We start from the raw sequence: 56,089 nt of genomic DNA, 5'->3' as shown, positions 1-56,089 counted from the left end.
CGCAGCTCGTCTCCACGCCCAGGATGAAGACCGGCTTGCCCGCTTCCCGCCTGCGCCGGTAGTGTTCCCGCACGCGCTCGATGTAGCGCGGCTCATTCTGTCTCTTCATGCAATGTCACCCACATGATAATCGCGTCTTCCTGATTATCCTGATAATAGTTTTTTCGCCGTCCCGCCTCGACAAACCCGAGCTTGGCGTACAGATTGCGGGCCGTCTGGTTGGAGGGGCGCACCTCCAGGGTCATCCGCTTCCCCCCGAACAGGACGGCCACCGCCATCATCTGCCGCATCAGCCGGTCGCCGATCTTCCTTCCACGGTAATCGGGATGGACGGCAATATTGGTGATATGGGCTTCGTCGCAGATCACCCACATCCCGCAATAGGCGACCACCCGGCCGTCGATCTCGGCCACCACATACCTGGCGTGCTTGTTGATCGTCAGTTCATTGACAAACGCATCCCGGGGCCATGGCGTGGAAAACGAGAGCTGCTCCAGCTGTGCCACCGCATCCACGTCATCCAGCGTCATGAATCGAAACTCCACGTTTTCCCGCTCTTCCATCGTTTTCCCTCTGTTATCCATTCTGCTTCGCCAGCCATTTGGCCTCCGCTTCGGCCACCTGCAAATATTCCGGAACCATGTCGTGCGGACTGCCCGCTTCCGCCAGCCGTCTGATCCCCAACCAGCCGATGTGGGCCGCCCGGGGATGGTTGAAGGCGGCCGGTGCAAAAACGGCGCGCCGCCCCATGCGCTGCGCAATGAGATCGCGATGCATCGCCACATCGTCCCCCAAAAACATCATCGGAGAATCCCCCCATTCTTCGCTGAGCGCATCCAGCCACTCGCGCAGCAGGACGATCCTCTCCGGCAGCGCAAGCGCGACCGAACCATCCTCCTGGGTCCGGTAGCCGCCCGTGTACACCTGCCCCCGCCGCGCGTCAAACATCGGCACGATGCCGCCGGAAAAGCCGGCCGCATTCATCGCCACCGCCTGCAGGCTGGAGACGCCCACGACCGGAATGCCCAGCGCCCACGCCATGCTTTTGGCCGTTGCTACCCCGATGCGCACGCCCGTATACGAACCCGGCCCCTGCGCGACGGCGATCCCGGCCAGCTCATCCGGCAGCAGGTTCAATTCATCCATCAGCCCGGAAATGCTGTCCATCAGCCTGACGGAGTGGTTTTTTTGCAGATTGGTCATCATCTCGCCCAGTACGCGCGCTTCTTCCACAACCGCCACGCTCAGCACCAGGTTGGACGTATCAATCGCCAGTACGCGCATCGTTCCCCAACCTTTCACACAGTTCTATGTACCGCCTGCCCGCCGGCTCCATCCGGCAGATCCGGCTGTCTTCCCCGTCCTTGGTCAAGGTGATCGTCAGCCGCTCCGGGGGCAGCACCGGCTCGATGAGCGACGCCCATTCCACGACGCAGACCCCCTCGCCAAACAGGTAGTCATCCAGGCCGAGGGAAGCCACATCGTCGCCCACCCGGTAAACATCCATATGATAAAGCGGAAGCTTGCCCGCATATTCCTTGATCAGGGTGAACGTGGGACTGTTTACGACCCCGCGGACGCCCAACCCCCGGGCCAATCCCTGGGTAAACGTGGTTTTGCCCGCTCCCAGATCCCCTTCCAGGGCGAGGACATCCCCCGGCTGGAGAAAGGCGGCCAGCCGCTCACCCAGCCGTCTGGTCTCTTCCTCACCGTGCAGGGTCCAAAGATATCTCGACATCACGACCATCTCCTACAGACTGCTTCCTAGCGTGAAAAATGGTTATAGCCACCCTTGGGCAGCGGCGTCCGCACCGTCCCGTCGGCCAGCCAGACCGCCTGCTCTCCTTCCTCGACGCGGCCGATCACCGCAAGCGTGCAGCCGTTCTCTTGAAAGACCTGCTGCAGCCGCCCGATATCCTTCTCCGGCACCGTCCCGACCAGTTCATAATCCTCGCCGCCATACAGCGCCCATGCCAGCGGGTCCTTGCCGGCGGAAGCCGCGTACCGTCTCACCTCTTCGGCGATCGGAATGCGGCGTGGGTCCACCGCCACCGCCACTCCGCTTGCTTCCGCAATCTCCCAAAGCTCGGATGCCAGGCCGTCGCTGACATCATTGAGAGCGCCCGGCCGGCTGCACGACGCAAGCAGCAGCCGGCCTTCCCGGATACGGGGGACCGGCCGCCGATGCATCATGACCAACGCAGGCCACTGCTCCATCTTCTCCCGATCGGCAAGCATCAGGGAGAGGCCCGCTGCGGCGCCTCCCAACGGCCCCGTGACGAAGACGAGATCCCCCGGTCTAGCCCCGGATCTGCGGAGCGCTTTGCCCTGTTCCACCTCGCCCAGCACGGTGATGGAGAGATGCAGGGCATCGGGCGTGGAGACGGTGTCGCCGCCAATGATGCGTACCCCGTGCTGTTCCGCCGCCTCATAGATCCCGTCGTAGATGCGGCTGCACTCCTCCACCGACCATCGGGGGGAAACCCCGATGGTCACCAGCGCAAAGCGCGGAATGCCGCCCATCGCGGCGATGTCGCTCAGATTGCTCACCAGTGCTTTGTAGCCAATGTCGGCCGGCTCCATGGTCTCCCGCAAAAAATGAACGGTCTCGATCATCGCATCGCAGCAGGCGACCACTTCTCTCCCCGCCGCAACCGCGAAGACGGCGGCATCATCTCCAATGCCGACCGATAAGCCGTCCCCTTCCTGGCCGGCCGATCGGCTGGTCCATTGGCGAATGCGGGAGAATTCATCGTGTGGCACCGTTGTCCGCTCCTTTTGCTTCCAAGCAGTTCGAAACGAGGCGTGCCCATGGGCCTGCCTCGCTTGCGACGCGCTTTCGCAGATTTTCATTCATTATACCGTTGGCAAATACGGGGCGCAACCGGCGGCCGTGCGCTTCCTACCCCTGTGTCAGCGGGCGCAGCCGCAGCCTGCCGCGGCATCGGCCGCAGACGTAACGGGACGGATTCACCTTCCGTTTCCGCAGATAGCGCATCCCGCAGCTGGTGCAGAGCAGCTCGTATTTGTACGGCCTGGGTTTGCCGGCGGTCCGGACGCTTTGGCAGTAGCGGCTGCCTCCCACACGGCGCAGCAGCTCCTTGAAGTCGCGATCCGCGTGCCGATACCCCTTCTTCTCCAGATGCAGATGATAATGGCAGAGCTCGTGCTTGATGATGCCCAGCAGTTCCTCTTCGCCATGCTCCTGCAAATGCCGGGGATTCAGTTCAATGTCATGCGACTGCAGCAGGTAGCGTCCCCCCGTCGTCCGGAGGCGGGCGTTAAAGCGGGCCTGATGCCGGAACGGCTTGCCAAACGACGCTTGCGACACCGCTTCCACCAGCGCTTGCAGTTCCTGATCGGTCACGAAACATTACTCCTTCTTCCGTTGACTGTTTTCTGCCGGCGCAAAGAAAACGAGTACGGTCAAATCTTCCTCGATGCTGTGAAAACGATGCTCGGCATGGGCTTCCACATAGACGATCGATCCCGGTTCAACCGGAATTTGTTTGTCTGCTACCTGCAGGACTGCCCTGCCCTGCACGACATAGTACAGCTCATCTTCCGAATGCGGCTGTTGGGGATCGGCGGAACCTTTCACCAAATGATAGACGCCGACGCTCATCGCCGGCACGCGCAAAAATTCATGGTACGGCTTCCCCGTCTGTTCACGTTTGGTGAGCAACTCCGCGAGCGTAAAAGCATCCATCCGCTCCACTTCCTCTCCATCATGGGTTCCTCTCTATTTTTCGCAGAGGGACCGGGAACTCCTTTTTTTCATCCGGTCAGCCATGGAACGTTTCCGTAAGCGTGACAGCCGCCATCCATCTTCTTTCGACTTTCACTTGAATTCCGCAAGAAACATGAGCTACACTTGACGTGTCATGCGCTCTTGGAGCGAAACATTTGCCACCCGCGGAGGATATCATGCGTTACTTGCTTTTGTCGGAAGCCGGCGGGCTGTATTTCGTCGCCATGCCCGCCTCTCATATGTATCAGCTGGTTGCCCTGCTCAAGCGGCTGCACAAGGAAATCGGCAAGCTAACCATCGCCGACCGTCCGGCGCTGCCAACCGTGATCGCCGAGTGCAGCGACTTGGAGGTTCTCGACGGCACGTGCCGCATCGAGGACGGCTTGGCCTATGTCACCCGGCTGGAGCAGCATTTTGCCCGGCTGCAGGAGACCGAGTATCCGCTGATCTCCCTGCTGACGGAGATCCGCGCCCTCCAGGCCCAGCTTGAGTTTCTGCAGGAAGAGGAATAAAATCAGCCCAAGCGCGACAGGTACCCACTCCCTCTCTCGGGCATACACTGCCTAAAGAGGGAGTCAGGAGGTGCCTTTATGCCACAATGGATGCGCCGGCAGCTGCAACGCGCCTTTTTTGGCAAGGATGTGAGACAGATTCGCTTGTTGAACAGCTGCTGGTTTCTATATCTGGAAAAACACGGCGGCCGTCCTCAGGAATAGGGAGGCCGCCTTTGTCATGCGCGCTTACGCCTGCGCATCCGGTTCGATCATGGTCAATCCGACGCGCTGCCGCTGTTCATCGATGTCCACCACCCAGACGTCGACGATATCGCCCACGGAGACGACGTCGAGCGGATGCTTGACAAACCCTTTGCGCAGACGGGAAATGTGGACGAGCCCGTCGTTTTTCAAGCCGATATCGACAAACGCGCCAAAATCGACGACGTTGCGCACGGTGCCCTGCAGCTTCATGCCTTTGCGCAGGTCGGATATTTTCAGCACATCCTTGTGCAGCAGCGGCTTCGGCAGCTCGTCGCGCGGGTCGCGGCCGGGGCGCAGCAGGCTCTCGATGATGTCCGCAAGCGTCGGTTCCCCCACGCCGAGGCGCTGGGCCATCTCCGGGACATTGACCGTTTGCAGGCGTTCCCGGCAGCGGTCCGTACCGATGTCAGCCGGTGCCAGGCCAAGCATCTCCAGCAACTGATGGGTGGCCGGGTACGATTCCGGATGGATCGGCGTTTTATCCAGCGGATTGGCGCCGTCCATGATCCGCAAGAATCCGATGCACTGCTCGTACGTCTTGGCACCGAGGCGGGGAACTTTCTTCAGTTGGCTGCGATCCGTGAATTTCCCCTCTTCCTCCCGCCGTTTGACGATGTTGAGAGCCACCTGTCTGTTCACGCCGGAGACATACTGCAAGAGCGAAGGGGAGGCGGTGTTGACATCAACGCCCACATGGTTGACCACCGACTCGACGACGAACCGCAGGCTTTCTTCCAGCCGCGTCTGCGACACATCGTGCTGGTACTGCCCGACGCCCACCGATTTCGGATCGATCTTGACCAGCTCCGCCAGCGGATCCTGCAGCCGGCGCGCGATGGAGACCGCGCTGCGCTCGGCCACGTCCAGATCGGGAAACTCTTCCTTGGCGAGCGCCGAAGCAGAGTAGACCGAAGCCCCCGCCTCATTGACGATGATGTAGAAAATCTCCTTCTTCACGTCTTTCAGCACATCGGCGACAAATTGCTCGGTCTCCCGCGACGCGGTGCCGTTGCCGATGGCGATCAGGGAAACATCGTATGCAGCGATCAGCTCCTTGACGTGAGCCGCCGCTTCCGCCACCTTGTTCTGCGGCGGCGTCGGGTAGATCACGCTGACATGCAGCAGCTTGCCCGTCTCATCGACCACCGCCAGCTTGCAGCCCGTCCGGTAAGCCGGGTCGACGCCCAGCACCACTTTTCCCTTGACCGGCGGCTGCAGCAGCAGATTGCGCAGATTCTCGGCAAAAATGTGAATCGCCCTTTCTTCCGCTGCCTCTGTGAGCATCGTGCGCACTTCCCGCTCCACCGACGGGGCAATCAGCCGTTTGTAGCTGTCCTCCAGCGCCGCTGCCAGGATCTCGCGGGCAACCGTCTCCTGCGTGATCACGTTGCGGGTGAGATAGGCGATGATCTCGGGAACCGGCGCTTCGATCGATACCTTCAGGATGCCCTCTTTCTCGCCCCTGTTCATGGCCAGCACCCGGTGCGGCGCCGCTTTTTTGACCGGTTCGCTGTACGCATAATACATCTGATAGACGTTTTTGCCGTCTTCTTCGGCCTCCTTCTGTTCGCTCGTGATGGTTCCTTTCTGGTAGGTCGTCTCGCGAATCCATTTGCGAAACTCCGGCTCGTCGGAGATTTGCTCGGCGATGATGTCCATCGCGCCCTGCAGCGCCTCTTCCGCTGTCGCCACTCCTTTTTCCGGATCGAGATAGCGTGCCGCCTCCGTCTGCGGATCACCCTTGGCCGGCAGGGACAGCAGCCAGAGCGCCAGCGGCTCCAGGCCTTTTTCCTTGGCCACCGTGGCGCGGGTGCGCCGCTTCTGCCGATAGGGACGATAGAGATCCTCCACTTCCTGCAGCCTGGCCGCCTGCTCGATCGCCTGCTTCAGCTCGTCCGTCAGTTTTCCCTGCTCTTCAATCAAACGCAGCACTTCTTCCTTGCGTACCGCGAGATTGCGCAGATAGCGCACCCGCTCCTCAATCTCGCGGATCTGCGTTTCATCCAGCTGGCCGGTCATCTCTTTCCGGTAGCGGGCGATGAACGGGACGGTATTGCCTTCGTCCAGCAGGTGGATCGTCTGTTCCACCTGCTGCGGGTTGATTCCCAGTTCCCGGGCGATCGTGCGGGTCATCATCTTTCCATCCATGGATCCAAAATCCCCCTGTGCTTGTTCGTTCGCTGTCTTATTGTACCATACCGGCCTGGCGGGATGAGGCTCCGTTTTTACGCCGTTCGGGGAAAGGGTGGCGCAAAAGCGCGCAAAAAAAAACGCTCCGTTGCCAAAGAACGGTAGCGCTTTGCCCGAGCTTCCTATTCCCCCGCCGTTTTTCTGCGCTTCAGCGTCTCCTGCTGTTCCATCGCTTCCCGCAGCTTGGCCAATGCCCTGCGCTGCAGCCTCGACACATGCATCTGCGAGATGCCCAACTGGTCGCCTGCCTGCTTTTGGCTGAGATTATCATAAAAAATAAGCTGGATGATTTCCTTTTCACGGTCGTTCAGCACATGCAGGATTTTGGCCAGGGTCATCTCCTGTTCCACATGGTCGTATCCTCTGTCTTCGCTGCCGATGAGATCGAGCAGGGTGATCGTGCTGCCGTCACTGTCAGCTTCGATCTCGTTGTCGACGGAGAGGGTGTGATAGTTGCGCCCCATCTCCATTGTCTCCAGCACTTCCTCTTCGCTGACCGACAAATGGCGGGCGATGTCGGCGATCTGCGGGGAGCGCTGCAGCCGGACCGTCAGCTCGTCCACCGCCTTTTTGATCTTCGGACTCAGCTCCTTGATGCGGCGCGGCACGTGTACGCTCCATGTCTTGTCCCGAATATGGCGCTTGATCTCTCCGACGATGGTGGGGATGGCGAAGCTTTCGAACGTCCGGCCGAATGATGTGTCATAACGGCGAAGGGCGCCGAGAAGCCCGATCATCCCCACCTGGATGAGATCTTCCAACGGTTCCTGGCCCCGTGCAAAACGGGCAGCGATGGATTCCACCAGCGGTCTGAAATGAAGTACCAATGCGTTTTGAAGCTCTTCGGTGGGCGCTTGCCGGTAGGCGGCGATCATCCTGGCTGCTTCTTCCCTAGTTCGCTTGCTTGGAGATTGATCCGCCATTGTCAGCCACCTCGTCCCGCCGCAGGTACTTTGTCATCGAGATAACGACCCCTTCGTCTCCGGTAATGTGCACTTCATCCATCACGCTGTGGATCAAATAGAGCCCCAGCCCCCCCTCGGTCATCTCCTCGATCGGCACGCTGCGATCGATCGGTTTCAGCTTCTTCTGGATGTCGGCAATGTCGAAGCTTCCTCCGTCATCCGCGACGACAATCACCAGCCGATCTTCATGGACGGCGCACCGCATAAAGATCCGGCCCGTTCCCTTCCCGCCATAGGCATGTTCGACCGCGTTCGTACAGGCTTCCGCCACCGCCAGCTTCACGTCCTCGATATCGTCATAGGGCAAGCCGGCGCGGTTGGCGATACCCGATACCGTCAGTCTGGCTACGCCAATATATTCCGCTCGGGCGGGCAGGGTAAGTTCAATTACGTCAACGCCTGAACCCATCAAGCTTCCTCTCCTTTTAGCGGTGTGATCGTGAGGATCTCATGCAGCCCGGTAATCCTGAACAAGCGATCGATTCGCGGCGGCACGTTCATGAGCAGCAGCCGGCTCCCGCTCCGCGCAGCCGCTTTCAGGGCTCCGATAAAAATCCCGATACCGGTGGAATCCATATAGACCACATCCCGGAGATCGACCGTTACGGTGCTGTCCGCTCCCTGCTGAACCAGCGGCATCAAGCGGTCTTTCAACTGCTGGGCGGTATAGGCATCCACCTCTCCACCAAGATACAGGGTGTGGTGGTTGCCCTCGTTTTCCAATCTGATCGACAAGTTCATACGTACATTTCCTCCATCCGCTTAAGCTCGGCGAATCACGATCATGGTATGGTCGTCCGGAAGCTCGAAGTGGGAAAGTTCCAGCAATCTTCGATACAAATTGTCGGCGATCTCCTGGGCGGAACGCCCGACCTCCGCCTGCAGGTAGCCAATCAATTCTTCCCGCTGCAGAAAGCGTTCCCCCATTTTCCGTTCGGTAACGCCGTCCGTCAGCAGGATCAACAGGTCGCCTTCCTCCAGACCGATCGAATATTCCGGATATTTCGCGCCCCGCTTCACCCCGAGCGCGATTCCCTGGCCGGCCAAGTCGTAAAACGTCTCTTCCTTTGCCCGGTACAAGAACCCCGGTTCATGGCCGGCAACCGCATAGCGGAAATGATGGCTCTCCAGGCAATAGCAGCCGCACAGCATGGTCACAAACATGCTGGGATCGATGTTCCGTTCGACGATCCCGTTCAGGAAGAACAGAATCTCGGAAGGATCCAACCGTGTGAGATACAGACAATCCATCGCATATTTAATCATGGACATACAGAGCGCTGCCGGTATCCCCTTACCGGTGATATCGGCAATTGCCACGCTGAACAGATCGGCATCATGCCGGACGAAATGGTAATAATCACCGCTCATCTTTTTCGCCGGGACACTGACCAGCCCGATGTCCACTCCCTCCAGGCTTGGCACCTTCTCAGACAACAGCGTCTGCTGCATCGTGACGGCCACTTCGATTTCGGACTCCAGCTGCTTTTGCCTGCTGCGCAGGCTGCGGTGCTCCCGGTAGGTGTTGCCGTACTCGATCATGACCTCCGTCAATAACTGGAACGACTCCCGAACGGGTTCAGGCATGTCCACCATCTCTTCCATCGTATGCAGGTGCATGTCGATGATCTCTTCCGGGGCGACATTTTGTTTGAGGAACCATTTGCCCAGCTGCTGGGCCAGATAGAGCTGGGTTTCCCCCCGGCCTTCCAGATAGGCCTGCAGGATCTCCTTATACTGCGCTTGCAAATGCTGTCGGTTCAGTTGACCCGCCCTCCCTTTCCGTACGTTAGCTGTTCCATTTGATGATGACCACACGGGTGCCATGATCCACAGAGCTTTCAATGCTGAATTCGTCCATCATCCGTCTCACGCCCGGAAGTCCGGCGCCCAGCCCTCCCGAGGTGGAAAAGCCGTCTTCCATCGCCCTGCGTATATCGCGGATCCCCGGCCCATGGTCCTCCGCTACGATGCGGACGCCCACCCGCCCGTCCTCCTTGACGGTTTCGATGGTGATCGTACCTGCCCCCGCATACTGAAAGATGTTGCGTGCCAGTTCGGAAATGGCGGTGGCGATCCGGGACTGTACGATATTGCCAAACCCCAACTGTTTCGACAGATTTCGCCCTTCCTGTCTGGCAAGAACTATGTCCTGCTCCGTTCTAATCTCGATCGTGATCGGCACGGTCATCACCTGAGACTCCCTTCTCGACGCAACCCTCATCCCTGCTTTATCCCCGAAGCCGTGTCCATGTCTAAATTTGTCAAAAAGCCATGCATACCTATTCGCTAAGAGACCGGTAAATCCTTCATGTGCCGAGCCCCGGACGGGCATTGGGGAACTTCCTGATTTCCCCTGGTATCAATCCGTCTGTTCCTGGCTGGTCACGCTGCACCAAAAAACCGTCAGGGCAGGTGAACCGTGACGGTTTGTGCAAACGCCGACAGCTTTATACTTTTCGACCTTTTCGACGGAATTTGTAGATGTCGCGAAACTCGGAATACGCCCGAAAGGGTTTGCTGATTACCCGATAGGGGAGCGAGAAGAGGAAATGGGGCAAGTTGCCCTGCAGTTCTTCCTTTACCCGTTTCGGCTTGCTGATGATACGCTCCAGGTAGTTGAGGTACAGCTCCTTCTCAATGTCCGATACCCGCGAATGCTTGTTGTTGCATTCCTCGCAACGCACCTCGTACAAAAGGTTGTCGACATACGTTACCTCATGGACGGTATCGTTGAGGCACTTGATGCAGTATAAGGTTGCCTCCATCTTATGCTCTTTCACGCACTTTCACCCCTTTGGCCTTGGCCAGCAGCGCTTCCGCCAAATACTCGTCGATAATCAATTTGTCAAAATAACGCCCTTTCAAGATACCCAGCACGGCTTCCAGCTTTTTCATGCCGGACACAACTCCGATGACGGTGGGGATATTTCGCAAGTCACTCAGCTCAATGCCGATCACCCTGCTGTTCAGCGGGATGTTGATCGCCTCACCTGATGCGTCAATAAAGCGGGAACCAATATCCCCTACAGCTTGCCCTTCGTAAAGCTGACGTATCTCTTCTTCATTCAGGTAGCCCATTTCCCGCATGGTTGATGAAAAGGGATTGCCCACACCGACAATCGCCAATTCAACCTGCTTGGCCTCCTCCAACAGGGAGCGAATATCGGGCGACTCCACCAACTGCCGTTTCAGTTCTACCGTTTCCACGATGGCAGGCGCATAGAGGAACTCGCAGGTACCGCCCAGCTTCTTGGACAGTTCGTAGGCAAGCTGGTTGGCGTGGATTTCGATACGTTGACGGCCGATTCCCCCGACAAGGGGATATACTTTGATGCGGTGATCCCGCTCAAAGGGAAATTCGTTTACCAGATGGTAGAGCGTCGTTCCCCAAGAGATTCCGATCTTTTGCTTGTTCCGCACCCATTTGGGGAGATGCTGGGCGGCCGCTTTGGCCACCTGCTGCTTGACCAGCTCCTCATTGTCGCTCCCCATCACAGGTACAACAATCACTTCCTCTATACCATATGCATGTTCCAGCTGCTGTTCCAGCTCCACCATGCTGACCGTTTCATCGCGGATGTAAATTTCCACGACCCCCGTGTCTTTGGCCCGCTGCAGCAGCTTCGAGATAACCGGTCGGGAAACGCCCAATTTTTTTGCAATTTCCGCTTGCGTTAAACCGTTCATGTAATAGAGTTTTGCTACCCTGACCAATTCGCGTTTCTCGGTCCAGTTATCCATTGGAATCCCTCATTGCTACCGTTACTATACTCCCTTATTTGTATTATACCAAAATATCCGACTGCACAGAAACGAAAAGAGGAAGACAACGAACTGCCTCCCTCCCCATTCCGGCTGTCAATCTCCTTCCATTTGCTCCCGCAGGGTCGTGATCACGTTTTTCCCGGTGAATTCAATGTCATCATACGTGATTACCTCCCCTTCCGCCACCGGGCGTTTGAGCCGGATGTGCGGCCCGATCAATCCGATGGGCAGGGCGTGCAGCGCCTTTTTGTATTCAGCCGTAACAATCCGTCCGTAAGCGGTATATCCGCCGATTCCGTCAAGCGCATCTCCCGGCAGCAATGGTTTCTTGGCGACCGCCACCGTCTCCGCCACCAATCCGCAATAGGGCGCGATCGTGGCTTCGCGCTGAAAGTATGCCCGTGCGATGGAGAGCGGCGTTTCCAGACTGGTCAGATGGTATGGACGATACAGCACATAATGGGGGCCATCCCCCATTTTCAGATACTTCATCGTGTCGTGTACCTCCGGCATGGCGGAAGAGATGATGGCAAACACCCCGGGAGCCACTCCGTCCACATAGTCGACAATCCGCTGCCGATGCAGGATCCCCCCGTCGGCGGCCAGCGAGAACAACCGAGGCAGCTCCTGAAGCTGGGCCCGCGGTCCGTGCATGCCGGGAACATCCGGAAGGAATCCGGTGGCGTTGGCGACAGCGGTCATCTCCACCATCGTCTTGGTGCCATCCTGAAACGATGCCATCATCTTGGGACTGGCTCCCTTCCGTTCCGCCTCCGCCCGTGCCGAATCGGGATTGGCCCGAACATCAAGCGGGTTATTTTTCCCTTTGCCCAGGGCGATCACATCAAAGCCCAGGGCATCGGCAAAATCGTACAGCTCCATAATCGCCCCCGGTTCATCACCGGCCGAGCCCGTGTACACCACCCCGGCCTCGTCGGCAAGCTGCTTCAACAGCGGCCCGACGGTGACATCGGCTTCCACGTTCAGCATTACCACATGCTTCCGATGCTGAATCGCGTCCCACGCCACCTGTGCCCCGATATCCGGAATCCCGGTCGCATCGACAATCACATCCACCTGTGACAGGTGGGGAATCATGCGGGCGTCGCTCGTTACGACCGAGAAACCGCCGGCGATGGCACGATCCGCTTTGTCTGGGTCCTGTGTTTCGATGATCCGGGCATCGGGAACGCCCGCCTTGCGATACGCCGCTTTCACCCGTTCCGGATACAGGTCGGCTGTAGCCACCACCCGCATGCCGCGCATGCCTTCGATCTGGGAGATCAAGCCCCTGCCCATTTGGCCAGCCCCGATCAAACCGACACGAATGCAGCCGCCTTCTTTTTCAAACGCTGCCAACCTTCTGTTATAGCCCAACATGATATTCTCTCCCTCTTTTCCTGTTTCTCTTCTCTTGCCGTTCAGATGCGGACGAAGGCAAGGACGGAACCGATCTCGAGCGGCGGAATTTGCGCAGCTTCCAGATGGATCGTCCCCGGCAGCTGAGGCGCTTCGCTGCCGTCCGCCTTCAGCGTGCAGTGACCGATGGAAAGCAGCGTCTCGTTGGCTTTCTCTCCGACGCATGTCACCCGCAGGCGATGCTCCCCGATCACCAGGTAATCTCCCGGTTTGACAGGCTCTTTCTGCTCCGATTTCGTATGGAGAACAGCCATATCGTGGAGTTCGGCCGGCACATCGTGGTCAAAGAGAATCAAGGTGTTCTCCTGGAGAAATTCGTCGACCAGTGCTCCGATCTGAACAATGGTGCTGTGGAACAACCGTTTCATGCAGGTCCTCCTGTTTCTTTTTAGTTGCTGTACAGGCCGATGCTCATGATGTAGGCGATCACGACGGCGAGCGGTCCGGTGATTTGCCGCGAAATCAATACGGCCGGAACGCCTACTTCAATCGTCTCCGGCTTGGCTTCACCCAAGGTAAGACCAACGGGAACGAAGTCACATCCCACCTGCGGATTGATTGCAAACAGGGCAGGCAGCGCCAACTGCGGCGGGATGTTGCCGCGGCCGATCTCCACCCCGACCAGCACCCCCACCACCTGGGCGATCACGGCACCCGGACCGAGCAAGGGAGACAGGAACGGCAACGCGCAGACGATGGAGATAATCAACAGCCCGATCATGTTGCCGGCCAGCGGTTTGATCACATTGGCCAACACATCGCCGATGCCGGTGTAGAGGATGATCCCGATGATCGTGCTGACAAACGCCATAAACGGCAAAATGTTGCGAAGCACCTGATCGACGGTATCGCGCCCGGCCTGGTAGAATATGCCGACAACTTTTCCCATGGCGCGGCCGATCTTTTCGATGAAATTCGGCTTGTGCGGTGCCTGCTGCCCCTGCAGCTGCGCCACTTTGGCCCGAGCCTCCGCCTTCAATTCCTGGGCCGACTTTTTCTGCTGCTCCACCGCCTCCGCAGCGGCCGCTTCACCAGGCAGACCCACGTTGGACACCTGCACGCCGGAGACGAAATTGCTCTCTTTGATAAAATTCATCAACGGGCCGGATGGCGAGGCCGGCGTAACGTCAACGGTCAGGACGCCAAGCTTGGGATAGACGCCGCAGCGGGCGGTTCCCCCGCAGTCGATGACGACGCAAGCCATCTCATCGGGTTCCACCTTGCTGCTGAAGCCGTCAATGGCGATCCCGCCTGTCAGTTCGGCGATCCGCTCCGCCACCGGATGAATGCCGCCTCCCGTAACCGAAGCGATATATGGTTTCTCCTCGGTCGGCAGGATGGTCAGCGGCCCGCCCCAGCCCCCGGAACCTTTTGTCACTTGCACTGCGCGATAGCTGCTCATCTTACGTGCCCCCATTCTGCTTTCGTTATGCCGCCGCCCGCACTTCGCGGCGTCTCATCATCTGTTTCGTGATGAATTCGGTTACAATTCCGCGTATCAGCACCACAATGATTCCGACGATGAAGTAGCGGATCGCCAACGGTCCAAGCGACAATCCCAGCTGCGTGATACCGGTGGCAATCCCCATGTAGACGAACAACTCGGCAGGATTGGCGTGCGGGAAAAGGCCGGTAATCGGGTGACAAAACGATACGGCAGAATCGTAAAAGGCCGGTTTCTGGTGTTCGGGAAGGAATTTGCCAAACGTGTACGCCATCGGATTGGTCAGAAAAAACATCGATAAGACAGGGAAAACGGTATAGCGCAGGATCATATTATGCGTACACTTGGCGGCAACCCGTTCGATGCGTTCTTCGCCGACGAACTTGACAAACGCATTGACCGCGGTGATCAAACAAATCAGCGTGGGGATAATGCCCGTTACCAATCCGATAAAGGTTTGCCCTCCTTTTTGGAACATGCCGATAAATCCTTCCGCAAGATGCACAAAAAAGTCCATCAATCGCTTCCCCCTTTGAATGGTGTGCCCGGCCGCGATGGCCTCCGGCAGGCGGTGCCGTCAAAAAAAGCCAGATGGAACATCCACCTGGCCCGCGACCCTTTGGTTGATTTGGTTACGATATGTCGGCTTGCAGCTGTTTGGCCTGTGCGGCCCGAATCTGTTCAATCGCCAGACGAATGGCGGTTTGCGTGGGGTGATTCGGCTGTTGCCTGACGCGCTCGTAAAGCGTGTCAATCGGTTCTCCAATCGGCTCCGGATGATGACGGAAGCGGGAAAAGACGGAGATGCCGGCCATCCGTTTGCACTGTGTAACAATGCCCTTCGCGTCGGTCACAAGGATGACCACAGCGCCAACGCCAATCCGCCGTCTGTTCACGCCTACACCCAGAAAGCCGTTCGGCTGCCGCTGCATCTCCCGCAGCTGCTGATGGTAGTGGCGTATCTGCAGCTGCGTCAGCATGATTTGCAGCACCCACAACCCGGCAAAGAGCAGCACCACGAACCCCCAGGAAACCACGTTATCACCTCTTTACATATGTTCTTATTTGTTACAATTGTAAACAGAAAACGCTTTCAAGTCAATCGCAATTTTTCTGAATTATGCGTGTATTCCTTTTCCCAGCCATTTGGCCGCTGCTTCCATGATACTCTCGGATACGGTAGGATGGGGGTAGATCATGCCTGCCACCTCGTCAACCGTCGCCTCCATCATCAGGAAAGCCGTACCCGTGGAAATCATCTCGGTCACATGGGGGCCGACCAGCACCATGCCCAGCACTTCGCCATATTTCTCTTCGGCGATCAGCTTGGTGAACCCATGGTGATGATCTGATGCCAACGCCTTGCCGTTGCCGATATGCTGGTAAATCACCGTCTTCACGGCATAGCCGCGCGCCCGAGCCTCCGCTTCGCTCATTCCCGTGCTGGCGATTTCCGGATCGGTGTACACACAACGGGGAACCGCCTTGTAGTTCACTTTCTCCCGTCCTCCCGCCGCGTTGATGGCAGCCACCAGCCCCTCCGCACTGGCGACGTGAGCCAGCTGCCAGCCGCCGATCACATCGCCAGCCGCATAGATACCGGGAATACTTGTTTCCAGATACTCGTTTACCTGCACAAAAGAACCGTTCATGGCCAGCCCGAGGCTGGCAAACGAGGAGGTGTTCGGCTTTCTGCCGGTTGCCACCAGCAGCGCCTCCGCCTCAAAGGTTTGGACGATACCCGTTGGTTCCGCCGCCTGCAACCGGATTACTCCGCCGTTTCGTCTGAGGGAGGCCACCTTCCAGCCCGCAAGCACCTTGACGCCTTTTTTGCGCAGCGATTTGGTCAAGGCCGCCGAGGCATCTTCATCTTCCCCGGGGATCAGGCGTTCCGCCATTTCAATCAGGGTTACCTCCACGCCCAGGCTGGCAAAAATGCAGGCGAACTCCACGCCGATAAACCCGCCGCCGAGAATGGCGAGGGTGGAAGGAAGCTGTTCCATGTCAAAGATGGTGTCGCTGGTGTAATACGGCACCTCCTCCAACCCCGGAATCGGCGGTACCGCGGGGGAAGAACCCGTCGCCAAAATAATGGACGATGCCTGCACCCGTTCGGTCTTTCCTTCCGGCAGCCGGACGGTAATGGTCCTGTCTGCCTGCACTTCCCCCCAGCCGGAGAGCAGTTCGATCCTGCCCGCCTTCAACAGCGAGGCAATCCCGGTGCGCAGACGCTGGATCACCTGATTTTTACGGGCGATCATTTTCGGCATCGAAAAGGAGAGCTCGCCCGTCTCGATCCCCCAGCCTTGTGCCTGCCGAATCTGATCCAGCACACCTGCCTGATGCAGGAGCGTTTTGGAGGGAATGCAGCCCCTGTTCAAGCAGGTGCCGCCCAGTTGCTCCGCCTCCACCAATATCACCCGCTTGCCTTCCTTTGCCCCTCGAATCGCCGCTACATAGCCAGCCGGTCCGCCGCCAATCACGGCAATATCGCAGTTCCTGCTCATCATCCATCCTCCCTTTTACACCAACAGCTGCCAGGGCGATTCCAGAATCTCCTTGATTTCCTGTAAAAATGCCGCCGCCGGAGCCCCGTCGACTGCCCGATGATCAAAGGACAGGCTGAGCGTCATCATCGGACGCAGCAGGATCTGTCCGTTGACCCCCACCGGTTTTTCATGAATTCTCCCCACCCCGAGAATCGCGATCTCGGGCGGATTGATGATCGGGGTAAACGCATCGATCGCATACATCCCCAAATTGCTGATCGTAAAGCTTCCTCCCCGCATGTCGTCGGGCAAAAGCTTCCCTTCGCGGGCAAGCCCTGCCAGCCGTTTGCATTCTGCCGTCAACTCGGCCAATCCCCTGCGGTCGGCATGTTTCACCACAGGCACCAGCAAGCCGTCCGGAACGGCGACGGCGAGTCCCACGTTCACCTCGTCCCGTTCGATCAGCACATCATCCTGCAGGGAGACGTTGATATGCGGGTGGCGCACCAGCGCGGTGGCGACCGCCTTGACGATCACCTCCGTGTACGAGAGGCGAAGCCCGGTGGCCTTCTCCACAGCAGGCAGCAGCTCCGTCCGCAGCTCGATTGCCCGGCTCATGTCCGCTTCCGTTGTCAGCGTCACATGCGGGGCGGTAAAGGCGCTTTGCGCCATCCGCTGGGCGATCACCCTGCGCATCCCTTCCAGCTTGCGCTGACGCAGCGGCGATGGCGCAGACGACCGGATCGGCTCCTTGACGGGCGGGGCCGCTTGGGCCGAGCGCCGGGCAAGGGCTTGCTCGACATCGATCCTGTGTATTCGACCGTTTGGCCCGCTCCCTTTGATCTGCTCCAGCGCGAGCCCGTTCTCCCGCGCTATCCGGCGTGCCACCGGGGTTGCGCGAATCTTTTGCTCCTGCGCGGCGGTTTCCGGTGCCGCCGCTGCTCCCGGCTCATTTGCGCCCGCCTCAGCCGCTTGCCGGGCGGTCTCGTCCAATGCGGGCGGATGCTCCGGCACGACTTCGTCTGCTTCGCCGATATAGGCGATGATTTGATTCACCGGCACGGTTTGATTCGCCCCGTAGTAAATTTTCAACAGTTTGCCGGTGGCGTACGCTTCCACCTCGATGTTGATTTTGTCCGTCATGACTTCGAGCAGGAGTTCCCCTTCCCGAACGTCGTCCCCTTCCTGCTTGAACCACTGGATGATCGTTCCCTGCTCCATCGTCATGCTCAATTTTGGCATGAATACACCGGTCGCCATGACTCCTCCCCCTTTTCAGCGACGGAAAACCGTCTCCTTGACCGCGTCAATAATATCCTGCTCCTGTGGAATGGCCGCTTTTTCCAGGATGGGGTTATACGGGATGGGAACCGCTTTGCCGCCCAGCCGCCGGATGGGGGCATCGAGGTAGTCAAACGCTTCGCTCTCGGCGATCAGGCTGGCGATTTCCCCGCCAAATCCCCCGCGTTTGACCGCTTCGTGAACCACCACGACCCTGCCCGTTTTCTTCACGGACGCTACAATCGTTTCGATGTCCAGCGGCACCAGCGTACGGGGGTCAACCACTTCCACGCTGATCCCTTCCTTCTCCAGCTCGACCGCTGCTTGCAAAGCCTTGTGAACCATAATGGCCGTGGCGACGATGGTCACATCCGTTCCCTGGCGCTTGATATCCGCTTTCCCGATCGGCAGCGAGTACGGCTCCTCCGGCACATGCCCCTTGGTGCGATACAGCAGCTTGTGTTCATAAAAAATCACCGGGTTGTCATCATCGATCGCCGCTTTCAACAATCCTTTGGCATCGTAAGCGGTAGAAGGCTGGATCACCTTCAGGCCGGGGATATGGGCCATCCAGGCCTCCAGGCTTTGGGAATGTTGGGCTGCTGCTCCCGTGCCCGAACCGGAGGGAGTGCGCAGCACCATGGGCACCTTGCCCTTGCCCCCAAACATGTAGCGGGTTTTGGCCGCCTGGTTGACGATCTGGTCAGTTGCGATAGTAATAAAATCGGAGAATTGGATCTCCACAATCGGGCGCATGCCGGTCATGGCCGCCCCCACGGCCGCACCGGCGATGGCCGCTTCGGAGATCGGCGTATTGCGCACCCGCTCCGGACCGAATTCTTCAATCATGCCGCGGGTTACCCCAAACGCTCCGCCATATACGCCGATATCCTCCCCCATGATGAACACATCCGGATTCACCCGCATCTCCTGGCACATCGCTTCCCGAACCGCTTCCAAGTATGTGATCTCTCTCAACGTCGCTGCTCCTTTCTTTCTTCAGGCGTAGACATCTTCTTCGAGAATCGCCAGTGACGGCATCGGACTGCTCTCCGCAAACAGGACCGCCTCTTCAATCTCCTGTCTGGCTTTGGCCTCAATGCGGGCCGCTTCCTCTTCGCTCAGAATCCCGGCGGCGAGCAGCACCTGTTTCATGCGGGCGATCGGATCGCGATTGTTGCGCCACTCCATCTCTTCCTCGCGCGTACGGTACTTTTTGGCATCGCTTTTGGAATGTCCCTTCCAGCGGTATGTCTTGGCCTCGATCAGGGTGGGCCCTTCGCCGTTCCGGGCGCGCTGCACAGCTTCATAGGTAACGTTCATCATCGCGAAAATATCATTTCCATCCACCACATGCCCCGGAATGCCGTAGGCAGCCGCACGATCCGCGATGTTGGCAATCTTCACCATCTCCTTCACCGGACCGGACATGCCGTATTGATTGTTTTCACAGATAAAGACAACCGGCAGGTTCCAGACGGCTGCCAGGTTGATCGCTTCGTGGAAACTGCCTTCGTTGGAAGCGCCATCCCCGAAGAAGCAAAGGGTCACATACCCCAGATTCTTCATCTTCGACGTCAGCGCAGATCCGACGGCAATCGGGATGCCGCCGCCGACGATACCATTGGCGCCGAGGTTGCCCTTTTCCACATCCGCGATATGCATGGAGCCACCCTTGCCCCGGCAGTAACCGGTTTCCCGCCCAAACAGCTCGGCCATCATCCGGTTCACATCCGCGCCCTTGGCAATACAATGCCCATGTCCCCGGTGGGTGCTGGTGATCTTGTCACGCTCCTCCAGAACGGCGCATGCTCCCGCCGCCGATGCCTCCTGCCCCACACAGAGATGGGTCGTGCCATGGATCATCCCTTTGGCAAAAAACTCGTCTACCTTCTCGTCAAAAAAACGGATCAGCCACATCTGATGAAACAGCTCCACCAGTTTGGCCTCGGTGATCATCGGGGGTACGCTTAGATTGGTTATCACGCCGGTTTCCTCCTTTTCCTGTCCGGGAGACGAATATCGCACCAACTGTGCAGCAAACAAAAAACGGGTCAGATGAAGAATTCTCCTCACATGACCCGTGGTCCAAGCGTTGGATATTCTGGGGGTGCTTGTTATTGATCCGCAGGGCGCTGCTTCAAGCGGCGTTCATACTCCTCCCGTGACATTCGCTGGATCGAGATGATAAACACCTCTTCCTTCCCTTCACAAATCAGCTTCTCATGCGCAAACAATTTAAACACCTTTGTTCCGGGAGTTACCTTTTCAAGGGCTTGCATGGATGCCACCTCCGGATCACACCTTACATTTGTTCTAATACATTACATTTGTAATTTATTATAAATCTTCCGACAAAAGTGTCAAGGTGTACACCCTACTCTTCGCCAAATTTGCTTTCCACCAGCGCAGCCAACGTTTCCAACGCTTCCGCTGCGTCGGGTCCTTCCGCTCTGAGCGTCAACACGCTGTCCTTTTTGGCGCTCAGCGTCATGATGTTCATGATGCTTTTCGCGTTGGCGATCTTCTGATCCAGCTGCACCGTGATTTCCGCCTGAAATTGTCCTGCCGTTTTCACAAAAAGGGTTGCCGGACGGGCGTGGAGACCCGCCTTGTTTCGAATGATCACCTGTTTTTCCATTGTGAACTCCTCCTTCTTTTATGGGTACATCCGCAACAACGCCTGCAGATCCAGCGATCCGCAAGCAGCATGATGATCGTTTATCAGCTGGTACAGTTCCTCCACCGCCGGCTGACAGTTCTCGGTCAAGGCAAGCATGATGACCTGGTGCACCTTGGTTCCCGGTTCCCATTCCACCGGTTGTACCAGCTGTGCGATCGCAATGGCGGGTTGAATGGTCTGTGACGTATCCGCATGGGGGATGGCCACTCCCAGCAGACAGGTACTGCCCAATTTCTCCCGCTCCCATACTTTCTGCAAAAATTGGGGCCCGACACAGCCATGCTGGTCCAGCAAGGAGGCAAGCCGTTCGATCACTTCCTCCTTGCTGCTGGCAGCCAGATTGGAGACGATCAGGTGCGGGTTGAGCAGATGGCGAAGCCGATAGGAATGTCGTTTCTCCGTCTGTGCGTCCACATCCCTGGCAACGGCAAGCAGCCTTTTGATAAAGCTGATCCCCGTCTCATCGGCTATCTCCTTGACCGAGACGAAGGGCACCCCTTCCAGGAACGGATTGATTGTCCCCACCACGGCGAGAATATGGTACGTTTGCCGCCACGTATCGTAGGTTTGGCGAACCGACAGCGAACTGGCGCTGAGGATGACGATTTGTTCGCCGGCGACTGCCAATTTTTCGCGAAGCAGGGCTTCCAGCATCAGTGCCGCCCCATTGCCGGTCAAGCAAATCGTAATGATGGCGACCGGTTTGGCCGGAAGCTTGTGTTCCCCTCCGGTCACCGGCATTGCCGACAGCATCTGGATGTGTTGTACCATCTGCTCCAGCCCCTCGCTCGCATAGAGACATTTGCGCATCACCTCGACCACCAGGGTGGTGGATACGGGAGAGACCACCTTGACACGTACGCCAAGCCTCGCTTGCCATTCCGCTTCACTCAGCATGTTGCAGCCCATATCCGCCAGCAGGACAACCCCTTCCCCCTGATCCGCCTGCTGGATTGCCATCCCGATGCGCTGAATCGCCTGCTCAATATCGTCGTTCCAATAAAGTTCAACGGCCAGCGCGTGCTTTTTCCCGAACAGGCGGTTGGCCACATCCACCATGCTTTTTGCCACCTGACCGTAGGAGGCGACCACCATGCCGACCAATGCCTTCGGTTCGGTATAGACCGAACACTGCTTCAGATACATCGCCAGAAGCGCCTTTTCATGCCGGGGCAGGACGATCTCCCACATGGACTGCACCACCTTGGCCATCTCGCTGGCAACCCTGTACTCCATCGACTCGGTATCGATCGCAATCGGTCTATCCGGCCATTTTCGCCCGGGATCGCGGTCAAGCAGTCCCCGCAGGTGAATCGCCAGGGCAAAGGAGATGCGCGGGTAATCCAGGACCAGATGGCGTTCTGCGATCCACAGCATTTTCTCCACAGTCTGCACCACCTGCTCGCCAACCAGCCTGGCCAGCTGCTGCAGTCGTACCGTCCGCTTCCTGTCATGGTCGCCCGCCGCCGTTTCCATGCGGGAATCAAGTTCCTTGTGGACGATCAACTGAATCAACTCTTCGCTGTGCCCCTGTTCTTTCAGGTTCTGATAACGGTCAATCACCCACGTGTAGAGATGCTCGACGGACTGCTCCTCCTCTTCCCCTTCGACAAGATCTGCCCGCTGACCGGGGATGTAGCGGAAGTGTTCTTTCTTAAGCATCGGCAGTTCCGGCAGCAGCTCTTTCCCCGCCAGATGGTGAAACAGATGCATCGGCAAATCAACCCGTTCGGCCCGTACCTCACCGCGCTTCTCCTGATGCATCGTCTTCAAAAATGCTTTGGCCAGCAGGACACGTATATCGCTGTGCAGCTGTCCGGCATTGCCCGGACAGTCGTACGTCAGCAGGGCAGCAATCACCTCCCGCTGCACGACCAGCTCTTTGCCGATGCGGTCCGCCTCTTCGTTAAAAAAGTGGAAGATCAGGGAAAGCCGTTCCTGCGGGGTCCAATCAGCCAGCGAAGGCAGCTCGATGGTCATGGGAATCCGTCGGCGCAGCGTCAGGAGCAAGCTGGATTCCGGACTCTCCGTCGTCGCTCCCACAATCAGGATGTTTGCCTTCTGTTGAAACTGGACCTCGCCCAACCGCCGGTAAACCCCCTTGTCGATCAGGTAGAACAAGTTCTCCTGTCCCTCAGGGGGGAGGCGATGTATTTCATCCAAAAAGAGGATCCCGCCATCGGCCTGCACCACCAGCCCCGGTTTATCCTGCTGCGCCCCCGTAAAGGCTCCCTTGACATAGCCAAAGAGCTGTGAGAGCAGCAGCTGCGGGTTCTTGGCGTAATCGGCACAGTTGAATACCACAAAGGGCGCGTTCGGCTTCATCACCCTCTGCTCCACGGCAAAATGATACATCGCTTCCGCCATCCTGCTTTTCCCCACGCCGGTCGCCCCGAAGAGAAGCGTGTGCAGACCGTGCGGAGGATACAAGACGGCAGCCTGTGCCTGCTGAATCGCCGCTTTTAAGGTACCTTTCGCCCCAATCATGCCGGCAAACGTGACATGGGCCGATCCTTTCGGCGCTTTGGTCCGTGGTCGTGAGGGGACGGGCGCTTGATCGGCCGAAAGCGCTTGCAATTGACTGCGCAGCTGTTGAACGGTGAAACGGGAAACGTCGTAGCCTCGCTCCTTCAGCCTTTTCGTCAATTCCCTTGTCGTCAAACGCGCGTTCTGCTTCAGCAGCTGCTCCAGATCATGCTTTAACAGGTCATGGCGCCGTTTGCGCGAATCGGGTATCTTTAACTGGTGCCGGAGCAGCGTAACCTCATCGCGCCGCAATCCCAACCGGCTGGCGATTTGTTCATCCGTAAGCGGTTTCTTTTTGTCCTCCTGTGCAATGATCTGTCTGACACGTTCCCGCATGAACTTCCCCCCGCATTCTCTGAGTTGCAAGTATTGTACCATCCCTTGTCAGCAAACCGTTCGGCGGAACAGCCGCCCCAGGCTTGGGTGAGCGGGCTGCAAAGGCGTTTGGTGTGGCATGTTTTGTGGCAGAAAGTGTGGCCCTCATGTACCACAAATTATACCGAACTCCGGCGCGGAATTGTCAGAATAAAATGAACCGGGCGCAGGAGCATCCCCTGCGCCGCTGTGATGCTATAACGATGACAGAAAGCTATTGCGCCTGATCGATCAACTGGGCGGAACGCTGCCTGCGCTGTACATAATAGGCAACGATCAGCCCCAGGATCGCTACTGCAATCACGCCCGCATACCCCAGTTTGGCACCAAACAGGAAGATCGCAGTGGTAGGAACGGCGCCATCGACCAGCGAAGAGATGGCCGTGGCTCCCTCAGGGAATTGGAAGCCCGCATTTTGAGCCGCTTGGGTAAACAGCGGTGAGATGTAGGTAGCCAGAAGCAGCCCAAACCCGAGCGCAATCGTGGCGCCGATGACGGTCCGGACCACATTTCCCTTGAAAATCGGCGCCATCAGGCAGACGATAAAGGGAATGGTCGCCAGGTCCCCGAACGGAAGCACCTTGTTGCCCGGGATCAATACCGCCATCCCCAGGACGATCGGGATCATCAGCAGCGAAGCGGCGATCGTCGCCGGATGGCCTACCGCCAGCGCAGAGTCCATCCCGATATACACTTCGCGACCAGGGAATCGGCTGCGGACGAACTCTCCTGCCGCTTCGGAAATCGGCATCAAGCCTTCCATCAGAATGCTGACCATCCGCGGAAGGAGCAGCATCACGGCTGCGGTCTTGACACCCAAATCAAGAATCTTCTGAAAGTCCCAACCGGCGAGAATGGCAATCAAGATCCCCAGAATCAAGCCGAGCACCGTCGATTCGCCAAGGACCCCCAGACGTTTTTGAATCGTTTCCGGATCGGCCTTCAAATCGCGGAATCCCGGGATGCGGTCAAACAGCTTTTCGAGCGGAAGGGCGATGAGATAATACGGCGTCGACGTTCCGTGCGGGAACGAGATGTTTTGATAGCCGTAGTAGTTTTGCACATGTTTCGCGGTCAAATCTGCCAGCACCAGCAGGATGATCGCGTGGGCGATCGCCGTCAGGATTCCCAGTGTGATGCTGCCGGTCATTACGTTGACCAGCGCACCGGTAAAGGCGATGTGCCACAGGTTCCAGAGGTCGATATTGAGCGTTTTGGTCAGGCCGAACACCAGCATTCCCAGATTGACGGCCAAGCCGATCGGGATCGCCAGCGCCCCCACCGCCGAGCCGAAGGCAATCGCCGAGGTAGCCGGCCAGCCCACATCGATGACCGTCAACTGGATCCCCAGGTTTTTCACCATGTCCTGTGCTGCCGGACCAAGGCTCCCCATCAACAATCCAATCACCAGATTAATCCCGATAAAGCCGATTCCCACCGTAAGTCCAGCCCGGAATGCTTCTCCCGGCTTGGTTCGCAAAATAATGCCGAACAAAAATATGATGACAGGCAGCACAACCGAAGGCCCCAGGTCAACGAGATACTTGATGATGTCCATACTGTACCCCCCTTATCGAAAATATGTTCCCCGCTACGCTTTCAACTTCATTTCGATTTCCTCAAACACCTTTTCCTTGCCGATGCCGGTAAGCAGCGGAACGGCATTGATCACTTTCCCGACCAGCGACGGGGGTACGGCTGTGGTGGAAACGATCACATCGTACTGCTCCGCCTTGTTCAATACGTCGCTTACTTTGGATTGCTCCAGCGCTGCATCGATCCCCTTTTCCTGTAAAAACGCTTTCATTTTTTGCATCACCACAGTCGATGTGGCTACCCCCGTCCCACATATCACCAGAATTTTTTTCCTGTTCATCCGAATCCCCCTTACGCTTTCCGCCTCAGGACGCGCAGTACCCCTTCCGCTTCCTGCGCCTCCATGATTCTCTTCATTTGCCCCTGGTCCTGGATCAGCGCCATCACCTGCTCCAGCAGCACGAGCTGCCGTTCGCTCTTGTCCGGCGCCAGCAAAAACACCACCTGCACGGGAATGCTCATCTGCGGGTCAGCCATGTTGCCAAACGGCACGCTCTCCTTCACCACGCCCATCGCAATCGCCGGCTTGATGACATGATGCGGGTCTGCGTGCGGGATCGCCACATTGATTTCCTCCAAAAGCAAACCCGTCGGAAACGTTCGCTCCCGTTCGCAAACCGCCTCAATATAAGCGGATGTGACTGCCCCCGTCTGAATCAATACGTCTCCCAGCTGATGCAACAAGTCCGACTGTTCCACGGTTCCATCGAAAATGCGGATATGTTCTTTATGAATATATTCGGACAAGTCCACCTTTTTATCTCACCTCCTTTCAGTCCCTTTTCTGTAGCAAGTACCGTGCCAACATCTGAAAACCAGCCGCATCAGTGTCCGCACGTCCCCACACATTCTTCCCACAAATCCTGCCACGCACTATAAATTTATAAATAACAGAAAAAGCTGCACCCCACAGGGGGAGCAGCCTGTCTTCTCCACTGGATTAAAAATCAATCAATCCCAGACTGATCTGCAGCGACTCGTTCACTTTCTCCATCATCTCTTCGTCCAGATGGGTGATTTTGTCCGTGAGGCGCTGCTTGTCAATGGTACGAATCTGTTCCAACAAGATCACAGAATCGCGATCAAATCCATATGCTTTCGCGTTGATTTCCACATGTGTCGGCAGCTTGGCCTTCTGAATCTGAGCCGTGATGGCGGCGACGATGACCGTCGGACTGAATCGGTTTCCAATATCATTTTGGATGACTAATACCGGCCGTATGCCGCCTTGTTCGGAGCCTACGACCGGCGATAGGTCCGCGAAAAAAACATCGCCACGTTTCACAATCACCGGCTACACCCCGCTAACTAAGCGGTCAAGCGTATGGTCAGCCTCTTCTTCGGCTCCAAAAGCCTCGGATGCCATCTTGAGGTTAATTTTTGCCATTTCCATATATCCTTTTTGCATGGTCTCGCGAATGTAGCGTTTTTTCCGTTCTTTCAGGTAAAGGTTCATTGCCTGACGAATGAACTCGCTGCGGTTCGATTTCTCCTTTCGGATGACACCGTCCACTTCCTGCAGCAAATGCTGTGGCAGACTAATCATGATACGCTTTGTATTGGCCTTCGACAAAGCAAACCACCTCCAACCATAACCGTAACTTCCGCAATCTTCTTTCCCTGTATCTATCCGGTATTAACAATACCATTATGTCGAACCCTGTGCAAAAATATACCTGCTCTGGAAGCCCGCATGCCCGGCATCGTCAGGGAAAGAAAGGCTGATCATGCTGCCTTTAACTTATTCGTGCCCGGCGAAAAAAATCCTGCTTGCCACCTCGTCAACACTTCTTGACGATCTGATGGTATACATCCGTCACATGCCCGTTCCGCAGATAGACACGGGGCACCCGGTAGTTGAGCATGCAGGGAACCTCATAGTTGATCGTGCCCAGCAGTTGTGCGACTTCATCAAGCGAAAGCTCTTCTTCCCCTTGTCTGCCGTACAACACCACCTCGTCTCCAACCCGAGCCGTCCCTTCCTCGATGCGAATCATGGTCTGATCCATACAGACTCTGCCGACGATCGGCACTCTGCGGCCTGCATGAAGCGCGATCCCGCGGCTGGACAGCGCGCGGGGAAAGCCGTCGGCGTATCCGATCGGCAGGGTGGCGATGGTTTCGCCCGGTTTTGCCGTGTAGGTAGCCCCGTAGCTGATGGTCATCGGCTCGCTTGCCGTTTTCACATGGGTGATCCGCGTTTTGAGCGAGAGTACCGGCGTCAGCTCCACATCGCGCCGCTCTTTCAGGTACATCGAAGGATATAACCCGTATAAGCCTATGCCCAAACGGATCATATCATACCCCCAATCTGGAAAAGCAATGGCCGCCGCCGTATTGCAGCAGTGGACGGTCGGCAGGGTATACCCTTTTTCCTCCAGCAGGGCGAGCAGGGTTTGGAACCGGCTGTGCTGCTGTTGTACATGGCGGGTGTCTTCTTCGTCCGCGCAGGCAAAATGGGTAAAGATCCCCGTCCAGGCCAGGGCGGGAGATTGCGTCAGGCGCTCCACCAGCGCCAGAAGCTCCTCCTCCGTCCGTACGCCCAAGCGGCCCATGCCGGTATCCACCTTAAGATGGATGCCGAGCGGTTCCCCTGCGCCAGCCTCCGTCAGCAGGCGCTCCGCCTCGATCATCCACTCCGCGTGATACGCGGTCAGCTCCACCTTCCACTTGCGGGCGCTCAGCACCCCATCGAGAGGTGTATAGCCCAATACCAATATGGGGGCTGTAATCCCTGCCTGCCGCAGAACGATTGCCTCATCCAGCATCGCCACCGCCAGAGCCTCGGCTCCAGCCGCGAGGGCTTCCCGCCCGACGTGTACGGCGCCATGGCCATAGCCGTCCGCCTTCACCACGGCCATGATGGCCGTTCCCTGCGGAATATGGCGGCGGATCGCCTGCACGTTGGCCCGGATGGCGTCCAGATCCACTTCCACCCATGTATCGCGCACATATGGTTTCATCGTCTATCGCTTACCTTTCTTGCGGAAATAGGAGAGCCGCTCGTTCAAATGGGTAAGAAACTCGCGGGATACCATCAGCGATTCGTTTTTGCCGTTGAGCTTGTAGATATGCCGTCCTTCAATCAGCGGCTCCACTTCGCTCAAGGGAATCTCTCTTTCCTTCCCGGCAAGAGAGATGATCAGGTGCGTCTTGGTCAGCGTATAGCGGGGCCTCAGCACCGCCTTGTAGACAAAGGGGGACAAGCCCACCACCGCAATCGCGATGGCAAAGGCCAGAATTTTAAAGGTGGTGGTTCGTGTATCAAAGTAACCGGAGGCCAGCAGCATGCCGACCACAAAAACAAGCGATTCCAGCAAGCGCAGCTTGACGCCTTTGCGCAAGAGCAAATCCGCATAGGTAGATTCCGCCTGGAACAAAATATCTCCCGTTTGTCGTTTCATCGCTTGCACCTCTCAGCATAGTCAAGCGTATCTTATCCTGTTTGGCCGGATGTGTCAATGCGCGCGAAAGGCTTGGCAAACCGGAAGCCGCACACGTTGATTCCGTTCGGCCTCTTGTCCGAAGCGGATAGGAAAAGTGCGTTGGCAAAAAAAGGAGCGGATTGTTCCGCCTCTCGGTATTTAGACAAAGTCCGTCATGTCATGAGGGATGGTTCCCGCTCGCTCTCTTGACGGCCAGGTTCTCCGGCCTGTGGAAACGGCGGAAAATCATTCCTTGCTCAATCAAGGAAGGTGGCTCTGAATAGAAGCGAGTCTCCATGTGCGAGCGACTTTACCCAACCAGCCAGCGAAGGGACGTAGACACCGGGGAAAAGGGGGCGATAGCCTCACTTCGCTGAACCCAGATGTTGAGCCCCCACCCGGGGGATCGTCCCGGAGCGGACAGTGCTTGCTTCAATGCAGGTTGGGTATCGGAGCGAGCAACAGGAGACCGCTTTAGATGAAAAAGGCTGCCGTCTTTATCGACAAACGAAGGAGCGGATTGCTCCGCCCCTTGCCGCTGCCATCCCTTATTTTCCGCCTACCCCGAACGTGGATTTGGCCACTTCCACCATTTCCTCTTCCGGCAGATCTCCGGTCAGCGTGAACTCCACGCCATCCAGCTCCCATGTGAGCAGGCGCTGATTGCCGGAATCCTGCGTCAACACCCCGATCGTAAAGCCCAGATCGAGCGGCATCCCTTGTTCGTAAGAGACGGTGGCCGCATTCGGCCGCGATTCGATCAGCTTGTAGTTGTACGCGCCCGAATACTCCAGAACAACGACACGCTCTCCTTGCCGCTTCACCGCCTCGATGCCCGCTTGTTTGACCCCATTGGGCAGATAGGTAGGCTCGATTACCCCAAACTGGCCGTCCGGCGGGGTCGGCTGCTGGCCGTTTGCCGCCATGGCGGGGATGGTGGTCACCGCGCCGGTGGTCATGTTGCGGTCCTTGTCAAACGCATCCTTGTCAAACTCCGGATTAAACACGAAGTCCGTAAAATTGATTTCGACCAGCGTGTTCATATTGGAATCCATGATCTCCGCCTTCGTCGGTTTGAAGTCTTCCGTCATCCAGATTTTTTGTTTGGTCAGGGAACGGTTGCCGCTGTAATTGGCTTTGACTTCAAAGACGTACTGCTTGTTGTCCATTTCCATGCGCCGCTCGTTGTCTTCAATGACGCTGCGGGCAAGGGTTTCATAGAGATAGAGCGGGCCGTTGTTTTCCGGCCATCCGCTTTGGAAACGGAAGCTCTTGTTCAGATGCGGCGTCAGCACAAATACCCCTTCGTCGTTGCGCAGAATAATTTGGGTGATGCCCCGCTGCTTGGAGGTGAGGGCCACCCGATAATTGGTCGGTTTCTCGTACCAAACCTGCACATCGTACACTTGCGGTGTGGAGCCGGTCTGCAGCGTCAATACGGCATTTGACTTGTACCCCTGCATTTTTTCCAGGGTGCTGCCCAAATCCCCGACCACGTCCTCCGGCGTTTTCTTGCCGAAGCACCCGCCGGCGAAAACGGATAGAACGAGCAATAATACCAACCATAATGCTCCACGCTTCATGGAATCAACTCCTCCTTGTCTGGTTTCGACAAAGGAGGGAAACCCTGTCTATTTCCCGGGAAATCTGTCAGCCCAATGCCCGCTCCGCAATACGTGTCGATGTACGGATCATGCCGCATTTGAGGGGACGCGCTATCGCCAGATTGGGAACGGAGACTGAAGCCTTCCTGATTTGACCAGGTAGTCCCTCCTAATCTACGCGATATATATCTATGTCCATCCTCGTCCCAATATGCAGACAAGTTAGCGGGTTGTTTCGATTATGACCTGCGCTGCGGCGTACTCCTTGCTGTGGGAGATGCTGAGGTGGAAACGCAGCCTGTCATGCTGTGCGGGAAACAGCCGTGCCAGCGCGGCGGGAGCAAGCTGAAGCAGCGGCCTGCCGCCTGCTTCTTTTGTAATCCGGATATCGTGAAAGCCCAGCGATCCGCCGATGCCTGTGCCAAGCGCTTTGGATGCCGCTTCTTTCGCGGCAAAGCGGCCCGCCACATATTCGGCCAGACGCCACTCGCCCGCAGACGGAAGCAGCGCCCGCTCTTCTGCGGACAAGATGCGCTCGACAAACCCGGTATGCTTCTCCATCAACGTCGCAATACGGCGGATCTCTACAATATCAATGCCCAACCCCAGGATCATCATCCTACGCTCCTTGCAGCCATCATCCGTGCTTCTTTTTCGTTCACCATATCATCCTGGGCGGCATCGCGCAAGTCAGGCACGATTCCGGGCTGATGGAAAGTGCGTAAAAAACCTCCACCTGACGGGTGGAGGCTGTTTCGGAGGGTACTTAGGACGTAGGGTTGTTTTGCTGAGACGCACGGGCAGCAGATTGCTGGTTCTGGCGGCGAACTTCCGATACATTGGTTTCGGCAGCAAATTCCGTAGCTGCATTTTGGGTTGCTGCATTTTGGGCAGCGTTTGCTGCAGCATTCGTTCCCTCTTGTCTGTTACGTTTGGCCATCGCTTCCTTCACCTCCTCCATGTCGCTGCAATTAGTTTTGCACAGAGCTTGCGGGCGGTATCCACCCACTTTTTTCCATGAAATTCATTCGCTTAGCGGCACTTCGGGGGCATCCTAACTGCAGGAACCGATTGCTCCGGTCGGGAAACCCGCTTAGAATGGAAAGGGAAAAGAGGTGAACAAAATGGCGCAAAAAGTGATCATTTATACCCAGGTAACGTGCGGTCCCTGCCAGGAAGAAAAATTGTGGCTTACCCAGCAGGGGATCCCGTTTGAGGACAGAGATATCCGGGCGAACGATGCCTATTTGCAGGAAGCGATCAATCTGGGGGCATCCGCCACGCCGGTTACGGTGATTGAACATGAAGATGGCGAAAAAACCGTGGTATTCGGATTTGACCGCCAAAAACTGCAAGAAGCGTTGAATCTCTCCTAGATTCAACGCTTCTCTTCTTTACACGTCTCTTTGGCGCATGGCATCGATCAGATGATCCGCCGTCCGGGCAGCCAGCGCCATCACGGTGTTCGTGGGATTGGCGCCGCCGGATGTGACGAATGTGCTCGCACCGACAATATAGAGATTGGGGATGTCATGGCTGCGGCCAAACTGATCCACCACGGACGTACGCGGATCGTTCCCCATCCGGCATCCCCCCATCAGATGGGCGGTATCGCTGACGACATGGGCGGGCCTCCCTCCCATGGCTTCAATGATCCGCTTCATCTGGACGACGGCGTGGTCGATCAGCTTCAGATCGTTCTCCTGGTAGCTGAATGTCACCTTTGCCCGGGGCATGCCGTATTCATCCTTTTCCTCCGCCAAGGTGACGCGGTTGTCGGGATGGGGCAGTACCTCGCCAACCAGCGTGACCCGGGCGTAGAAATTGTAATCCAGCATCGCCTGGCGCAGGGCGCTGCCCCACAGCATGGTGCCGTCAGCCCGTTCCGCGGCGATCGCCGACGCCATGCCGACCGGACGCGCGCCGTGCGCACTCAGGGTGTAGCCGCGGGCGAATCCGCGCTCGCGGTCCGTCTCATAGAAGTGCTGGGTCAGCGCCAGCACGGGCGTGCCTTTGTACAGGCGCACCTCTTCCTGCAGGATGCCGTACACATCATGGCTGCTGTGCGGCATGATCGCCCGGCCTACCCATCCGCTGGAATTGGCCAGGCCGTCGGGAAAATGCGGGGTTGCCGAATGAAGCAGCAGACGCGGCGTTTCGACCACAAACCCGGCCAGAATCACGACCCTTGCCTTCTGCTCATAGGTTTGTCCGTCATGCACAAACAAAACGCCCGTCACTCGGTCGCCGTCGGTCAGCACCTGTGTCACCATGCAGTCGGACAGCACTTCCGCACCCAAGCCGATGGCTTTCGGAATATGGTGGATCAGGCCGCTGTATTTGGCGTTGGGCATGCACCCCTGGTTGCAGAACCCGCGGTTGATGCACGGCGGCCTGCCGTCAAACGGCGCCGACAGGATGGCCAACGGGGCGACCACGCTATCGATCCCCAGCTTTTCGCAGGCTTCCCGAAACAGTTGGGCGTTGGCGCTGATCGGCTCCCGCACCGGATACGGATACGGCCCGTTAAACGGTCCCCACGGGAAGTGGTCGGGCCCGGATACGGCGATTTCCCGTTCGATCTTGTCATAGTACGGTTCCAGGTCCTCATACCGGATCGGCCAGTCCTCCCCGACGCCGTCCATGCTTTTGGTCATAAAGTCGCTTTCATGAAAGCGCAGGAAAACGCCCGTGAAATGGACCGTCCCTCCGCCGACGCCGCGTCCGGAATTGTTGTATCCCAATTTCAGCGGATGGGCGCCATCGACCAGCCGCGTATCCTGCCACGCCAGGCGCCGTGTGGACAGCTCGTCGCTGGCAAAGTCGGTCTGCGGATTCCAGAACGGCCCCGCTTCGATCACCACGACAGCAAGCCCCGCTTTGGCCAGTTCATAGGCGAGCACGCCGCCCGCCGCCCCTGCCCCCACGATGCAGACATCCGCGCCGTCCGCATACTTCCGGCGATCAAGCTGCTTGGAACGGTGCCCCTCATAATGGTCGCTGTGATGCGTCACCCGGTCGTTATTTTCCATCCTGCTTCGCCTCCCAAGGATCGACCAGCCCCTTCTCCACCCTGATGTAGCCGCGCGGATATGCCGGCCCGCCATACCCGATTTCCGACCAGATGAGCGGATGGGAATAGTAGGCGCTGACCACGTCATGCAGCATTTTCTTGAAAAACTCCTTGGCGGGCACCTGCGCCCACGCGCCCGACGGTTTCACCTGGCCGGTCTCGATCCGGGTCAGCACGTCGAGCTGCTGTTCTTTCGGCAGCGCCGCAAAGAGCGCCCGGTGCTCCGCCTCGCTCGTTTCGTCAAGGCCACGCAGCCCTTGACGGTAAAGGGTTTGTTTCTCCGGCACGCCTACCTTGCGCTGGTCTTCCCCGACCGGACTGGCCAGCGTTTCATCCACATGCTGCGTGATGTAGGTAAGCACGTCCAGTCTGATGTCATCGACCAGCAGGCTGGCGGCGGTTTGCAGCGTGACAGCCTCCTTCGGGGTCAGGAAACGGTGGGCCACATCCGGCGACCGCCGTTTGGCGACGATTTTTCGGGTATGCTCATCCCACTCGCGATGCTCTGCCCACACATCGTACGAGGGATAATGGCTCGACTCCGCCATGGCCGCTCACCCCCAATACAGCGCGAGCAGGCCCAATGCACTCAACGCGCTGATCATCAGCGGCAGAACGATCGGCGGCCCGAGCAGGAAGTTTTGGCTTTGGGAATAGCCTCCCACCCGCTGCCCCACGCCCACCGCATGCAAATAGGCACCATAGAAGCCCACGCCCACTCCCACCCACATCATCAACGCGAACACCCAGCGCAGCCAGGCCGGATGGTAAAACGCGAGCGTGATGGCGAACAGGGCAAACACCGGGGTTTCGAGGACCGGCACCCACATGGCCCAATGGCGAAAATTCTGCCGAGAGTGAAACAGTGTCACTTGAATCGCCATCAGTGCAAACGCAAGCCCGTCTAACAACAGCAGCACCCTCTCAAGCGGCCACCCATGCCACATCAACGTTCCTCCTTCTGTCTGTGAAGATCAGGATTCTTTCCCTATCATTTCCATACGGACAATCGGTTATTCCGTCTCTCTTTTCGTGGGGGAAGCCGGGCGATACAATGGGGGAAAGCGAGGTGTTCCATGAATGATTGACAGAAAACCAACGAGGGAACGGCTGCAGGAGGTTCTTTACCAGGCGTGGTCCCTTTCCTCCAGCTCCCTTTGGACGGAAGAAAATCCGGCCAGGGGACAATGCGGCGTGACGGCCTTGGTCGTACACGATTGGTGGGGGGGAGAGATTTTGAAAACCGAAACACCGGGCGGTTGGCACTTTTACAACCGGCTGGACGGGGAGCGGATCGATTTTACGGCCTCCCAATTCAGCGCCCCCATTCGCTATGCGGACATCCCTTCCAGCAGGGAAGAAGCGTTTGCGGATACGAACGCGGAGCAGTATGGCTACCTGAAGGAACGGGTGGCGCGTTTGCTTGCGGACGAATAAACGGAGCCCCAAGGATGGCGGCTCCGTATGGATCAAAGGTATTTCTGCACGTACAAAAAAAGGGCGCTTCGACGGTCGAATGCGCACCTATTTATTATACCGCTGGCTTGTTTGGTTGTGTACCCTTTACCCGAAACGGCCGGTGATGTAATCCTCTGTCCGTTTGTCGCCGGGATTCTGGAAGATAACCGGCGTAGCATCGTATTCAATCAGCTCCCCGTTCAGGAAAAAGGCGGTTTTGTCGGAAATGCGGGCAGCCTGCTGCATGTTGTGCGTCACGATCACGATCGTGTACGTCTCCTTCAACTGCTCCAGCAGCTCCTCAATCTTGGCCGTGGAGATCGGATCCAGGGCGGACGTCGGTTCGTCCATCAGCAGGATGCGCGGCTGTACCGCGAGCGCCCGCGCGATGCAGAGACGCTGCTGCTGCCCGCCCGAAAGGCCGGTTGCCGGCTTCTTCAGCACGTCTTTTACCTCGTCCCACAAAGCCGCCGCCTTCAAGCTTCCTTCCACGATCTCGTCCAGCCGGTGGCGGTCTGTGACGCCGTGCAGCCTCGGGCCGAACGCGATATTGTCATAGATGCTTTTGGGAAAGGGATTGGGCTGCTGAAACACCATCCCGATCTCTTTGCGCAGGGTTTCCACATCGACATCCGACGCGTAAATGTCTTTGCCCGCCACTTTCACGCTGCCGGAAATCCGCACATGCGGAATCCTGTCGTTCATCCGGTTCAAGGTGCGCAGGAATGTGGACTTGCCGCACCCCGAAGGCCCGATAAAGGCGGTGATGCTGTGCTCTTCTATGTCCATATTGATCCCCATGAGCGCGTGATGCTGTCCGTAATACAGATTCAGGTCACGTACCCCGATGATGTCCACCATGCTTTGTTCTCTCCCCATGCTTCTTCATCAAGCCAATGTGATTCTCATTGTAGAAGGGCACTGTGATGTTTTTGTGTGAAGAATATTAAGTTTTGTTTAAGATTTGTGCCGCGGTGCGGGAAGAGATCTCCATCGCGGCAGGCATCTATCTGTACCGCACGCATCCGCAGCCCGCCGAAGGAGCCTGATCCCTCCCCCGGCGGTTTTTGTTTACCTTTTTGTGAATCCTCGGTAAAGATTGGGTAAAGGTCATCGACGCTTCCTCTCCGGCCCACTACAATGAAACTAGTTCTGCTTGCCCGAGGAGTGTCGCGCATGTTTAACAAGTACCAGCCAACCCTGTTAAAACGGCTTTTTCTGGGGATTTCACTCATGGTGGTGGCGATGATGGCGGTCGTCGCCGTCTTTATCCAGTACCAGGCGCAGGCCATGCTGGAGCGCAAAGCCGTCAATCAGTTGAAAGAAGCCTCGGCCTCCTCCGTCCAGGAGGTGAATGCCCGGCTGAACAGCATTCTGTCCGCGCTGCACACCTTTGCGGCGATTTACCGGCAGACCCCCCTCTCGAACAACGACACCTTCGAGATCTTTAGCGGCATGATCGCCAATAACCCGAATATCTCCGAACTTCAGCTGGCGACCGCCGACGGTCATACGCTCTCCTTCCCCGGCTCTCCCACCGACTCCAGCTACGACCCGCGAACCACGGAATGGTACCGGGAGGCCGTCGCCCGCAAAGGGCCGTTTCTGTCGGATGCGTTTCAATATGCCAAGACCGAGTTTCCCAAAGTGGCTATCTCCGTTCCCCTCCTTTCGCCCGACGAAGAGATTGCCGGCGTGCTGGTGGCCTTCGTCTCCGTCCCCAAGCTGAGCGAATTCGTGCAGAAGATCAAGATCGGCACCACGGGGTATGTGTTTATTGTGGACAACCACGGCAGCCTGCTGGCCCATCCTGACATGAAATATGCCCTCTCCCGCCCTTCCCTGAACAACGTCACTGCCGTTCAGCAGCTTGTGAAGGGGAACTCCGGAATCGGCTCCTTCAGCCGGAACGGCACCAATTATCTGTCCGCCTATGTCTTTCATCCGGATCTGCGATGGGGGATCGTCGTCGCCCAGGAGCAGCAAGAGGTGGAGGCGGACGTCCGGAAGCTGCAGATGATCATTCTGGCCGTCTCCGCGGCAGGCTTGTGCTTGCTGGCGCTGGTTCTGTATCTGTTCGTCAAGCGGATCGTTCATCCCCTCAAAGCCCTGCAGGGCAAGATCGAGAAGTTCCGGGAAGGGGACTTGTCCCAAAGCATCACGGTCAACCAAAACGACGAGATCGGGCAATTGGCCGACAGCTTCAATGGCATGAGCCGACAAGTGCGGAGCATCATTGAGAAAATCTCGCTGGTCATGGCGGACGTAAGGCAGATCGCCGTCCACATTGCCGACGGGTCGCAGCAGTCGGTTGACATGCAGCACCGCATCGCCGGAATTACCGATTCCCTGGCTGCCGAAATGGAACGGCAAAAGGAACAGGTGGAGCAGATCCAACAGATCGTCGACACGATCGCCGGGGAGATCGAAGGCATCCATACCCATATCCAGCAGGCATCCAGGATCAACGAGGACGCCCATGAACAGACTGCCAAGGTGACGAAGGCCATCAGCACCCTGCAGGAGAACATGGGGGCCATTGCGGAAGATATGACCGCGTCCAACCATGCGTTCGCCGCGCTGCACGACAGTATTCGCGAAGTGACCAACATCCTTGCCTGGATTACGGATATTTCGAAAAAGACGAAGCTGCTTTCCCTGAACGCGCGGATCGAAGCTTCCCGGGCCGGACAGGCCGGTATGGGCTTCGGCGTCGTCGCGGATGAGATCAGGGGGCTTTCCGGCCAAACGGAAGAGGCGGCCGTCCGGATCGCCCATCTTCTGTCCACAATCCAGGAGAAGGTGGAAATCGTCGCCGCCACGATGAACCAGACCGACCAGGCAACGCATGCCGGCATCGAGACGCTCGGCCAGGCATCCGGGATCATCCTGCGGGTCGTGCAGACCATCGAAGAGTTGAACGAGCGTTTCGCCGGGATCGAGCAGCTGTCCGTCTCCATTCATGAACAAAGCCGCCTGATTAAAGGCGGCATCGATCACCTGTCCGACTCCTTTGATATGGTGGCATCCGGTTCCCAGCAGGCGGCCGCCGTCACCCAGGAGGGCGCATTCATCGGTCAGCAGTTCCGTGCGGACTCCCGCCAGCTGCTTGACGTCGTACACAGCCTGGAGCAGGAGGTCGGCTACTTCCGCTCGCAGTAATTTACGCGGTATGGGGCGAGGCCGGCCGTGCCGGCAGCGTTACGGTAAACACCGCGCCTTCCCCCGGTACGCTTCGCACGGCGATCCTGCCGTTGTGCATCTCGACGATTTTTTTCACAATGGAGAGTCCCAGCCCGCTGCCGCTGTTGGTGCGGTTCCGGGACTTGTCTGCTTTATAGAATCGTTCGAAGATACGTGACTGATCTTCCTCCGGGATGCCGATCCCCGTATCGGAAATGCGTATGGTCACTTCCCGGCCGTGCTGTTCCAGATATATGCCGATTGTGCCGCCATTTGGCGTAAACTTGATGGCGTTGTGGATCAGGTTGGTCCATACCTGGCTCAGCAGATCTTCATCGGCGAAGATCGTCACCTCCGCCAGGGCAATGTCCATCTCGATCTCCTTTTCCCGCCACTGCGGCTCACAGGCAAGAACGATACTGCGCAGCTGCCTGTCCAGCCTGTAGCTTTTCGGCTCAAACGGATGATGCCTGGATTCCAGCGAGGTCAGCTTCAGCAGGTTGTCGCTCAGCTTGGACAATCTCCTGCATTCCGTTTCGATAATCTCCAGATAATGCTTCCGCTCCGCCGGGCTGAGCCGGTCATTCTGCAGCGCGCGGGCGAAGCCGCTGATCGAGGTAAGCGGAGACTGGATCTCGTGGGAGACGTTGGAGATGAACTCCTGCCGCATCTGCTCCATCTGGTTCAGCTGCCCGGCCATTTCGTTGATGCTTGCCACAAGCTCTCCCAACGGATGGTAGGGGTGATCTTTGTTCCAATCCAGGCTGACGGAAAAGTCCCCCTGGCCGATCCGTCTGATCGAGCTGGTCACCTTTTGAAAAAAGTCGATGCGTTTGTGATGGCCGAAAAAATAGCCGATGCTGCCCATGATGGCGAAAATGACCAAATTGCTAAGAAAGGCGTTGAGCAGCTGCTTGAGGAGAGTATCCGGCTTGAGCAGCAGAAAAAATCCATAGTAGACGGCGGCCCAGCAGGCGACCACGCCAACCTGGACAATCACGCCTCCAAGCTTGCGCCGATTCTTCCTCCCTTTGCTCATGACACAATCTCCAGCCGGTACCCCAGCCCCCGCACCGTGCTGATCCGAAAACGATGCTCTCCTTCGGGGAAACGCTCGCGCAGCCGTTTGACATGAACGTCGACGGTGCGCTCATCCCCTTCATAGTCATAGCCCCAGATCTGCTCGATCAGCTGATCCCGCGAAAAGGTTTTTCCCGGATAGCTGGCCAGCCTGAACAACAGTTCGAATTCCTTCGGCGGCAGCGTCATGCTTTTGCCGGAGGCGACTGCCTCATAGGTCTCCCGGTTCAGCGTCAAATCCCCGGCCTGCACCATCCGGGAGGCGGCGATCCGGTAGCGCTTCAGCAGCGCCTTGACTCTGGCGACCAGCTCAAGGGGCTCGAACGGCTTGACGAGGTAATCATCCGTCCCCAGCTCGAAGCCCTTCACTTTTTGCGCCGTTTCCCCTCTGGCTGTCAGCATGAGCAGCGGCAGATCGGCGTAAAGCGCCCGCAGCTCCCGGCACAGCTGCCAGCCATCCTTCTCGGGCATCATCACATCCAGAATCACCAGATCCACTTTCGCCGTCTCCAGAAGCTGGAGCGCTTCCACGCCATTGGCGGCTTCCAGCGTATCGAAGCCTTCATTGCCCAAAAACAGGCGCACCAGCTCCCGGATATGCGGATCGTCGTCTACGATCAATATGTTGGTCATGCATCCCCAGCCCCCTCTTTCCCTCTCTTATACGTGTTCCGGTTCGGTCATTCCTTCTTTAATGCGCAGCTGCTGGGTGGCAAATTCCCGGTACATCGCATGGGACCGGAACAATTCTTCGTGGGTTCCGATTCCGGTTACCCTGCCGTTCTCCAAAAAGACGAGCCGGTCGGCGTCGATCACGGTGGAGAGCCGGTGGGCGATGACGAGCGTCGTCCTGCCCGCCATCAGGTTCTTCAAGGCTTCCTGGACAACGCTTTCGGCCCTGCTGTCCAGGCTGGAGGTGGCTTCATCAAGCATGAGAATCTTCGGGTCACGCAGAAGCGCCCGGGCGATGGCGATGCGCTGCCGCTGACCGCCCGACAGCTTGATCCCTCGCTCCCCGACTTCCGTGTCGTAGCCGTTGGGCAGTTCGTCGATGAACTGATCCGCATACGCCATGGCCGCAGCCCGCCGCAGCTCCTCCTCGCTGACTTCCCGGTCGATCCCGTAGCAGATATTTTCCCGGATGGTGCCGGCCATCAGCGGGCTTTCCTGCGACACATAGCCGATCTTGCTGCGCCAGGAATGCAGGGAAAACGCCTCGATCGGGTCGGCGCCAAGGCGAATCGTGCCGCTCTGCGGCCGGTAAAACCGCTCCAGCAGGGAGAAGAGCGTCGTTTTCCCGCTGCCGCTGGGGCCCACCAGCGCGGTTACTTTTCCCGGCTCGATGGTGAAGCTGACATCGTGCAGCACGGTTTCCCCCTTTTGGTAGGCAAAGCTGACATGTTCCACAACAAGCGGTTGATCCGCGTTTTGCAGTTCCCTGCCGGATGCATGATCTTCCTCATCCGCCCCCAATGTCGCGATGATCCGTTCCGTGGCCCCTACGGCCTTCTGGAACTGGGTCAGGAAGCCGACGATCTGGCCGATCGGCATCACGATCTGGATGATGTAGAGAATGAACGCCACCAGGTCACCCGCAGACAGTTCCCCCGCAGAGACCCGCATGCCGCCATAGCCGATAATCACGGTTAACAGCAGCATCAGGACAAGCGACATCAGCGGGAAAATCAGCGCCTGTATTTTCGCCTCCCGCATGCCGTATTGAAGCAGGCTCAAGATGCCTTGTTTCCCGTTCTCATACTCGACGCTTTCTGCATTGGACATTTTCACCAGGCGCACTTCCGCCAGGACGCGTGCCAGCGTGGCGGTGAATCGGGCCGTCTCGTCCTGCATGCCGCGTGAAATCTTGTGCATCTGTCGGCCCAGCACCATAAAGATCAGCAGGGATAGCGGCACGACCGTCAGCATCAGCAGGGTCATTTTCCAGTCAAGCACCGCCAGAATGACGACGGAGCCGATGATCGCGATGATGCCGGTCAGAAAATGGGTCAGATGCTCGGTGATCAACCCCTTTACCACCGCAGTGTCATTGCTCATCCGGCTGATCATCTCCCCCGACTCCGTATTGTCATAATGGGAGACGGGCAGCACGAGCAGCTTTTTCCAGAGACGGTCCCGAAGCCCCGCCACGATTTGTTGACCCGCTTTGTTTAACAGATAGATCGAGATACCGGACGCGACCGCCTGCAGCAGCAGGGCGGCCAGCAGCATCACGATTTGTCCCTGATTCAGCGAGGCGAGAGAAAAGCCATTTACCAGATTCTTGGTAAACAACGGTATGGTCAGACCGGTACCCGTCGTCGCCAGGCTGAGCAGGAGCGCGATGCCCAGCAGCAGCTTGGGCGGATTGGTTTCTTTGAGCAGATGGAGAAAGGCGCGCCAGTCCACGCTGTTTCCCCGCTTGTCAGACGTTGTGTCGTGATCCCTACGCATGGCTGATCTGCTCTCCTCCTTCCCATTTCGCCCTCACGTTGAGGTTCAGCCGGGCATGGCCCATGAACAGGCCTGCGAGCAGGGCGTTGATGACAGAGCGTCCTTCCGGTTGCTTGATGACAGTCGGCATGGTGAATGACATGTCGTATTCTCTCCCTTGCTAGTGTTTACAGGATAGAAGGATACGACACGTTTATGAACAGAGTATGAACATGATCAAGAAAGGGAGGGCACATGCCCTCCCTCCAGTGTGCAGACAAAGTGGGTCGATCATGGGTAATGGTTCCTGCTCGCTCTCTTGACGACCCGCGAGGAAGTGGGCCGTGTCCGCTCCGAAACGCGACGCGGGCAGGGGGCTCAACATCTGGGCGTCTCAGCGAAGTGAGACTCACGCCCCCTGGGATCCCGCGTCTTTGTTTCTCCGCTGAGTCGGTCGTCAAAGGAGCTCGCCTGGCCCCATTCCTCCATGCCCCAAACAGAAGTTTGTCATCTCTTCAACCAAACTTCCCGCTGATGTAATCTTCCGTCCGTTTATCCTGCGGAGAGGTAAACAGCTGCGAGGTTGGCGCCTTTTCGATCAGCTCCCCCATCAGGAAAAACGCCGTGTGATCCGAAATGCGCGCCGCCTGATGCAGGTTGTGCGTCACGATGACGATCGTGTACTCCTGCTTCAGCTCCACGACCAATTCTTCGATCTTCATGGTCGAGATGGGATCGAGCGCGGAGGCAGGTTCATCCAGCAGCAGAATCGACGGCTGCATGGCGATGGTCCGGGCGATGCAGAGACGCTGCTGTTGCCCGCCGGATAGCGCCAGCGCCGATTCATGCAGCCTGTCCTTTACTTCATCCCACAGCGCGGCCTTGCGCAGGCTCTTTTCCACCAGCTCTTCCAGGTCCGCCTTGTTTTTAACGCCGTGAAAGCGGGGCGCAAAGGCGATGTTCTCAAAGATGGACTTAAAGAACGGGTTGGCCCGCTGAAACACCATGCCCACCGTTTGGCGCAAGCCTTCGATCGGAATGGCGTCGCTGTTCACTTCGATCCCGTCGATCTGAATCGAACCGGTCACCCGGCAGTTGGGGATGAGCTCGTTCATCCGGTTCAGGCTGCGAAGAAACGTGGATTTCCCGCAGCCGGACGGGCCGATAAAGGCGGTAACCGCATGGCGTTCAATCTCCATGTTCACGCTGTTCAACGCCTGCTTCTGTCCGTAGAAAACGGAGAGATCGCTTGTCTTGATGACGGTATCCTGTGCTTGTTGGATATTCACGGTCATTCCCTCACTCCTACCGCTGTGTGCCGGATGTTATTTTTCGGTATAGCCAAGTGCCGAACCAGCGCGCTCCCAGGTTGAAGGCAAGGACGGCGATCACCAGAATGGCGGCGGCCCCGTCCGCGACATCACGGGCATCCGGCGTAAGCCCTTCGCTGTTTACCTTCCAGATATGGACGGCCAACGTCTCCGCCGGACGCATCGGATTCAGCGGCGACGTCGGACTGTTCAGCGAAAAATCGTGGAACACGAGATCGGGGGAGGTCATCCCGGCCGTAAACAGCAGGGCGGCCGCTTCCCCGAAGACGCGGCCCGAAGCCAGGATCGTCCCGGTGATAATGCCGGGCAGAGCCGCCGGCAGCAGCACCGAGGTAATGGTGCGCCATTTGGAGATGCCCAAGGCAAGGCTGGCTTCCTTTTGGCTGGGGGGAACGTTGCGCAGGGCATCCTCCGTAATCCGCACCAGCAGGGGGAGATTGAACACCGTCAGCGCCAGCGCGCCGGACAGGATGGAGTATCCCCAGCCCGTCATTGTCACAAATACCAACAGGCCGAACAAGCCGATCACAATCGACGGCAGCGAGGACAAGACCTCGATGCTGAGGCGGATAAACCGGGTGAACCGGTTATCCGGCGCGTATTCCGCCATATAGATGCCCGCTCCGAGCCCGATCGGCAGCGCGATCAGCATGGTCAGCACCAGCAGATAAAACGAGTTGAACAGCTGCGGACCAATCCCGCCGCCCGCTTCCGCGATGCTCGGCGGCGAGGTGAGAAAGTCGAAGTTGAGCTTGTGCCATCCCTGCGTCAGAAGAAAGCCCAGGAGAGCGAACAGCACCCCGATAATCAGCACGGCGATGGCTGTCAGCAGAAACGTGGCGGTTCGATCCATGATTTTGGCTTTTATTCTCATCGGCTGGCCCACTTCCTTCTGCCCAGGATGCGAAGAATCAGGATAAATGCGAAGGACATGAGCAACAGAATCAAGGCCATGGACCACAGCGCATTGTTATACGGGGTTCCCGCGATGGTATTCCCCATATTCAGGGTGATGCCGCTGGTCAAGGTGCTGATCGGATCCAGGATGCTCTCCGGCAGCTTCGTGGTGTTCCCGATCACCATCTGCACCGCCAGCGCTTCCCCGAACGCGCGGGCCATCCCCAGCACAACAGCGGTGAGGCAGCCCGGCAGCGCGCTGTGCAGCACGACATGCCAAATCGTCTGCCAACGCGTGGCCCCCAGCGCCAGCGAGGCGTTGCGCAGATCCTGGGGAACGGCTTCAATGGCATCGGCGGCCACGCTGGTGATCGTGGGCAGAATCATCAGCGCAAGAACCAGTCCGCCGGCCAGCACACTGAAGCCGAGCACTTCGAACTGTTCCCGAATAAACGGGACGAGAAGGGTAAGCCCCACGTACCCGTAAACGACGGAGGGAATGCCCACCAGCAGCTCAATGACCGGTTTCAGGATTTTCTTGCCGAATGCCGGCGAGATTTCCGTCATGAAAATCGCGGCCCCGATGCCGAGGGGCGCGGCAATCACCGCCGCCAGCACGGTCACCAGAAAAGAGCCCAGGATAAACGGAAATACGCCAAACGCGGCCGGTTCTCCCTCAGGATCCCAAGTGGTTCCGGTTAAAAATTCTTTCAGGCTCACCCCATTCACAAAGAAGGTGGCCAGGCCTTTGGACGCGATAAAATAGCTGATGGACAGCACGAGAATGATCAGCATGGCGGCGCACAGCATGGCAATGGCTCTGCCGATCACATTCTCAGCGTGAATATGGCGGTTGCGTTTGGTTAGTCTGGTTTGCATGGACGACCCTCGTGTGTGTTGTAACGGAACAGCGGGTTCCGCAGCGTTTTTGGCCAGGACGGCAGACCCTTCCATCCCCCGATGACTCATATAACTCCCTCCTGAAAACAAGCAGAATGAGGGGTACGCGTACCCCTCTCTCCGCCGTTTCTTTTCTTAGCGGCCCGTTGTTTATTTATTAGAGATTTTGCCTTCCGCGTCGCGTTCCACTTTCATCTCAGTGATCGGCAGGAAGCCCAGGTCCGTCACCGTTTTCTTTTGTACTTCATCGCTCAGAATGTAGTCCAGGAACGCTTTGGCGGTACCAGTCGGTTCCCCTTTGGTATACATGTGCTCGTATGCCCATACCGGATATTTGTTGGTTGCGATGTTTTCCGGAGTCGCTTCCACGCCGTCCAGCTTCAGCGCCTTGACGGAATCATCGATGTAAGAGAGAGCCAGGTATCCGACGGCACCCGGGGTTTCCGCGATGATTTTGCGCACGGTACCCGAGGAATCTTCCGTGATGCCTTCCGCTTCCTGATTGCCGTCCAGAGCAAACTTGTTGAAAGTTGCCCGCGTACCGGAGCTCTTCGGACGGTTTACCAGCGTGATTTTCATGTCGGCGCCGCCCACTTCTTTCCAGTTCTTGATTTTGCCGGTGAAGATATCGATCAGCTGCTGCTTGGTCAGATTGTCGATGCCTACTTTCGGACTGACGGCTGCCACAATGCCGACGACGGCAACCTTGTGGTCAACCAGTTCATTGGCCGGGATTCCATCTTTCTCTTCTGCGAAAATGTCGGAGTTGCCGATGGTAGCAGCGCCGCTTGCCACCTGGCTCAGGCCTGTGCCGCTGCCTCCGCCTTGCACTTGAATTTGCGCGCCGGCGTTTTTCGCCATGAAATCCTTGGCTGCCTGTTCCACAAGCGGCTGCAGGGCGGTGGAACCAACGGCGGTTACCGGTTCACCCGAAGTTGCGGCGGGTTGAGCTTGCTGGTCGGCAGGCTGTGCTGCCGGCTGCTGCTGATCCTGCGCTGCCGGTGTTGTTGTGCTGCCCGTCCCGCAGCCAGCCAGAACCGCTGCCGCAAACGTCAATGCCATGAACAATTTGCCGAATCGTTTCATGTGTAAAAAGTCCTCCCCCAAATATCTTGGATTGATTCCTACAGGTACAACGATACCGCGCCATTATTATGCAGATGTGGATGTCATGTTAAGCTTTTTTTAAGATTCAGATGAGTGCCGGCTGATCGGCGGGACGTGGAACGATCGCCACAGGCGCCAGGGACAGCTCCATGATGTTGCGGTGCCTGCCCGGCCCATAGTAGTCCAGCTCCTGCCGGGAAAAACGGAAGCCCTGGGATGCCAGTGCGCGGATGGAAGCCGTGTTGGTTTCGCTCACCGTCACAAGCACCCGCTTCAGGGTGGGAAACCGGCGCAGCGCCTGCAGCCGGGCTTCGATCAGCCGCTTCCCGATCCCTTTGCCCTGGTAGGCGGGGGCCACATTGCTGAAGAGCAGCCAGCCTGTCTCACCATACATGTCGATACCCGCACAGCTGAACCCGATGAGCCGGCCATCGTCAGTCGCTTTATAGATCAAATCCGGGAACAGTTCCAGATACTTTTTCAATTCATGGAGATTCATCCGGTCCGGCAGCGTCAAATCCGCCAGCCGGATCATGTCTGCAAAATCCTCGCGCCTCGCCAGGGAAATCTGCACGTTCATGGCCGCACCTCCTGTCTCCGTTTCCTTCACAGTAGCAGACACGGTTGAACAGGACGTGGAGGCTGTGTAAACATTGCATGAAAAAAGCAGCCCCCCTCTGCAGGGAAGGCTGCTTTGCGGTCTGTCGACTATTTCGTTAACGCGTCTTCCAGGCTGACGTGCCCCATCAAGGAGTCGATCGGCTGGCCGTCTCGCAGGAGCACGATCTTTTTCACTTCCGGGAACTGGTAGAGGGTTTTTTTCAATGCCTCCAGGGCCATTTCCTCTCCTTCCGCTCCCAGGTTGTACACGTTGCTCCCCTTGGTATCGATGGTCAGCTGGCCGTCGGCAAAGGTTACGGAATGATAGGCGAAGTTCTGCCACAGCGGATTGTGGCCCTTTTGCGCCGGATGCTCCAGCAGGGCAAGCGCCTGTTTATACTTGTCCACATCGTTTGCATAGCGGATTTCCTGTTTTTCCGCAAGCAATCCCGTCAGCTGGTCATCGGCATAATAGGCGGTGACAACCGCTTTCGTCAGCGGCGGCTGTTCCTGCGTTTCCCCGCTGGCAGCCGTCGCCGTTTTCCCGCCGGCAGCCGCCCCCGTTTCCTGCCCGGCCTCCGCTTGCGGGTCCGGGTGCTTCTCTACGGAGACGGTTTTGCTTCCGCAGCCGGCAAGAAGGCTGGCAAGCATCAGCAAAAAGAGTAAACGTTTCATAGCATCCCCCTTACTCCGAGTCGTAGACGGTCAGGTAGTACTCCCTGATGGCCGCCACCAGTTCCCTGGCAACCCGGTCACGGAATTCCGGCGACATCATCTGCTTGTTTTCGTAGGCGTTGGTAAGAAAACCGGTCTCGGTCAGAACGGCGGGCATCTTCGTATATTTGATCACGTAGAAACCGCTCTTCTGCACGCCGCGATCCGGGAACTGCGTCGCCTTCAGCAGGTGGCGGTGCACAATGTTGGCAAACGCCTGGCTGTAGCTGTTGTAGTAGTAGGTCTCTGTGCCGCGCGAATCCGCTTTGAACGAATTGGCGTGTACGGACAGGAACAGGTCCGCGCCCCTCTCATTGGCGATCGCCACCCTCTCCTGGAGCGTAAGGTAGACGTCCGTGGTCCGGGTCGCCACCACCTGAAATTCCTTGTACTGCTTCAACAGCTCCATCATCCGGTTGATGATGCTTAGATTATACTCCTTTTCCACATTGCCGGCGACCCCTGAGGCCCCATTGTCTTTCCCGCCGTGACCGGCGTCCAGGACAATGAGAAAGCCGGTCTTGCGCGGGGCGGGGGCAAGCTTGATCGCCAACCCGTCCTCCTTCTCCGTGACCGTGTAATTGCTCTTCTGGTTGAGTTCGATCACAACCCGGACAGTGGCGGGATTTTCCTGGTACTGGCTGTAGCGGATCGACTTGATCAGCGGGAGAGCGCTGTTCTCTCCGGCGGCCGGTTGGGCGGTCGACCCGGCTTGCCCGCCGTCATCAGCCTCTTTGTCGTCCTGTATCGGTTGATCCGCCGCCTCCAGGGCATCCGCCGAAGCCTGCCCGTCCGCCAATGCCTCCGACAGCTTGTCCGACAGCACGGTATGCGGCAGGTCAAGGACGATCCGGTACGGCCCCTGCAATACGAAATGCTGCGGGGTTACCCACTTTTCGGTCGACAGCAAGATGCTGTCCCCTTCCGTGCTGATTGCATCCAGTTCATTTACCCGTTTGATTGTAACGCGGTTTTCTCCCTTGTCCCAACGAATCTGTGCGTCAAGCAGCTCTTCCGCCCGAGCAAGCGGTATGTACGCCTGGGAATCGATATGTCTCGCACCGGCAAGCTTGGCCGCATTCAGGCCGTTTTTCATCCCCAGGTACTCGGCAAGCCGCTCCACCGGCAGATAGACGTCGTCCTCCAGCACAAACGGCTTGTACGATCCGGTCAGGTCCTTGCCGTTTGCCTCCAGGGCGATGGTGCGGTTCACCACCACCGTCCGGGAATCCGCATCCCATCCGATCGCGGCCCCCAACGTCTCACCGACGAAGCGCAGAGGCAGCAGCATGCGCTGGTGATAGATCACAGGCGCGGTATCCAGGGCCACCTCCTTGCCGTTCACGACCGCTTTTGCACGATTGAGCTGCAAAACCAGCGTGCTGTTTTCGCGTGTAATGGTGGCTGTCCGGGTAGGCTGGTCCCAGGCGACGTCGGCTCCCAACCCCTCGGCAATGACACGAATCGGAACCAGGGTGCGCCCGTTTTGAATCAGCGGCGGCACATCCGGTTCCACGGGCTTGCCGTCCATCACCAGCTTGACAAAGTCTCCCGGCTGTTCGGCAAAGGCATCATTCCCCCATCCCCCGAACAGGCAGAACGCAAACAACAGCCACAACGAGATCCAACGTTTCTTCATCACGCCCTCCTCCATCCGACATGTTTCCACACCGCTGCGGGTATGGACGGTCAATCTTCGACATTGTTATAGACGGATGGGCGGAGAAAAAGTTTATAGTATATTTGAACTAAATTTAATAATAGACGAAAGTTTCGTTTCCTGAAAAAGAAGACACCGCTTCATCACGCGATGCCTTCCCGAAATTCGGTTCCTGTTCATGATTAGGCCCGCAGCCTTCTTTGCGGCAGCATTTCGGCCAGCCCTTTGTTTGCCCCGCTTGACATGAGCTGCTGGATCATGCTGAACACGACAGGGTTGGAGAGAAGCTTGATGGTCTCCGCCACCTTCGGATTTTTCAACTGCGGAATCAGGCTTCCCAGCTGCGGCAGCAGTTCCTCCAGGCGAATCGGCGATGTCCCGTTCGTTTCCGGCTCGACCTGGACGGGGATGGAACGGCGGCGGGACAGCAGCCCTCGGCGCTTCCGCCTGGAGGAGGCGACCACTTTGAACTGATTGAGGATCTCTTTCACTTCCTGGAGATTTTGGTTCACCTGCGCGATTTCCTGCTGCAGCTGATCACTGGATGCCTTGTGCGCCTCCGTCAGCTGATGCAGCCGGTTCGCCATCTCCTGCAGCTTGCCTGTTTTTTGTCGTCTGCGTCTTCTCACCCGGGTGTCGATATCGGTACACCTCCTTCATCCCCCGATTGGCCTTGCCCTTTATTTTTTGAATTTCTTCTTGATGGCAGAAAGATCGTCTGGGTTTACCCCTTTTTTGGCAAGTTTATCCAACATACTTCCCACCGACTCGGTACGCTGCATTCTGCGAAACTGCGCGAGATAGCCGTCCAATTCCTTATCGCTCAGGTTCTTGCCGCCTTTTTTGGCGAGATCCCGGATCACTTCTTTCAGCCCCGCATCGGTTTTCAGTTTTTCTTTTGGAATGGATTTCGCCGCGTTCAGTAGTTTACCGATATCCATGTACTCTCCTCCTCCTTGCTTGAAGCTATTGGTGTTACCCTTTACACTATGACAGCGCAAGGAGTTTGGTTTGGTCGGATGTCCATGGTGCGTCGGCCTATTTCTGCGCAGCATCCGTTGTCAATCGATCAACCAAAGTTGTGGAAAAGTTAGAAGCATGGCGTGATGGGGCCAAGCGAGCTCCTTTGACGACCGGCTCAGCGAAGAAACAAAGACGCGGAAAAACAGGGGGCGTGAGTCTCACATCGCTGAAACACCCAGATGTTGAGCCCCCTGCCGCGTCGCGTTTCGCAGCGGACAAGGTCCGCTTCTTTGCTGGTCGTCAAGAGAGCGAGCAGGAACCATCATCCATGACATGTGGTCTTTACAAACAAAAGAGACTCCCGCGGGAGTCTCCTGCCATGTGGCTTGTGAAGGCTATTGGTTAGTTTTTCAGTTCGCCTACGAAGAGTACGGAACCTTTATAGGTCTTGTCGATGAAATCTTTTACTTCCGGGGAAGTGAGCGCTTTGGCCAGCTTCTTGATCGCATCGCTGTCTTTGTTGTCCTGGCGGGTAGCCAACACGTTCACATACGGGTTGTTCTCGCCGGACTCCAGGTAGATGGCGTCTTTCGCCGGGTTCAAGCCGGCTTCCAGCGCGAAGTTGGAGTTGATCACCGCCGCATCGATCGCTGCGTCATCCAGTGCGCGCGGGAGCATGGCCGGTTCCAGTTCCACCAGCTCGATTTTCTTCTCCACGATATCGGCGATGGTACCGTTGATGCCCACGCCGTCTTTCAGCTTCAGCAGACCCGCTTTTTCCAGCAGGGCCAGCACACGACCGTGCTCGCTTGTGCCGTTGGTGATGGCCACTTTCGCGCCTGCCGGCAGGGAAGCGAGGTCTTTGTATGCTTTTGCCTTGTTGGAATATACGCCCAGCGGCTCGATGTGTACGCCAGCCACGTATGTCAAGTTGAGGTTTTTCTCTTTATTGGTCGCCTCCAGCCACGGAATGTGCTGGAAGTAGTTGGCGTCCAGCTCTTTCTCCGCCAATTGGGTGTTCGGCAGGACATAATCCTGGAAGATCACGACATCCAGATTGATGCCTTCTTTCTCCAGCATCGGCTTGACCACCTGGTTCAGGATTTCCGCATGGGGAACGGCAGTGGCCCCAACTTTGAGCGTTACCGGCTGGGCTGCTGCATTGCCGGATCCGGCTTGTCCTGCATCAGCCGGCTTTTGTTCGGTACCGGATTGGCCGCAAGCGGCAAGCGACAGAGCCAGCAAACCCGCAAACAGTGTGGTAAACAGTTTTTTCATTTGGTTTCCCTCCTGACTTGGATTTGGAATGCTATCTGGTTAACGGTGATCCAGTTTCCGGGAGATGGCATCTCCGATCATCTGAACCCCTTGTACCAACAGTATCAGCAACAACGTGGTGACGAACAGGATGTCCTCTTTGAACCCGTTGAAACCGTGGGTGTAAGCCATCGCTCCCAACCCGCCAGCGCCGACGACGCCGGCCATCGCGGAGTAGCCGATCAGGCCGACCGCTGTCACGGTAATGCCGGATACGATCGCGGGCAGCGCCTCCGGAATCAGGATCTTGCGGATGATCTGCCAGTTGCTGGCCCCCATCGACTGCGCCGCTTCAATCACGCCGCGGTTTACTTCGCGGATGGCCGTCTCCACCAGCCGGGCGACAAACGGCGCCGAACCGGCCACCAGGCTGATGATCGCCGCCTCCGGACCGATCGAGGTGCCGATCAGCTTGCGGGAGAACGGGATGAGGATAATCACCAGCACGATATACGGGATCGAGCGCAGGATATTGATAACGAAACCAAGAATCTGGTTCAGCGCGGGCATCGGCAGCAGGTGGTTGCGGCTGGTGATAACCAGCAGCACTCCCAGCGGAATGCCGATCAGCGCGGAGAACAGCAGCGAGACAGAGACCATGTAAATCGTCTCCCAGATCGCCTTGACGATATAATCCCAGTACTGAACCACGGCCGGCATGTAAGTGACAAGGAAATCGTTCATTGCGCCCCGCCTCCTTCCACGCTCTGCAGGACGTCCACGTGCACACCCTGTTTCTTCAGATACGCGACGGTCCGCGCTTCCACGTCAATGTCGCCCGGCACTTGAATATAGAGCGTCCCGAAGGCGATCTCTTTCAGCCGCTTGATCTGTCCCTGAATAATGGTTACTTCCACGCCCACTTCTTTCACAAGCTGGCTGATGACCGCCTGGCTGGCCGCATCCCCCAGGAACGTGCACCGCAGCAGCGTTCCGGGACCGATCTGGCGCAGGACATCGTCATCCAGCTGTTCCGAGCCGGTAACCTGACTGATAAACTGCCGGGTCGTCGTGGTTTTCGGGCGGGAAAACACCTCCACCACATCGCCGAGCTCAATGATGCGCCCGCTTTCCATCACCGCCACACGGTCGCATATTTTTTCGATCACGTGCATTTCATGCGTGATCAGGACAATGGTCAATCCCAGCTTGCGGTTAATCTCCTTCAGCAGGTCAAGGATGGAATCCGTCGTTTTCGGGTCGAGCGCTGACGTCGCCTCGTCGCACAGCAGCACATCCGGGTGGTTGGCCAGGGCGCGGGCGATCCCGACGCGCTGCTTCTGCCCACCGGAAAGCTGGGAAGGATAAGCGTCCGCCTTGTCGGCAAGCCCCACCAGTTCCAGCAGCTCCTTTACCCGAGCCGCGTGCTCCCTCTTTGGCACGCCGGCGATCTCCAGCGGCAGCGCGACATTCTCGGCTACCGTGCGCGACCAGAGCAGGTTAAAATGCTGAAAAACCATCCCGATCTTGCGCCGCGCCTTGCGCAGCTGACCGGGGGGCAGCTGGGTCAGCCGCGTGTCTCCCACGATTACATCGCCGGTTGTCGGTGCCTCCAGCAGGTTCATCAACCGTACCAGCGTAGACTTCCCGGCACCGCTGTAACCGATAATTCCGAAGATTTCCCCTTTGTTGATGGATAAATCAATGCCATCAAGTGCATGAACCGAGCCAAACCGGTTTTTGAATACTTTGCTCACGTTTTTCAAACTGATCATCTGCGGCCAACCCCCCTTCATTGCAATCTGTGTATCCAGCCTTCGCTTGCACCCAATCGGTGTATTGCAAGACTTTTCTTACTAGTCAAACTAATTCCCTTTAATTCCAACCGTTTTACTATGGTTTATAATAAAGCAAATATAACGATAGTAAATTCCATCGCACCTGTCAATAGGAAAAATAGGAATTTGCTTGATTGCACAAAAAACGGCGCTCTGGCGCCGTTTCCGATTATGGTTTGTCCGGGGATTGGGTTTGCGTCGCCGCGCGCGGCCGGTTCAGCTGCTCCTGCACATAGCTTTTCACCTGCTCCAGATTGGGCAGAAGCACCGAGCCGCCGCGATTCGCCTCCTGGAAAGCCCCCATGGGCGGCAGCTGGTACTGGCCGGCCTGCTCGCTTTTCAGCTGCAGCGAGAGCGCCGCCAGCTTCAGCATATCCCCGGCGCTCATATTGGTCTGTACGTAAGGGCGAATGCTGTCCAGCACGGCCGGAAGCTGCAGGATCGTCGTGCCTTTCTGCATCTGGACAGCCAGCGCGGACAGCAGTTTGCGCTGCCGCTCGGTGCGCGTGTAATCCGACATCGCATCGTGGCGGAAGCGGACGTATTGCAGCGCCTTGTCGCCGTCCAGATGCTGAAGCCCTTTTTTCAGGTTGATATCATACAAGCCTTTGTCGCTCGGATCGCGGTACCGCATGTTTTTCTCCACGTCCAGCTCCACGCCGCCGACCGCGTCAATCAGGTGCTTGAAGCCTTCAAAATCGGTGATCACGTAGCGATCCACCGGCAAGCCGACAAACGAGCTGACCGTCTCCATGGCCAGCTCGGGGCCTCCTTCCGCAAGTGCGGCATTGATGCGGGACGATCCGTATCCCGGTATCTTCACATAGGTATCGCGCAGGATGGAGAACAGATCATAGGTTTTGGCGACCGGATCGATGCTGACGAGAATCATGGAATCGGAACGGGGCTGCTCGTCCGGCCGCAGCTCCCGCCTGTCGACGCCCATCAGCAGGATGTTGACCCGCTCCGTGCCGCCCCAGACGGGAATCTCGCTCTCCGGGGGTTTTGTTTTCCCGTCGGCTCCATGCGTCTTCACGATATTCGGCTCCTGCACACCGGTGAAAAAGGAATAAAACGCATGTCCGTAATATCCGGTCAATGCGATCAGGATCACGAGCAAGGCAAACAAGATGCTTTTCGTTCGCAGTTTCAAGACAACCGCCACCTTTTTCGTACACTTCTTTTGTCCATTGTATTAGTATACTTGAACCGTGGCGAATTGTGCCGTCTTCATTCTGGCATTTTTGCAGAAAAATGGCACCCCATCTTCAGGCGCAAATGGGTTTCCCGTGCTGCCGCTTCAGCGGTTGACGCAAGATTTGACGCCGGATTTGGGCGAACTTCCCTATCCTTCGCTGCATAAGGATATCCCGTAGGCAAATTCAATAGAAAAGGGCTGGAATGCAACATGACTTTGTATCTGGATTACACATCTCCTTATGCACAGTTCTTTAGTGACGTAAACCATAACCTGCTGTTCCAAAAGGATCCCCAAAACTACATCAATGTCCTTTCCACCCAACAGTTGAATACGCTGGATAACGTGTCTCTGCTGGACATCTTTCTCAGCTCGGGCAATATCGTGGAGCCTCATTACCATCAAAATGCTGCAGAGCTTGTGTACTGCGTTTCCGGCTCGGCGAACATTTCCTTTATTAATCCTTTTTTTAACCAGGTTTTTCACTTTCACATTACGCCAGGCCAGGTCGTCAACATCCCTCAGGGCTGGTGGCACTGGGAGATCGCAACCGCCGACAACACGCATCTGCTCGCCGTCTTCAATGCTCCCATCCCCGAGGTCATCCTGGGATCCGATCTCCTGCGGCTGACGCCGAGTGAAGTATTGGCTTACACATACTGCCTGAATGAGGCGAAAGTAAAAAATACGCTTGCCCCCATTCAGAGCTCGACCTTCATCGGCCCTCCCGCAGGCTGCCATCAAGGCCAGTGATCATCAGATTGAATAAGAGAGTCGCTCGATCAGGGCGATTTTTTTGTTCAACGATGTTGCGCTTATCCGCGCTTGCTGCGCAGGGCGCCGCCGATGCCGGCCACGAAGGTGGGAACCCCGCCGGCAACGAAAACAAGCGCCCAGTCGCGGAAGGCAAGCGGCGTTGTTTTGAAAATCGGCTGCAGCTGCGGGATATAGATGACGCAGAGCAACAGCAGCAGCGAGGAGAGCACCGACCAGACCAGATACATGTTTTCAAATACGTTGCGGTGAAACACCGAGTGCTTGCTGCGGCAGTCGAAGACGTGGATGAGCTGCGCCATCACCAGCGTGGCAAAGGCGACGGTCTGGGCATGCACGAGGTGGCGGGGATCTTCCCGGAGCGTCAGCCAGAAGGCTCCCAGCGTCATCAGCCCGATCAGGAAGCCGCGGCTGATGATCTTCCACCCGAGCCCGCGGGCAAAAATGTTCTCATCCCGCTTCCTTGGCCGCTGATACATCGTATCCTCTTCCGCCGGATCGACCCCGAGCGCCATCGCCGGCAGGCCGTCCGTGACCAGGTTGACCCACAGGATCTGAATGGGCACCAGGGGCAGCGGCAGGCCGATGATCATGGCGAACAGCATGACCAGGATCTCGCCTACGTTGGAAGCCAGCAGGTAACGGATAAACTTGCGGATGTTGTCGTAGATGTTGCGCCCTTCCTCCACCGCCGCGACGATCGTGGCAAAGTTGTCGTCGCGCAGCACGAGATCGGATGCCTCTTTGGTCACATCGGTCCCGGTGATCCCCATCGCAATCCCGATATCGGCTGTTTTGATGGCCGGGGCATCGTTCACCCCGTCGCCCGTCATCGCCACCACATGCCCCTGGGCCTGCAGGGCGCGCACGATGCGCAGCTTGTGCTCCGGCGAGACGCGGGCGTACACGGCGATACGTTCCGCCCGGGCGGCCAGCTCGCTGTCGTTCATGCGATTCAGTTCCTGCCCTTCCAGAACTTCCGCTCCCGGGCGCAGGATCCCGATCTGGCGGGCGATCGCCTCCGCCGTGATCTTGTGGTCACCGGTGATCATCACCGTTTTGATGCCGGCCTGGCGGCACAGAGAAATCGCCTGCTTCACTTCCATCCGGGGCGGATCGATCATGCCGACCAGCCCCACGAACACCAGATTGGACTCCAGGCTGAACGGGGGCTGCCCCGCCCGGTACTGCTCCAGGGGCCGGTAGGCAAACGCCAGCACCCGCAGGGCCTGGGACGCCATCTCCTCGGTCTGCGCCAGGATGCGGGCACGCAGCTGCTGGGTCAGGGGAATCACTTCCCCCTTCCACAGGAGATGGCTGGAGCGCACCAGCACCGCCTCCGCCGCTCCTTT

Annotated in this window: 64 protein-coding genes and 1 pseudogene (2 of these 65 running past the window's edge); 6 read left to right on the top strand and 59 right to left on the bottom strand. The window is 57.6% G+C overall.

Translation table 11 applies throughout. The features are described from left to right. The 7 genes from tsaD to G3578_RS12900 all read right to left on the bottom strand — a co-directional run. Positions 1–109, bottom strand: the start of a protein-coding gene (gene tsaD / locus G3578_RS12930) for a tRNA (adenosine(37)-N6)-threonylcarbamoyltransferase complex transferase subunit TsaD (protein WP_165213296.1). The gene continues 983 nt to the left of window position 1, outside the view; the window shows 109 of its 1,092 coding nt (coding positions 1–109); the start codon lies at positions 107–109; its stop codon lies beyond the left edge, outside the window. Beyond that, on the bottom strand, positions 93–563 hold the full coding sequence (rimI, locus tag G3578_RS12925) for a ribosomal protein S18-alanine N-acetyltransferase (protein ID WP_241254605.1): 471 nt from the start codon (positions 561–563) through the stop codon (positions 93–95). The genes tsaD and rimI overlap by 17 nt, the downstream gene beginning before the upstream one ends. Positions 564–576: 13 nt before the next feature. Beyond that, entirely contained in the window at positions 577–1,284 is a 708-nt protein-coding gene (gene tsaB, locus G3578_RS12920; RefSeq protein ID WP_165213292.1) for a tRNA (adenosine(37)-N6)-threonylcarbamoyltransferase complex dimerization subunit type 1 TsaB, read from the bottom strand. Beyond that, a complete protein-coding gene (gene tsaE, locus G3578_RS12915) occupies positions 1,265–1,738 on the bottom strand; it encodes a tRNA (adenosine(37)-N6)-threonylcarbamoyltransferase complex ATPase subunit type 1 TsaE (RefSeq protein ID WP_165213290.1) in 474 nt (157 codons plus the stop codon). Before tsaE ends, tsaB begins: the two co-directional genes overlap by 20 nt. Before the next feature lie 26 nt (positions 1,739–1,764). Next, positions 1,765–2,763 carry a thiamine-phosphate kinase gene (gene thiL / locus G3578_RS12910; protein ID WP_165213288.1) on the bottom strand — a complete coding sequence of 333 codons (999 nt, stop codon included), beginning with the start codon at positions 2,761–2,763 and terminating at the stop codon, positions 1,765–1,767. Positions 2,764–2,902: 139 nt separating this feature from the next. Beyond that, the gene (locus G3578_RS12905) at positions 2,903–3,367 is read right to left on the bottom strand and encodes a SprT family protein (RefSeq protein ID WP_165213286.1); all 465 of its coding nucleotides are present in this window, start codon (positions 3,365–3,367) and stop codon (positions 2,903–2,905) included. A gap of 6 nt (positions 3,368–3,373) precedes the next feature. Next, the gene (locus G3578_RS12900; RefSeq protein ID WP_165213284.1) at positions 3,374–3,709 is read right to left on the bottom strand and encodes a cupin domain-containing protein; all 336 of its coding nucleotides are present in this window, start codon (positions 3,707–3,709) and stop codon (positions 3,374–3,376) included. A gap of 218 nt (positions 3,710–3,927) precedes the next feature. Here G3578_RS12900 and G3578_RS12895 point away from each other — a divergent pair, with 218 nt between their 5' ends. Continuing rightward, the gene (locus G3578_RS12895) at positions 3,928–4,263 is read left to right on the top strand and encodes a hydrolase/acyltransferase (RefSeq protein ID WP_165213282.1); all 336 of its coding nucleotides are present in this window, start codon (positions 3,928–3,930) and stop codon (positions 4,261–4,263) included. A gap of 78 nt (positions 4,264–4,341) precedes the next feature. Continuing rightward, positions 4,342–4,467: a cortex morphogenetic protein CmpA gene (cmpA, locus tag G3578_RS12890; RefSeq protein WP_134685638.1), complete on the top strand. Its 126-nt coding sequence runs from the start codon at positions 4,342–4,344 to the stop codon at positions 4,465–4,467. Positions 4,468–4,491: 24 nt separating this feature from the next. Here the strand turns inward: cmpA and G3578_RS12885 are convergent, their stop codons facing one another. The 30 genes from G3578_RS12885 to G3578_RS12740 all read right to left on the bottom strand — a co-directional run bounded on the left by G3578_RS12885 (position 4,492) and on the right by G3578_RS12740 (position 31,214). Then, a complete protein-coding gene (locus G3578_RS12885) occupies positions 4,492–6,657 on the bottom strand; it encodes a Tex family protein (RefSeq protein ID WP_165213280.1) in 2,166 nt (721 codons plus the stop codon). Positions 6,658–6,821: 164 nt separating this feature from the next. Then, positions 6,822–7,622, bottom strand: a complete 801-nt coding sequence (sigB, locus tag G3578_RS12880; RefSeq protein WP_165213278.1) for an RNA polymerase sigma factor SigB — start codon at positions 7,620–7,622, stop codon at positions 6,822–6,824. After that, the gene (rsbW, locus tag G3578_RS12875) at positions 7,591–8,073 is read right to left on the bottom strand and encodes an anti-sigma B factor RsbW (RefSeq protein WP_165213276.1); all 483 of its coding nucleotides are present in this window, start codon (positions 8,071–8,073) and stop codon (positions 7,591–7,593) included. Before rsbW ends, sigB begins: the two co-directional genes overlap by 32 nt. Continuing rightward, positions 8,073–8,405 (bottom strand): STAS domain-containing protein, encoded by a 333-nt coding sequence (locus G3578_RS12870; protein WP_165213274.1) that lies wholly within the window; start codon positions 8,403–8,405, stop codon positions 8,073–8,075. The genes rsbW and G3578_RS12870 overlap by 1 nt, the downstream gene beginning before the upstream one ends. Positions 8,406–8,426: 21 nt before the next feature. Next, the gene (locus G3578_RS12865; protein ID WP_481752743.1) at positions 8,427–9,428 is read right to left on the bottom strand and encodes a SpoIIE family protein phosphatase; all 1,002 of its coding nucleotides are present in this window, start codon (positions 9,426–9,428) and stop codon (positions 8,427–8,429) included. A gap of 25 nt (positions 9,429–9,453) precedes the next feature. Continuing rightward, positions 9,454–9,855, bottom strand: coding sequence for an anti-sigma regulatory factor (locus G3578_RS12860; protein ID WP_165213272.1), 402 nt, complete (start codon positions 9,853–9,855; stop codon positions 9,454–9,456). A gap of 259 nt (positions 9,856–10,114) precedes the next feature. Next, complete coding sequence (locus tag G3578_RS12855) at positions 10,115–10,447, bottom strand: hypothetical protein (RefSeq protein WP_165213270.1); 333 nt, start codon at positions 10,445–10,447, stop codon at positions 10,115–10,117. After that, the gene (locus G3578_RS12850) at positions 10,434–11,408 is read right to left on the bottom strand and encodes a sugar-binding transcriptional regulator (RefSeq protein WP_165213268.1); all 975 of its coding nucleotides are present in this window, start codon (positions 11,406–11,408) and stop codon (positions 10,434–10,436) included. The genes G3578_RS12855 and G3578_RS12850 overlap by 14 nt, the downstream gene beginning before the upstream one ends. A gap of 117 nt (positions 11,409–11,525) precedes the next feature. Beyond that, positions 11,526–12,812, bottom strand: coding sequence for an NAD(P)H-dependent oxidoreductase (locus tag G3578_RS12845; RefSeq protein ID WP_165213266.1), 1,287 nt, complete (start codon positions 12,810–12,812; stop codon positions 11,526–11,528). A gap of 41 nt (positions 12,813–12,853) precedes the next feature. Continuing rightward, the gene (locus G3578_RS12840) at positions 12,854–13,219 is read right to left on the bottom strand and encodes a PTS glucitol/sorbitol transporter subunit IIA (protein WP_165213264.1); all 366 of its coding nucleotides are present in this window, start codon (positions 13,217–13,219) and stop codon (positions 12,854–12,856) included. 20 nt (positions 13,220–13,239) lie between these two features. Next, complete coding sequence (srlE, locus tag G3578_RS12835) at positions 13,240–14,253, bottom strand: PTS glucitol/sorbitol transporter subunit IIB (protein WP_165213262.1); 1,014 nt, start codon at positions 14,251–14,253, stop codon at positions 13,240–13,242. Between the two features lie 25 nt (positions 14,254–14,278). Further along, positions 14,279–14,812, bottom strand: a complete 534-nt coding sequence (srlA, locus tag G3578_RS12830; RefSeq protein ID WP_165213259.1) for a PTS glucitol/sorbitol transporter subunit IIC — start codon at positions 14,810–14,812, stop codon at positions 14,279–14,281. A 115-nt stretch (positions 14,813–14,927) separates the two neighbouring features. Further along, positions 14,928–15,332, bottom strand: coding sequence for a transcriptional regulator GutM (locus G3578_RS12825; RefSeq protein WP_165213257.1), 405 nt, complete (start codon positions 15,330–15,332; stop codon positions 14,928–14,930). A gap of 81 nt (positions 15,333–15,413) precedes the next feature. Continuing rightward, positions 15,414–16,802 (bottom strand): dihydrolipoyl dehydrogenase, encoded by a 1,389-nt coding sequence (gene lpdA / locus G3578_RS12820; RefSeq protein WP_165213255.1) that lies wholly within the window; start codon positions 16,800–16,802, stop codon positions 15,414–15,416. Between the two features lie 15 nt (positions 16,803–16,817). Then, on the bottom strand, positions 16,818–18,044 hold the full coding sequence (locus G3578_RS12815) for a dihydrolipoamide acetyltransferase family protein (RefSeq protein WP_165213253.1): 1,227 nt from the start codon (positions 18,042–18,044) through the stop codon (positions 16,818–16,820). Positions 18,045–18,059: 15 nt separating this feature from the next. Next, positions 18,060–19,043, bottom strand: coding sequence for an alpha-ketoacid dehydrogenase subunit beta (locus G3578_RS12810; RefSeq protein ID WP_165213251.1), 984 nt, complete (start codon positions 19,041–19,043; stop codon positions 18,060–18,062). A 21-nt stretch (positions 19,044–19,064) separates the two neighbouring features. Then, on the bottom strand, positions 19,065–20,051 hold the full coding sequence (locus G3578_RS12805) for a thiamine pyrophosphate-dependent dehydrogenase E1 component subunit alpha (RefSeq protein WP_346774007.1): 987 nt from the start codon (positions 20,049–20,051) through the stop codon (positions 19,065–19,067). 131 nt (positions 20,052–20,182) lie between these two features. After that, on the bottom strand, positions 20,183–20,347 hold the full coding sequence (locus G3578_RS12800; RefSeq protein ID WP_165213249.1) for a hypothetical protein: 165 nt from the start codon (positions 20,345–20,347) through the stop codon (positions 20,183–20,185). A 95-nt stretch (positions 20,348–20,442) separates the two neighbouring features. After that, positions 20,443–20,706 carry an HPr family phosphocarrier protein gene (locus tag G3578_RS12795; RefSeq protein WP_165213247.1) on the bottom strand — a complete coding sequence of 88 codons (264 nt, stop codon included), beginning with the start codon at positions 20,704–20,706 and terminating at the stop codon, positions 20,443–20,445. Between the two features lie 18 nt (positions 20,707–20,724). After that, on the bottom strand, positions 20,725–23,610 hold the full coding sequence (locus G3578_RS12790; RefSeq protein ID WP_165213245.1) for a sigma 54-interacting transcriptional regulator: 2,886 nt from the start codon (positions 23,608–23,610) through the stop codon (positions 20,725–20,727). Between the two features lie 253 nt (positions 23,611–23,863). Continuing rightward, entirely contained in the window at positions 23,864–25,207 is a 1,344-nt protein-coding gene (locus G3578_RS12785) for a PTS galactitol transporter subunit IIC (RefSeq protein WP_165213243.1), read from the bottom strand. A gap of 33 nt (positions 25,208–25,240) precedes the next feature. Further along, positions 25,241–25,525 carry a PTS sugar transporter subunit IIB gene (locus G3578_RS12780; protein WP_165213241.1) on the bottom strand — a complete coding sequence of 95 codons (285 nt, stop codon included), beginning with the start codon at positions 25,523–25,525 and terminating at the stop codon, positions 25,241–25,243. An 11-nt stretch (positions 25,526–25,536) separates the two neighbouring features. After that, positions 25,537–25,998, bottom strand: coding sequence for a PTS sugar transporter subunit IIA (locus G3578_RS12775; RefSeq protein WP_165213239.1), 462 nt, complete (start codon positions 25,996–25,998; stop codon positions 25,537–25,539). Positions 25,999–26,185: 187 nt separating this feature from the next. Continuing rightward, positions 26,186–26,536, bottom strand: coding sequence for a type II toxin-antitoxin system PemK/MazF family toxin (locus tag G3578_RS12770; RefSeq protein WP_165213237.1), 351 nt, complete (start codon positions 26,534–26,536; stop codon positions 26,186–26,188). A gap of 3 nt (positions 26,537–26,539) precedes the next feature. Beyond that, positions 26,540–26,791: a CopG family ribbon-helix-helix protein gene (locus G3578_RS12765; protein ID WP_165213333.1), complete on the bottom strand. Its 252-nt coding sequence runs from the start codon at positions 26,789–26,791 to the stop codon at positions 26,540–26,542. A 235-nt stretch (positions 26,792–27,026) separates the two neighbouring features. Beyond that, complete coding sequence (alr, locus tag G3578_RS12760) at positions 27,027–28,208, bottom strand: alanine racemase (protein WP_165213235.1); 1,182 nt, start codon at positions 28,206–28,208, stop codon at positions 27,027–27,029. 3 nt (positions 28,209–28,211) lie between these two features. Beyond that, positions 28,212–28,649 (bottom strand): hypothetical protein, encoded by a 438-nt coding sequence (locus G3578_RS12755; protein WP_165213233.1) that lies wholly within the window; start codon positions 28,647–28,649, stop codon positions 28,212–28,214. A gap of 569 nt (positions 28,650–29,218) precedes the next feature. Further along, a complete protein-coding gene (locus tag G3578_RS12750) occupies positions 29,219–30,253 on the bottom strand; it encodes an outer membrane lipoprotein-sorting protein (RefSeq protein WP_165213231.1) in 1,035 nt (344 codons plus the stop codon). 243 nt (positions 30,254–30,496) lie between these two features. Beyond that, complete coding sequence (gene acpS, locus G3578_RS12745) at positions 30,497–30,889, bottom strand: holo-ACP synthase (protein ID WP_165213229.1); 393 nt, start codon at positions 30,887–30,889, stop codon at positions 30,497–30,499. Positions 30,890–31,040: 151 nt separating this feature from the next. Further along, positions 31,041–31,214, bottom strand: coding sequence for a gamma-type small acid-soluble spore protein (locus tag G3578_RS12740; protein WP_165213227.1), 174 nt, complete (start codon positions 31,212–31,214; stop codon positions 31,041–31,043). 184 nt (positions 31,215–31,398) lie between these two features. On the opposite strand from G3578_RS12740, the gene G3578_RS12735 reads away from it, so the two are divergent. After that, the gene (locus G3578_RS12735; RefSeq protein WP_165213225.1) at positions 31,399–31,650 is read left to right on the top strand and encodes a glutaredoxin family protein; all 252 of its coding nucleotides are present in this window, start codon (positions 31,399–31,401) and stop codon (positions 31,648–31,650) included. Between the two features lie 18 nt (positions 31,651–31,668). On the opposite strand, the gene G3578_RS12730 is transcribed toward G3578_RS12735, so the two are convergent. Genes G3578_RS12730 through G3578_RS12720 form a run of 3 tightly spaced genes read right to left on the bottom strand, consistent with a single transcriptional unit; the run spans position 31,669 to position 34,294 of the window. After that, the gene (locus G3578_RS12730; protein WP_165213223.1) at positions 31,669–33,306 is read right to left on the bottom strand and encodes a GMC family oxidoreductase; all 1,638 of its coding nucleotides are present in this window, start codon (positions 33,304–33,306) and stop codon (positions 31,669–31,671) included. Next, complete coding sequence (locus G3578_RS12725) at positions 33,296–33,895, bottom strand: gluconate 2-dehydrogenase subunit 3 family protein (RefSeq protein ID WP_165213221.1); 600 nt, start codon at positions 33,893–33,895, stop codon at positions 33,296–33,298. Before G3578_RS12725 ends, G3578_RS12730 begins: the two co-directional genes overlap by 11 nt. 6 nt (positions 33,896–33,901) lie before the next feature. Continuing rightward, positions 33,902–34,294: a hypothetical protein gene (locus tag G3578_RS12720; RefSeq protein WP_165213219.1), complete on the bottom strand. Its 393-nt coding sequence runs from the start codon at positions 34,292–34,294 to the stop codon at positions 33,902–33,904. Positions 34,295–34,427: 133 nt separating this feature from the next. Here G3578_RS12720 and G3578_RS12715 point away from each other — a divergent pair, with 133 nt between their 5' ends. After that, the gene (locus G3578_RS12715) at positions 34,428–34,784 is read left to right on the top strand and encodes a YunG family protein (protein WP_165213217.1); all 357 of its coding nucleotides are present in this window, start codon (positions 34,428–34,430) and stop codon (positions 34,782–34,784) included. A gap of 126 nt (positions 34,785–34,910) precedes the next feature. On the opposite strand, the gene pstB (G3578_RS12710) is transcribed toward G3578_RS12715, so the two are convergent. Then, complete coding sequence (gene pstB / locus G3578_RS12710) at positions 34,911–35,663, bottom strand: phosphate ABC transporter ATP-binding protein PstB (RefSeq protein ID WP_346774009.1); 753 nt, start codon at positions 35,661–35,663, stop codon at positions 34,911–34,913. A 318-nt stretch (positions 35,664–35,981) separates the two neighbouring features. On the opposite strand from pstB (G3578_RS12710), the gene G3578_RS12705 reads away from it, so the two are divergent. Continuing rightward, positions 35,982–37,967, top strand: coding sequence for a methyl-accepting chemotaxis protein (locus G3578_RS12705; protein ID WP_165213213.1), 1,986 nt, complete (start codon positions 35,982–35,984; stop codon positions 37,965–37,967). A gap of 1 nt (position 37,968) precedes the next feature. Here G3578_RS12705 and G3578_RS12700 read toward each other — a convergent pair whose 3' ends face one another. The 17 genes from G3578_RS12700 to G3578_RS12620 form a co-directional block, all read right to left on the bottom strand. Continuing rightward, positions 37,969–39,027 carry a HAMP domain-containing sensor histidine kinase gene (locus G3578_RS12700; RefSeq protein ID WP_165213211.1) on the bottom strand — a complete coding sequence of 353 codons (1,059 nt, stop codon included), beginning with the start codon at positions 39,025–39,027 and terminating at the stop codon, positions 37,969–37,971. After that, a complete protein-coding gene (locus G3578_RS12695) occupies positions 39,024–39,701 on the bottom strand; it encodes a response regulator transcription factor (RefSeq protein WP_165213210.1) in 678 nt (225 codons plus the stop codon). Before G3578_RS12695 ends, G3578_RS12700 begins: the two co-directional genes overlap by 4 nt. A gap of 27 nt (positions 39,702–39,728) precedes the next feature. Next, positions 39,729–41,519 (bottom strand): ABC transporter ATP-binding protein, encoded by a 1,791-nt coding sequence (locus G3578_RS12690; protein WP_165213209.1) that lies wholly within the window; start codon positions 41,517–41,519, stop codon positions 39,729–39,731. Further along, the gene (locus G3578_RS12685; protein ID WP_165213208.1) at positions 41,512–41,661 is read right to left on the bottom strand and encodes a hypothetical protein; all 150 of its coding nucleotides are present in this window, start codon (positions 41,659–41,661) and stop codon (positions 41,512–41,514) included. The genes G3578_RS12690 and G3578_RS12685 overlap by 8 nt, the downstream gene beginning before the upstream one ends. Before the next feature lie 352 nt (positions 41,662–42,013). Beyond that, positions 42,014–42,793: a phosphate ABC transporter ATP-binding protein PstB gene (gene pstB, locus G3578_RS12680; RefSeq protein WP_206529665.1), complete on the bottom strand. Its 780-nt coding sequence runs from the start codon at positions 42,791–42,793 to the stop codon at positions 42,014–42,016. Between the two features lie 10 nt (positions 42,794–42,803). Beyond that, positions 42,804–43,697 carry a phosphate ABC transporter permease PstA gene (gene pstA, locus G3578_RS12675; protein WP_165213329.1) on the bottom strand — a complete coding sequence of 298 codons (894 nt, stop codon included), beginning with the start codon at positions 43,695–43,697 and terminating at the stop codon, positions 42,804–42,806. A 2-nt stretch (positions 43,698–43,699) separates the two neighbouring features. Then, positions 43,700–44,605: a phosphate ABC transporter permease subunit PstC gene (gene pstC, locus G3578_RS12670; protein ID WP_165213207.1), complete on the bottom strand. Its 906-nt coding sequence runs from the start codon at positions 44,603–44,605 to the stop codon at positions 43,700–43,702. A 171-nt stretch (positions 44,606–44,776) separates the two neighbouring features. Continuing rightward, positions 44,777–45,712, bottom strand: coding sequence for a phosphate ABC transporter substrate-binding protein (locus G3578_RS12665; protein WP_165213206.1), 936 nt, complete (start codon positions 45,710–45,712; stop codon positions 44,777–44,779). Between the two features lie 106 nt (positions 45,713–45,818). Continuing rightward, the gene (locus G3578_RS12660; protein ID WP_165213205.1) at positions 45,819–46,313 is read right to left on the bottom strand and encodes a GNAT family N-acetyltransferase; all 495 of its coding nucleotides are present in this window, start codon (positions 46,311–46,313) and stop codon (positions 45,819–45,821) included. Positions 46,314–46,441: 128 nt separating this feature from the next. Beyond that, entirely contained in the window at positions 46,442–47,008 is a 567-nt protein-coding gene (locus G3578_RS12655; protein WP_165213204.1) for a GerMN domain-containing protein, read from the bottom strand. A gap of 10 nt (positions 47,009–47,018) precedes the next feature. Next, positions 47,019–48,686 (bottom strand): N-acetylmuramoyl-L-alanine amidase family protein, encoded by a 1,668-nt coding sequence (locus G3578_RS12650; RefSeq protein ID WP_165213203.1) that lies wholly within the window; start codon positions 48,684–48,686, stop codon positions 47,019–47,021. Between the two features lie 203 nt (positions 48,687–48,889). Beyond that, positions 48,890–49,336 carry a hypothetical protein gene (locus tag G3578_RS12645; RefSeq protein ID WP_165213201.1) on the bottom strand — a complete coding sequence of 149 codons (447 nt, stop codon included), beginning with the start codon at positions 49,334–49,336 and terminating at the stop codon, positions 48,890–48,892. Between the two features lie 51 nt (positions 49,337–49,387). Next, positions 49,388–49,648, bottom strand: coding sequence for a hypothetical protein (locus G3578_RS12640; RefSeq protein ID WP_165213199.1), 261 nt, complete (start codon positions 49,646–49,648; stop codon positions 49,388–49,390). A gap of 424 nt (positions 49,649–50,072) precedes the next feature. Next, positions 50,073–50,948, bottom strand: a complete 876-nt coding sequence (locus G3578_RS12635) for a MetQ/NlpA family ABC transporter substrate-binding protein (protein WP_165213197.1) — start codon at positions 50,946–50,948, stop codon at positions 50,073–50,075. A 39-nt stretch (positions 50,949–50,987) separates the two neighbouring features. Further along, the gene (locus G3578_RS12630; protein ID WP_165213195.1) at positions 50,988–51,671 is read right to left on the bottom strand and encodes a methionine ABC transporter permease; all 684 of its coding nucleotides are present in this window, start codon (positions 51,669–51,671) and stop codon (positions 50,988–50,990) included. After that, positions 51,668–52,702 (bottom strand): methionine ABC transporter ATP-binding protein, encoded by a 1,035-nt coding sequence (locus tag G3578_RS12625; RefSeq protein WP_165213193.1) that lies wholly within the window; start codon positions 52,700–52,702, stop codon positions 51,668–51,670. Before G3578_RS12625 ends, G3578_RS12630 begins: the two co-directional genes overlap by 4 nt. 232 nt (positions 52,703–52,934) lie before the next feature. Further along, entirely contained in the window at positions 52,935–53,918 is a 984-nt protein-coding gene (locus tag G3578_RS12620) for an LCP family protein (protein WP_165213191.1), read from the bottom strand. A 255-nt stretch (positions 53,919–54,173) separates the two neighbouring features. Here G3578_RS12620 and G3578_RS12615 point away from each other — a divergent pair. Continuing rightward, positions 54,174–54,713: pseudogene (locus G3578_RS12615) on the top strand (cupin domain-containing protein); the annotation flags it as partial. Positions 54,714–54,778: 65 nt separating this feature from the next. Here G3578_RS12615 and G3578_RS12610 read toward each other — a convergent pair. Then, positions 54,779–56,089, bottom strand: partial view of a calcium-transporting P-type ATPase, PMR1-type gene (locus G3578_RS12610; RefSeq protein WP_165213187.1) — the 3' end only. It continues 1,437 nt past the right edge of the window; only the last 1,311 of its 2,748 coding nucleotides appear in the window; the start codon falls outside the window, past its right edge; its stop codon occupies positions 54,779–54,781.

Origin of the sequence: Brevibacillus sp. SYP-B805 (genome assembly GCF_011059135.1) — a bacterium.
Lineage (GTDB): Bacteria > Bacillota > Bacilli > Brevibacillales > Brevibacillaceae > Brevibacillus_F.
Note: the sequence above shows the minus strand (reverse complement) of the source record. Positions and strands in the feature narration are given on the sequence as shown.

Coding starts and splice junctions, on each gene's coding strand:
- rimI (WP_241254605.1), bottom strand. CDS start 563: ATGGAAGAGCGGGAAAACGTGGAGTTTCGATTCATGACGCTGGATGAC.
- tsaB (WP_165213292.1), bottom strand. CDS start 1,284: ATGCGCGTACTGGCGATTGATACGTCCAACCTGGTGCTGAGCGTGGCG.
- tsaE (WP_165213290.1), bottom strand. CDS start 1,738: ATGTCGAGATATCTTTGGACCCTGCACGGTGAGGAAGAGACCAGACGG.
- G3578_RS12900 (WP_165213284.1), bottom strand. CDS start 3,709: ATGGATGCTTTTACGCTCGCGGAGTTGCTCACCAAACGTGAACAGACG.
- G3578_RS12895 (WP_165213282.1), top strand. CDS start 3,928: ATGCGTTACTTGCTTTTGTCGGAAGCCGGCGGGCTGTATTTCGTCGCC.
- cmpA (WP_134685638.1), top strand. CDS start 4,342: ATGCCACAATGGATGCGCCGGCAGCTGCAACGCGCCTTTTTTGGCAAG.
- G3578_RS12885 (WP_165213280.1), bottom strand. CDS start 6,657: ATGGATGGAAAGATGATGACCCGCACGATCGCCCGGGAACTGGGAATC.
- sigB (WP_165213278.1), bottom strand. CDS start 7,622: ATGGCGGATCAATCTCCAAGCAAGCGAACTAGGGAAGAAGCAGCCAGG.
- rsbW (WP_165213276.1), bottom strand. CDS start 8,073: ATGGGTTCAGGCGTTGACGTAATTGAACTTACCCTGCCCGCCCGAGCG.
- G3578_RS12870 (WP_165213274.1), bottom strand. CDS start 8,405: ATGAACTTGTCGATCAGATTGGAAAACGAGGGCAACCACCACACCCTG.
- G3578_RS12860 (WP_165213272.1), bottom strand. CDS start 9,855: ATGACCGTGCCGATCACGATCGAGATTAGAACGGAGCAGGACATAGTT.
- G3578_RS12850 (WP_165213268.1), bottom strand. CDS start 11,408: ATGGATAACTGGACCGAGAAACGCGAATTGGTCAGGGTAGCAAAACTC.
- G3578_RS12845 (WP_165213266.1), bottom strand. CDS start 12,812: ATGTTGGGCTATAACAGAAGGTTGGCAGCGTTTGAAAAAGAAGGCGGC.
- G3578_RS12840 (WP_165213264.1), bottom strand. CDS start 13,219: ATGAAACGGTTGTTCCACAGCACCATTGTTCAGATCGGAGCACTGGTC.
- srlE (WP_165213262.1), bottom strand. CDS start 14,253: ATGAGCAGCTATCGCGCAGTGCAAGTGACAAAAGGTTCCGGGGGCTGG.
- srlA (WP_165213259.1), bottom strand. CDS start 14,812: ATGGACTTTTTTGTGCATCTTGCGGAAGGATTTATCGGCATGTTCCAA.
- lpdA (WP_165213255.1), bottom strand. CDS start 16,802: ATGAGCAGGAACTGCGATATTGCCGTGATTGGCGGCGGACCGGCTGGC.
- G3578_RS12815 (WP_165213253.1), bottom strand. CDS start 18,044: ATGGCGACCGGTGTATTCATGCCAAAATTGAGCATGACGATGGAGCAG.
- G3578_RS12800 (WP_165213249.1), bottom strand. CDS start 20,347: ATGCAAGCCCTTGAAAAGGTAACTCCCGGAACAAAGGTGTTTAAATTG.
- G3578_RS12795 (WP_165213247.1), bottom strand. CDS start 20,706: ATGGAAAAACAGGTGATCATTCGAAACAAGGCGGGTCTCCACGCCCGT.
- G3578_RS12790 (WP_165213245.1), bottom strand. CDS start 23,610: ATGCGGGAACGTGTCAGACAGATCATTGCACAGGAGGACAAAAAGAAA.
- G3578_RS12785 (WP_165213243.1), bottom strand. CDS start 25,207: ATGGACATCATCAAGTATCTCGTTGACCTGGGGCCTTCGGTTGTGCTG.
- G3578_RS12780 (WP_165213241.1), bottom strand. CDS start 25,525: ATGAACAGGAAAAAAATTCTGGTGATATGTGGGACGGGGGTAGCCACA.
- G3578_RS12765 (WP_165213333.1), bottom strand. CDS start 26,791: ATGATTAGTCTGCCACAGCATTTGCTGCAGGAAGTGGACGGTGTCATC.
- alr (WP_165213235.1), bottom strand. CDS start 28,208: ATGAAACCATATGTGCGCGATACATGGGTGGAAGTGGATCTGGACGCC.
- G3578_RS12755 (WP_165213233.1), bottom strand. CDS start 28,649: ATGAAACGACAAACGGGAGATATTTTGTTCCAGGCGGAATCTACCTAT.
- G3578_RS12750 (WP_165213231.1), bottom strand. CDS start 30,253: ATGAAGCGTGGAGCATTATGGTTGGTATTATTGCTCGTTCTATCCGTT.
- acpS (WP_165213229.1), bottom strand. CDS start 30,889: ATGATCCTGGGGTTGGGCATTGATATTGTAGAGATCCGCCGTATTGCG.
- G3578_RS12740 (WP_165213227.1), bottom strand. CDS start 31,214: ATGGCCAAACGTAACAGACAAGAGGGAACGAATGCTGCAGCAAACGCT.
- G3578_RS12735 (WP_165213225.1), top strand. CDS start 31,399: ATGGCGCAAAAAGTGATCATTTATACCCAGGTAACGTGCGGTCCCTGC.
- G3578_RS12730 (WP_165213223.1), bottom strand. CDS start 33,306: ATGGAAAATAACGACCGGGTGACGCATCACAGCGACCATTATGAGGGG.
- G3578_RS12725 (WP_165213221.1), bottom strand. CDS start 33,895: ATGGCGGAGTCGAGCCATTATCCCTCGTACGATGTGTGGGCAGAGCAT.
- G3578_RS12720 (WP_165213219.1), bottom strand. CDS start 34,294: ATGTGGCATGGGTGGCCGCTTGAGAGGGTGCTGCTGTTGTTAGACGGG.
- G3578_RS12715 (WP_165213217.1), top strand. CDS start 34,428: ATGATTGACAGAAAACCAACGAGGGAACGGCTGCAGGAGGTTCTTTAC.
- G3578_RS12705 (WP_165213213.1), top strand. CDS start 35,982: ATGTTTAACAAGTACCAGCCAACCCTGTTAAAACGGCTTTTTCTGGGG.
- G3578_RS12700 (WP_165213211.1), bottom strand. CDS start 39,027: ATGAGCAAAGGGAGGAAGAATCGGCGCAAGCTTGGAGGCGTGATTGTC.
- G3578_RS12695 (WP_165213210.1), bottom strand. CDS start 39,701: ATGACCAACATATTGATCGTAGACGACGATCCGCATATCCGGGAGCTG.
- G3578_RS12690 (WP_165213209.1), bottom strand. CDS start 41,519: ATGCGTAGGGATCACGACACAACGTCTGACAAGCGGGGAAACAGCGTG.
- G3578_RS12685 (WP_165213208.1), bottom strand. CDS start 41,661: ATGTCATTCACCATGCCGACTGTCATCAAGCAACCGGAAGGACGCTCT.
- pstB (WP_206529665.1), bottom strand. CDS start 42,793: ATGACCGTGAATATCCAACAAGCACAGGATACCGTCATCAAGACAAGC.
- pstC (WP_165213207.1), bottom strand. CDS start 44,605: ATGCAAACCAGACTAACCAAACGCAACCGCCATATTCACGCTGAGAAT.
- G3578_RS12665 (WP_165213206.1), bottom strand. CDS start 45,712: ATGAAACGATTCGGCAAATTGTTCATGGCATTGACGTTTGCGGCAGCG.
- G3578_RS12660 (WP_165213205.1), bottom strand. CDS start 46,313: ATGAACGTGCAGATTTCCCTGGCGAGGCGCGAGGATTTTGCAGACATG.
- G3578_RS12655 (WP_165213204.1), bottom strand. CDS start 47,008: ATGAAACGTTTACTCTTTTTGCTGATGCTTGCCAGCCTTCTTGCCGGC.
- G3578_RS12650 (WP_165213203.1), bottom strand. CDS start 48,686: ATGAAGAAACGTTGGATCTCGTTGTGGCTGTTGTTTGCGTTCTGCCTG.
- G3578_RS12640 (WP_165213199.1), bottom strand. CDS start 49,648: ATGGATATCGGTAAACTACTGAACGCGGCGAAATCCATTCCAAAAGAA.
- G3578_RS12635 (WP_165213197.1), bottom strand. CDS start 50,948: ATGAAAAAACTGTTTACCACACTGTTTGCGGGTTTGCTGGCTCTGTCG.
- G3578_RS12630 (WP_165213195.1), bottom strand. CDS start 51,671: ATGAACGATTTCCTTGTCACTTACATGCCGGCCGTGGTTCAGTACTGG.
- G3578_RS12625 (WP_165213193.1), bottom strand. CDS start 52,702: ATGATCAGTTTGAAAAACGTGAGCAAAGTATTCAAAAACCGGTTTGGC.